56 protein-coding genes and 1 tRNA gene (2 of these 57 only partly in view) are annotated in these 57671 nt (G+C 36.8%); 39 read left to right on the forward strand and 18 right to left on the reverse strand.

Features of this window, described 5'->3' with window-relative positions; translation table 11 throughout:
• From nrdF to nrdH, 3 genes are all read right to left on the reverse strand, one after another.
• A protein-coding gene (gene nrdF, locus P3T75_RS03185) for a class 1b ribonucleoside-diphosphate reductase subunit beta (protein ID WP_282462558.1) crosses the window boundary here: on the reverse strand, window positions 1-575 show its 5' portion. The gene continues 388 nt to the left of window position 1, outside the view; 575 of the gene's 963 nt are visible here — the first part of the coding sequence; its start codon is at window positions 573-575; its stop codon lies beyond the left edge, outside the window.
• A 93-nt stretch (window positions 576-668) separates the two neighbouring features.
• Window positions 669-2831 (reverse strand): class 1b ribonucleoside-diphosphate reductase subunit alpha, encoded by a 2163-nt coding sequence (gene nrdE, locus P3T75_RS03190; RefSeq protein WP_282462195.1) that lies wholly within the window; start codon window positions 2829-2831, stop codon window positions 669-671.
• A gap of 188 nt (window positions 2832-3019) precedes the next feature.
• The gene (gene nrdH / locus P3T75_RS03195; protein ID WP_206902451.1) at window positions 3020-3244 is read right to left on the reverse strand and encodes a glutaredoxin-like protein NrdH; all 225 of its coding nucleotides are present in this window, start codon (window positions 3242-3244) and stop codon (window positions 3020-3022) included.
• Window positions 3245-3575: 331 nt separating this feature from the next.
• Between nrdH and P3T75_RS03200 the strand changes: the two genes are divergently transcribed.
• Genes P3T75_RS03200 through P3T75_RS03210 form a run of 3 tightly spaced genes read left to right on the forward strand, consistent with a single transcriptional unit; the run spans window position 3576 to window position 6342 of the window.
• The gene (locus tag P3T75_RS03200; RefSeq protein ID WP_206902452.1) at window positions 3576-4046 is read left to right on the forward strand and encodes a FeoA family protein; all 471 of its coding nucleotides are present in this window, start codon (window positions 3576-3578) and stop codon (window positions 4044-4046) included.
• Window position 4047: 1 nt separating this feature from the next.
• Window positions 4048-6207, forward strand: coding sequence for a ferrous iron transport protein B (gene feoB, locus P3T75_RS03205; protein WP_206902453.1), 2160 nt, complete (start codon window positions 4048-4050; stop codon window positions 6205-6207).
• Window positions 6208-6342, forward strand: coding sequence for a FeoB-associated Cys-rich membrane protein (locus P3T75_RS03210; RefSeq protein WP_206902454.1), 135 nt, complete (start codon window positions 6208-6210; stop codon window positions 6340-6342).
• A 164-nt stretch (window positions 6343-6506) separates the two neighbouring features.
• On the opposite strand, the gene P3T75_RS03215 is transcribed toward P3T75_RS03210, so the two are convergent.
• Complete coding sequence (locus P3T75_RS03215) at window positions 6507-6932, reverse strand: GNAT family N-acetyltransferase (RefSeq protein ID WP_230709379.1); 426 nt, start codon at window positions 6930-6932, stop codon at window positions 6507-6509.
• A gap of 478 nt (window positions 6933-7410) precedes the next feature.
• Between P3T75_RS03215 and P3T75_RS03220 the strand changes: the two genes are divergently transcribed.
• The 5 genes from P3T75_RS03220 to P3T75_RS03240 all read left to right on the forward strand — a co-directional run bounded on the left by P3T75_RS03220 (window position 7411) and on the right by P3T75_RS03240 (window position 14251).
• Window positions 7411-8244, forward strand: coding sequence for a PRD domain-containing protein (locus P3T75_RS03220; protein ID WP_206902456.1), 834 nt, complete (start codon window positions 7411-7413; stop codon window positions 8242-8244).
• Between the two features lie 23 nt (window positions 8245-8267).
• A complete protein-coding gene (gene lacG / locus P3T75_RS03225; protein WP_282462559.1) occupies window positions 8268-9668 on the forward strand; it encodes a 6-phospho-beta-galactosidase in 1401 nt (466 codons plus the stop codon).
• Window positions 9669-9738: 70 nt separating this feature from the next.
• Window positions 9739-10059, forward strand: a complete 321-nt coding sequence (locus tag P3T75_RS03230) for a PTS lactose/cellobiose transporter subunit IIA (RefSeq protein WP_206902457.1) — start codon at window positions 9739-9741, stop codon at window positions 10057-10059.
• 23 nt (window positions 10060-10082) lie between these two features.
• Complete coding sequence (locus P3T75_RS03235; protein WP_282462196.1) at window positions 10083-11810, forward strand: PTS lactose transporter subunit IIBC; 1728 nt, start codon at window positions 10083-10085, stop codon at window positions 11808-11810.
• A gap of 74 nt (window positions 11811-11884) precedes the next feature.
• The gene (locus tag P3T75_RS03240; RefSeq protein ID WP_282462197.1) at window positions 11885-14251 is read left to right on the forward strand and encodes a glycoside hydrolase family 2 TIM barrel-domain containing protein; all 2367 of its coding nucleotides are present in this window, start codon (window positions 11885-11887) and stop codon (window positions 14249-14251) included.
• 44 nt (window positions 14252-14295) lie between these two features.
• Here P3T75_RS03240 and P3T75_RS03245 read toward each other — a convergent pair whose 3' ends face one another.
• From P3T75_RS03245 to P3T75_RS03255, 3 genes are all read right to left on the reverse strand, one after another.
• The gene (locus P3T75_RS03245; protein WP_282462198.1) at window positions 14296-14508 is read right to left on the reverse strand and encodes a hypothetical protein; all 213 of its coding nucleotides are present in this window, start codon (window positions 14506-14508) and stop codon (window positions 14296-14298) included.
• Between the two features lie 247 nt (window positions 14509-14755).
• Window positions 14756-15658, reverse strand: a complete 903-nt coding sequence (locus P3T75_RS03250; protein WP_282462199.1) for a PucR family transcriptional regulator — start codon at window positions 15656-15658, stop codon at window positions 14756-14758.
• On the reverse strand, window positions 15628-15900 hold the full coding sequence (locus tag P3T75_RS03255; RefSeq protein ID WP_282462200.1) for a hypothetical protein: 273 nt from the start codon (window positions 15898-15900) through the stop codon (window positions 15628-15630). The genes P3T75_RS03250 and P3T75_RS03255 overlap by 31 nt, the downstream gene beginning before the upstream one ends.
• 367 nt (window positions 15901-16267) lie before the next feature.
• On the opposite strand from P3T75_RS03255, the gene citC reads away from it, so the two are divergent.
• From citC to P3T75_RS03275, 4 genes are all read left to right on the forward strand, one after another.
• Window positions 16268-17323 (forward strand): [citrate (pro-3S)-lyase] ligase, encoded by a 1056-nt coding sequence (gene citC / locus P3T75_RS03260; protein WP_282462201.1) that lies wholly within the window; start codon window positions 16268-16270, stop codon window positions 17321-17323.
• A gap of 12 nt (window positions 17324-17335) precedes the next feature.
• Window positions 17336-17878, forward strand: coding sequence for a citrate lyase holo-[acyl-carrier protein] synthase (gene citX / locus P3T75_RS03265; RefSeq protein WP_282462202.1), 543 nt, complete (start codon window positions 17336-17338; stop codon window positions 17876-17878).
• A gap of 222 nt (window positions 17879-18100) precedes the next feature.
• Complete coding sequence (citD, locus tag P3T75_RS03270) at window positions 18101-18400, forward strand: citrate lyase acyl carrier protein (protein WP_206902464.1); 300 nt, start codon at window positions 18101-18103, stop codon at window positions 18398-18400.
• A gap of 38 nt (window positions 18401-18438) precedes the next feature.
• The gene (locus P3T75_RS03275) at window positions 18439-19293 is read left to right on the forward strand and encodes an aldolase/citrate lyase family protein (RefSeq protein WP_282462203.1); all 855 of its coding nucleotides are present in this window, start codon (window positions 18439-18441) and stop codon (window positions 19291-19293) included.
• A gap of 542 nt (window positions 19294-19835) precedes the next feature.
• On the opposite strand, the gene P3T75_RS03280 is transcribed toward P3T75_RS03275, so the two are convergent.
• A tRNA-Lys gene (locus P3T75_RS03280) sits at window positions 19836-19908 on the reverse strand.
• A 598-nt stretch (window positions 19909-20506) separates the two neighbouring features.
• Between P3T75_RS03280 and P3T75_RS03285 the strand changes: the two genes are divergently transcribed.
• From P3T75_RS03285 to P3T75_RS03315, 7 genes are all read left to right on the forward strand, one after another.
• Complete coding sequence (locus tag P3T75_RS03285) at window positions 20507-21079, forward strand: DUF1836 domain-containing protein (protein WP_230709375.1); 573 nt, start codon at window positions 20507-20509, stop codon at window positions 21077-21079.
• Window positions 21072-21929: a DegV family protein gene (locus P3T75_RS03290; protein ID WP_282462204.1), complete on the forward strand. Its 858-nt coding sequence runs from the start codon at window positions 21072-21074 to the stop codon at window positions 21927-21929. The genes P3T75_RS03285 and P3T75_RS03290 overlap by 8 nt, the downstream gene beginning before the upstream one ends.
• Window positions 21930-22135: 206 nt before the next feature.
• Entirely contained in the window at window positions 22136-22840 is a 705-nt protein-coding gene (yycF, locus tag P3T75_RS03295) for a response regulator YycF (RefSeq protein ID WP_206902469.1), read from the forward strand.
• 4 nt (window positions 22841-22844) lie between these two features.
• Window positions 22845-24683 (forward strand): cell wall metabolism sensor histidine kinase WalK, encoded by a 1839-nt coding sequence (walK, locus tag P3T75_RS03300; RefSeq protein WP_206902470.1) that lies wholly within the window; start codon window positions 22845-22847, stop codon window positions 24681-24683.
• Window positions 24680-26005: a YycH family regulatory protein gene (locus P3T75_RS03305; RefSeq protein ID WP_230709371.1), complete on the forward strand. Its 1326-nt coding sequence runs from the start codon at window positions 24680-24682 to the stop codon at window positions 26003-26005. The genes walK and P3T75_RS03305 overlap by 4 nt, the downstream gene beginning before the upstream one ends.
• Window positions 26006-26875: a two-component system regulatory protein YycI gene (locus P3T75_RS03310; RefSeq protein ID WP_206902472.1), complete on the forward strand. Its 870-nt coding sequence runs from the start codon at window positions 26006-26008 to the stop codon at window positions 26873-26875. It begins immediately after the preceding gene.
• An 82-nt stretch (window positions 26876-26957) separates the two neighbouring features.
• Complete coding sequence (locus tag P3T75_RS03315; protein WP_206902473.1) at window positions 26958-27761, forward strand: MBL fold metallo-hydrolase; 804 nt, start codon at window positions 26958-26960, stop codon at window positions 27759-27761.
• Between the two features lie 237 nt (window positions 27762-27998).
• On the opposite strand, the gene P3T75_RS03320 is transcribed toward P3T75_RS03315, so the two are convergent.
• Together P3T75_RS03320 and P3T75_RS03325 are read right to left on the reverse strand one after the other, a co-directional pair.
• A complete protein-coding gene (locus tag P3T75_RS03320; protein ID WP_282462205.1) occupies window positions 27999-28637 on the reverse strand; it encodes an NAD(P)-dependent oxidoreductase in 639 nt (212 codons plus the stop codon).
• A gap of 94 nt (window positions 28638-28731) precedes the next feature.
• Window positions 28732-29358 (reverse strand): CPBP family intramembrane glutamic endopeptidase, encoded by a 627-nt coding sequence (locus P3T75_RS03325; RefSeq protein WP_282462206.1) that lies wholly within the window; start codon window positions 29356-29358, stop codon window positions 28732-28734.
• A 205-nt stretch (window positions 29359-29563) separates the two neighbouring features.
• Here P3T75_RS03325 and groES point away from each other — a divergent pair, with 205 nt between their 5' ends.
• Together groES and groL are read left to right on the forward strand one after the other, a co-directional pair.
• The gene (gene groES / locus P3T75_RS03330; RefSeq protein ID WP_206902476.1) at window positions 29564-29848 is read left to right on the forward strand and encodes a co-chaperone GroES; all 285 of its coding nucleotides are present in this window, start codon (window positions 29564-29566) and stop codon (window positions 29846-29848) included.
• Window positions 29849-29892: 44 nt separating this feature from the next.
• The gene (gene groL / locus P3T75_RS03335; protein WP_206902477.1) at window positions 29893-31518 is read left to right on the forward strand and encodes a chaperonin GroEL; all 1626 of its coding nucleotides are present in this window, start codon (window positions 29893-29895) and stop codon (window positions 31516-31518) included.
• Window positions 31519-31635: 117 nt separating this feature from the next.
• Here groL and P3T75_RS03340 read toward each other — a convergent pair whose 3' ends face one another.
• Window positions 31636-32400, reverse strand: a complete 765-nt coding sequence (locus P3T75_RS03340) for a MerR family transcriptional regulator (RefSeq protein ID WP_282462207.1) — start codon at window positions 32398-32400, stop codon at window positions 31636-31638.
• Between the two features lie 317 nt (window positions 32401-32717).
• On the opposite strand from P3T75_RS03340, the gene P3T75_RS03345 reads away from it, so the two are divergent.
• The 6 genes from P3T75_RS03345 to P3T75_RS03370 all read left to right on the forward strand — a co-directional run bounded on the left by P3T75_RS03345 (window position 32718) and on the right by P3T75_RS03370 (window position 39842).
• On the forward strand, window positions 32718-33074 hold the full coding sequence (locus P3T75_RS03345) for a DUF1827 family protein (RefSeq protein WP_282462208.1): 357 nt from the start codon (window positions 32718-32720) through the stop codon (window positions 33072-33074).
• 214 nt (window positions 33075-33288) lie between these two features.
• Window positions 33289-34770, forward strand: a complete 1482-nt coding sequence (locus P3T75_RS03350) for a nicotinate phosphoribosyltransferase (RefSeq protein WP_230709354.1) — start codon at window positions 33289-33291, stop codon at window positions 34768-34770.
• The gene (nadE, locus tag P3T75_RS03355) at window positions 34770-35591 is read left to right on the forward strand and encodes an ammonia-dependent NAD(+) synthetase (protein WP_282462209.1); all 822 of its coding nucleotides are present in this window, start codon (window positions 34770-34772) and stop codon (window positions 35589-35591) included. Before P3T75_RS03350 ends, nadE begins: the two co-directional genes overlap by 1 nt.
• A gap of 261 nt (window positions 35592-35852) precedes the next feature.
• Complete coding sequence (locus P3T75_RS03360; protein WP_282462210.1) at window positions 35853-37646, forward strand: LTA synthase family protein; 1794 nt, start codon at window positions 35853-35855, stop codon at window positions 37644-37646.
• A gap of 20 nt (window positions 37647-37666) precedes the next feature.
• Window positions 37667-38413 (forward strand): tRNA lysidine(34) synthetase, encoded by a 747-nt coding sequence (locus tag P3T75_RS03365; RefSeq protein ID WP_282462211.1) that lies wholly within the window; start codon window positions 37667-37669, stop codon window positions 38411-38413.
• Window positions 38414-38714: 301 nt separating this feature from the next.
• Window positions 38715-39842 (forward strand): glycerate kinase family protein, encoded by a 1128-nt coding sequence (locus tag P3T75_RS03370; RefSeq protein ID WP_282462212.1) that lies wholly within the window; start codon window positions 38715-38717, stop codon window positions 39840-39842.
• Between the two features lie 107 nt (window positions 39843-39949).
• On the opposite strand, the gene P3T75_RS03375 is transcribed toward P3T75_RS03370, so the two are convergent.
• On the reverse strand, window positions 39950-40786 hold the full coding sequence (locus P3T75_RS03375) for a LysR family transcriptional regulator (RefSeq protein WP_206902485.1): 837 nt from the start codon (window positions 40784-40786) through the stop codon (window positions 39950-39952).
• A gap of 145 nt (window positions 40787-40931) precedes the next feature.
• On the opposite strand from P3T75_RS03375, the gene P3T75_RS03380 reads away from it, so the two are divergent.
• Complete coding sequence (locus P3T75_RS03380) at window positions 40932-42029, forward strand: TDT family transporter (protein ID WP_282462213.1); 1098 nt, start codon at window positions 40932-40934, stop codon at window positions 42027-42029.
• A gap of 272 nt (window positions 42030-42301) precedes the next feature.
• On the opposite strand, the gene nrdI is transcribed toward P3T75_RS03380, so the two are convergent.
• Window positions 42302-42748, reverse strand: a complete 447-nt coding sequence (gene nrdI, locus P3T75_RS03385; RefSeq protein ID WP_282462214.1) for a class Ib ribonucleoside-diphosphate reductase assembly flavoprotein NrdI — start codon at window positions 42746-42748, stop codon at window positions 42302-42304.
• Window positions 42749-42872: 124 nt separating this feature from the next.
• Here nrdI and P3T75_RS03390 point away from each other — a divergent pair, with 124 nt between their 5' ends.
• From P3T75_RS03390 to P3T75_RS03410, 5 genes are all read left to right on the forward strand, one after another.
• Window positions 42873-43439: a GNAT family N-acetyltransferase gene (locus P3T75_RS03390; RefSeq protein ID WP_206902488.1), complete on the forward strand. Its 567-nt coding sequence runs from the start codon at window positions 42873-42875 to the stop codon at window positions 43437-43439.
• A 98-nt stretch (window positions 43440-43537) separates the two neighbouring features.
• Entirely contained in the window at window positions 43538-44560 is a 1023-nt protein-coding gene (locus P3T75_RS03395; RefSeq protein ID WP_282462215.1) for a LacI family DNA-binding transcriptional regulator, read from the forward strand.
• 99 nt (window positions 44561-44659) lie between these two features.
• Window positions 44660-46864 (forward strand): alpha-galactosidase, encoded by a 2205-nt coding sequence (locus tag P3T75_RS03400; RefSeq protein ID WP_282462216.1) that lies wholly within the window; start codon window positions 44660-44662, stop codon window positions 46862-46864.
• Between the two features lie 11 nt (window positions 46865-46875).
• A complete protein-coding gene (locus P3T75_RS03405) occupies window positions 46876-48063 on the forward strand; it encodes an MFS transporter (RefSeq protein WP_206902491.1) in 1188 nt (395 codons plus the stop codon).
• Window positions 48063-48629, forward strand: a complete 567-nt coding sequence (locus tag P3T75_RS03410; RefSeq protein ID WP_282462560.1) for a sugar O-acetyltransferase — start codon at window positions 48063-48065, stop codon at window positions 48627-48629. The genes P3T75_RS03405 and P3T75_RS03410 overlap by 1 nt, the downstream gene beginning before the upstream one ends.
• 132 nt (window positions 48630-48761) lie before the next feature.
• On the opposite strand, the gene P3T75_RS03415 is transcribed toward P3T75_RS03410, so the two are convergent.
• The gene (locus P3T75_RS03415; protein WP_206902493.1) at window positions 48762-49274 is read right to left on the reverse strand and encodes an LURP-one-related/scramblase family protein; all 513 of its coding nucleotides are present in this window, start codon (window positions 49272-49274) and stop codon (window positions 48762-48764) included.
• A 51-nt stretch (window positions 49275-49325) separates the two neighbouring features.
• Window positions 49326-50198 carry a Cof-type HAD-IIB family hydrolase gene (locus P3T75_RS03420; RefSeq protein WP_282462217.1) on the reverse strand — a complete coding sequence of 291 codons (873 nt, stop codon included), beginning with the start codon at window positions 50196-50198 and terminating at the stop codon, window positions 49326-49328.
• A gap of 237 nt (window positions 50199-50435) precedes the next feature.
• On the opposite strand from P3T75_RS03420, the gene P3T75_RS03425 reads away from it, so the two are divergent.
• The 4 genes from P3T75_RS03425 (at window position 50436) to P3T75_RS03440 (ending at window position 53566) form a co-directional block, all read left to right on the forward strand.
• On the forward strand, window positions 50436-51125 hold the full coding sequence (locus P3T75_RS03425) for a uracil-DNA glycosylase (RefSeq protein ID WP_230709342.1): 690 nt from the start codon (window positions 50436-50438) through the stop codon (window positions 51123-51125).
• Window positions 51126-51288: 163 nt separating this feature from the next.
• Window positions 51289-52275: a phosphate acetyltransferase gene (gene pta, locus P3T75_RS03430; protein WP_206902496.1), complete on the forward strand. Its 987-nt coding sequence runs from the start codon at window positions 51289-51291 to the stop codon at window positions 52273-52275.
• A gap of 302 nt (window positions 52276-52577) precedes the next feature.
• Window positions 52578-53045 (forward strand): tRNA (adenosine(37)-N6)-threonylcarbamoyltransferase complex ATPase subunit type 1 TsaE, encoded by a 468-nt coding sequence (tsaE, locus tag P3T75_RS03435; protein WP_206902497.1) that lies wholly within the window; start codon window positions 52578-52580, stop codon window positions 53043-53045.
• Window positions 53045-53566, forward strand: coding sequence for a GNAT family N-acetyltransferase (locus tag P3T75_RS03440; protein ID WP_206902498.1), 522 nt, complete (start codon window positions 53045-53047; stop codon window positions 53564-53566). Before tsaE ends, P3T75_RS03440 begins: the two co-directional genes overlap by 1 nt.
• Before the next feature lie 81 nt (window positions 53567-53647).
• Here the strand turns inward: P3T75_RS03440 and P3T75_RS03445 are convergent, their stop codons facing one another.
• Complete coding sequence (locus tag P3T75_RS03445; protein WP_206902499.1) at window positions 53648-54181, reverse strand: 3'-5' exonuclease; 534 nt, start codon at window positions 54179-54181, stop codon at window positions 53648-53650.
• A 78-nt stretch (window positions 54182-54259) separates the two neighbouring features.
• Window positions 54260-55015: an exodeoxyribonuclease III gene (locus P3T75_RS03450; RefSeq protein ID WP_282462218.1), complete on the reverse strand. Its 756-nt coding sequence runs from the start codon at window positions 55013-55015 to the stop codon at window positions 54260-54262.
• A 91-nt stretch (window positions 55016-55106) separates the two neighbouring features.
• Here P3T75_RS03450 and P3T75_RS03455 point away from each other — a divergent pair, with 91 nt between their 5' ends.
• A complete protein-coding gene (locus tag P3T75_RS03455) occupies window positions 55107-56006 on the forward strand; it encodes a Gfo/Idh/MocA family protein (protein WP_206902500.1) in 900 nt (299 codons plus the stop codon).
• Window positions 56007-56084: 78 nt separating this feature from the next.
• Window positions 56085-56984 carry a UDP-N-acetylmuramate dehydrogenase gene (gene murB, locus P3T75_RS03460; RefSeq protein ID WP_282462219.1) on the forward strand — a complete coding sequence of 300 codons (900 nt, stop codon included), beginning with the start codon at window positions 56085-56087 and terminating at the stop codon, window positions 56982-56984.
• 112 nt (window positions 56985-57096) lie between these two features.
• Here the strand turns inward: murB and P3T75_RS03465 are convergent, their stop codons facing one another.
• Window positions 57097-57671 carry the 3' portion of an ECF transporter S component gene (locus P3T75_RS03465; RefSeq protein ID WP_206902502.1) on the reverse strand. It continues 79 nt past the right edge of the window, so only the last 575 of its 654 coding nucleotides appear in the window; the start codon falls outside the window, past its right edge — the gene reads right to left on this strand; its stop codon occupies window positions 57097-57099.

The following is a 57671-nucleotide window of genomic DNA, read 5'->3' on the forward strand; positions in this document are numbered from 1 at the left end:
TCATCGCGGATAATCAATTTAATAATTTCAGCGACATTGGCCAATTTATTATTACCTAGATAATACAAAGGTGTATAAAAACCAGAGTAAAACAAGAATGTCTCCAAAAAGACACTGGCGATTTTCTTTTCCAAAGGTGTGCCGTTTTTATAAATTTCATTGATTCGTTCGGCCTTTTTTTGTAAATATGGATTCGTGTTGGTCCATTCAAAGATTTCGTCAATTTCTGATTTTGTATTTAAGGTTGAAAAAATCGATGAGTAACTTTTGGCATGGACAGATTCCATAAATTGAATATTATTCAATACCGCTTCTTCATGGGGGGTACGGACATCTTTTCGTAATTGATCCATTCCGCTTTCAGATTGGACGGTATCTAATAAGGTCAGCCCGCCAAAAACGTGGCCTACTGTTTGTTTTTCAAGTTCTGATAAAGTCCGCCAGTCATCCAAGTCGTTTGATAGCGGAATTCTGGTATCTAACCAAAATTGTTCGGTTAGTTTTTCCCAAGTGGATTTATCGATAATATCTTCAATTTCGTTCCAGTTAATGGCTTCATAATAAGTTGCCATGATCTGCCTCCTAATCGTAATTGTTTTAACAGCTTGCTCGCAAAAAATGCAAGCTGTTAAAACAAGCCCTTTATTTTTTTCACTTTTAATTAAGGGTTAAATGACACAACTTTCACATTGGTTGCTGCCGATTTCTTCTGCATCGTCGGTAAAGGTACGGACGTAATAAATCGATTTAATGCCTTTATGAAAAGCGTAGTGACGCAAAATATTCAAGTCACGGGTCGTTTGTTTGGTGGTTGCCGTTTTCCATTCATAAAGGCCCTTGGGAATGTCAGAACGCATAAACAGCGTTAAGCTCATACCTTGATCAATGTGTTGTTGGGCTGCGGCATAAACGTCGATAACTTTGCGCATATCCATATCATAAGCTGATGTGTAATAAGGTAGTGTCTCATTTGAGAGATAAGGCGCTGGATAGTAAATTTTACCAATTTTCTTTTCTTGACGTTCTTCAATCATCCGAGTAATAGGATGTAAGCTGGCACTTGTGTCATTAATATAGGAAATAGAACCATTTGGCGCCACTGCTAAGCGGTTTTGATGATACAAGCCATCTTTTTGAATGGCTGCTTTTAATTTGGCCCAATCTTCACCTGTCGGAATGAAAATGCCGTCAAATAATTCTTTCACCTTAGCAGATTGGGGCATATGATTTTCAGCAATATATTTATCAAAATAGCTGCCATCAGCATAGGCTGATTTTTCAAAGTTGTAAAAAGATTGCTGGCGTTCTTTAGCAATTTTATTACTTTCGACTAAGGTCCAGTAATTTAACAACATAAAATAGATATCAGTAAATTCAACGGATTCTTTTGAACCGTAAACCAATTGATTTTTAGCAAAGAAAGTGTGCAAGCCCATGCCGCCTAGTCCGATTGTATGAGCTTGGTCATTTCCGTGGGCAATGGAAGGGACTACATCGATATGAGAATTATCGGTTACAAAGGTTAGTGCGCGTGTCATAGCTCGGACCGATTTACCAAAATCAGGGCTAGCCATTAAGTTAACAATATTGGTTGAACCTAAATTACAAGAGATGTCCGTACCTAAGATTTCATATTCTTGACGTCCATTTAAAACAGATGGAGTTTGGACTTGCAGTACTTCTGAACACAAATTGCTCATGATAATTTTGCCATCAATCGGATTTTCACGATTAGCTGTATCGATATTGATAATATAAGGATAGCCGGATTCTTGTTGTAATTTAGCAATTTCATTTTCCAATTCCCGTGCTTTGATTTTTTGCTTACGGATATTCGGATTTTTAACTAAGTTGTCGTATTCTGCAGTGATATCGATATAAGAGAAGGGAACGCCGTATTCTTTTTCGACACTGTAAGGGCTAAATAAATACATATCTTCGTTGTTACGGGTTAACTCGTAAAATTTATCGGGAACTAATACACCTAGGGATAAAGTTTTCACACGGATTTTTTCATCGGCGTTTTCTTTTTTTGCCGATAAGAAAGCCATAATATCCGGATGGAAGACATTTAAGTAAACTACCCCTGCACCTTGTCGTTGCCCCAATTGATTCGAGTAGCTAAAGGAATCTTCAAATAATTTCATAACCGGCATTACACCACTTGCAGCACCCTCATAGCCTTTAATTGGCGCTCCGGCTTCCCGCAAGTTGGATAATGTAATCCCGACTCCTCCGCCAATTCGAGAAAGTTGCAATGCAGAATTTAAGCCGCGGCCGATTGAATTCATATCATCGGTAATTTGAATTAGAAAACAAGACACTAATTCTCCTCGGCGTTTGCGTCCTGCGTTCAAAAAAGAAGGCGTTGCGGGTTGATAACGTTGATGAATCATTTCATCGGCTAAAGTTAACGCCAACTCTTCATCGCCTGCAGCAAAATACAAGGCGTTAATTGCGACACGATCTTCGTAATTTTCTAAATAAAAAGCACCATCATTGGTTTTTAAGGCATATTGCGAATAAAATTTATAGGCTGCCATAAACGATTTGAAGGTGAAGTTTTGGGCTAATAAAAAGTCGTATAATTTTGTAATAAATGCAGCAGAATAATGTGTTAGAAACTCTGCTTCCAAATAATCTTGCGCTACAAGATATTCCAGTTTTTCATTAAATGTAGCGAATTGCTTGGTATTTGGTAACACATTTTCCTTGAAAAAAGCTTGCAGAGCTTCTTGATCTTTGTTTAATGGAATTTGACCATTAACAGGGCGATTGATTTCGTTATTTAGTTTGTAGTAACTAACATCTTTTAACTCTTTTAAACTCATGGAAGGACCAACTTTCTTTTTTTTTAGGCTCTAAAAAATAAAAAAATGCGAAAAAAAGGAGGTGTCCCCGTAAATTGCAAAATACGCTTGTATAACTGGTAAAAATAATTTTCCACTATTTTGTAAAATAAAATCTGCCAGTTAGACTGCTGCTATTTTGTCTAGGATACAACCTCGGTTAAATGCGTTTAAGAAGCAAGACTACGTAATTGGTCCGGTCTAAAACCGATGATTGTTGTTTCACCAGCAGTTGTTACCGGCACACTTTTGAAACCTTGTTCTTTTAGAAAGTTCAATGCGTTTGGCTCTTCATCTATGTTAACTTCTTTAAAACTGACATGATTCTCAGTTAAAAAGCGTTTTGTCATTTTACATTGCATGCAGTTGTTTTTTGAAAATAATGTAATCGTCATGATAATGCCCCCTTAATTCTTTATATTCTCAGTATAGAGAAGTAAAACTAAAAGTCAAACGAAAAACACTAGATATTGTGTTTTGTAATAATAAACACACTATACATTGTGGTTTTGGGGTAGACAAGTTGAAAAGATAGCAGAAGGACAAGTTTTCTTTTCTATTTTCATGATGAGAATAGAAAATGGTCTAGTTCTAAATTAGAATAATTATTAATATGTGAAAAATATTACAATATTTTAAATTTGATTGACTTTGCTAGCGGTAGACCTTATTCTAAATGAGAATAATTATCAGTCGCAATTGATTCCTGTCAGTAAAGGAGTATTCATGAAAAAATTAGCAGAAGTTGCACCCAATCAAACCTTTGTTGTGAAAGAAGTAACAGCGCAAGCAGAAGTTCAAAAGCATTTACAAAACTTAGGATTGTTGCCCGGCAGTCATGTTGTGTTGTTAAAAAGTAAAGGTCAAGACGGAATTGTCCTAGTTCAAAATGCGCGCCTAGCTTTAGACCAGAGTTTATTAGAAGCAATTATCGTCGAGCCAGCTGCAAAAAAAGAAGAAGTCTTATCTTTAGATCAATTAGCAGTAGGAGATAAAGGCAAAGTTATTAAAATATTTGGCGAAGGTGCGGTCAAACGCCGCTTAATGGATATGGGCTTGACTAAAAATGTTGTGATAACGGTCCGTAAATTAGCACCATTAGGCGATCCCATTGAAATTAATTTGCGTGGCTATGAATTATCTTTAAGAAAAAGTGAAGCAGAGTATATTTTAGTGGAGTTAAAAAAGGAGGGATAGTATGGAAAACTTGCAATTTGCTTTAGCGGGGAATCCCAACAGTGGGAAAACAAGTACATTTAACCAATTAACAGGTTCCATGCAATCCGTGGGAAATTGGCCGGGGGTTACTGTTGAGCGTAAATCCGGTACATTAAAGAAACAAAAAAATATTACCATTCAAGATTTGCCTGGGATTTATTCTTTATCTCCTTATACTCCAGAAGAAATTGTTGCCAGAGATTATTTATTAACAGGTTCACCTAATACGATCATCAATATTGTCGATGCGACTAATTTGGAACGTAATTTATATCTAACGACGCAGCTTATGGAAACAGGTATTCCTGTTGTTTTGGGATTGAATATGATGGATCTCATCAGAAAAAGCGGCAAAACCATTAACTTGGACAAATTAGCTTATGGCTTAGGTATTCCGGTAGTGAGCATGAGTGCCTTGAAAAAACAAGGTTTACAGGAATTGATTCATAAAAGTACGCAAGCAGCGGAAAAATTTCCTCCTGAAACGACATATCCAACTTATGATGAGCGTTTAGAAGCAGCCTTAACTGAAATTATTGACGTCTTAGGCAATACTGTTGCGCAAAAACAAGCACGTTTTTATGCTGCAAAATTATTTGAAAAAGATGAATTGGCAACAGAAAATTTAGATTTAAGTAAAATTCAGCGTAAAGAAATTAACGAAATTATTGCCATTACAGAAAAAATCTTTGATGATACGAGTGATGCCATTTTGGTAAATGAGCGTTATGAATTTATCGCGCGCCTAATGGCATTATGTACCGTTAATGAAAATGAATTACGCTTAACTATCAGCGATAAAATCGATCAAATCGTGACCAATCGTTTCTTGGCACTTCCAATTTTTGCCTTTGTTATGTGGGGGATTTATTATCTGTCTATCCAAACAATTGGAGTCATGGGAACAGATTGGGTCAACGATGTCTTGTTTGGAACAGTCGTACCGGATTTTGTTACGAAAAATCTCGCAGCATGGCACGTTGCCGCTTGGATGCAAGATCTAATTTTAAATGGCATTATTGCCGGTGTCGGAGCTGTCTTAGGTTTTGTCCCACAATTATTAGTGCTCTTTTTCTGCTTGTCACTATTAGAAGATTGTGGTTATATGGCACGGATTGCTTTTGTAATGGATCGCCTATTCCGTAAGTTTGGTTTATCTGGTAAATCCTTTATCCCCATGTTGATTGCAACCGGTTGTGGTGTGCCGGGGGTTATGGCGAGTCGCACAATTGAAAATGAGAAAGATCGTCGTATGACGGTTATGGTAACGACCTTTATGCCTTGTTCTGCGAAATTACCAATCATTGCCTTAGTTGCCGGTGCCTTTTTCCCACAAGCAAGTTGGGTTGCACCGTCTGCCTATTTCATTGGCGTATCCGCAATTGTTTTGTCAGGCATTGCCTTGAAAAAAACGCACTTATTTGCCGGTGATCCCGCACCATTTATTATGGAATTACCCGCTTATCATTTGCCACAAGTCAAAAATGTTTTCCGCCAAACTTTTGATCGGGGATTTTCCTTCATTAAAAAAGCAGGGACGATTATTTTTGTCTCCAGTATCGTTTTGTGGTTTATGTCCAATTACAGCTTTACCTTAAAAGCAGTTGATGGCAATCAAAGTATTTTAGCGAATTTAGGTCGTGTGATTGCGCCATTGTTTGCACCATTAGGTTGGGGAAATTGGCAAGGTGCAGTTGCAACAATTACTGGACTGATCGCCAAGGAAAATGTGATCAACACATTTGGCATTTTGTTTAGTCATTTAGATGAAGTTTCTGAAAATGGTGTAGAAATTTGGGGACCATTACAAGCAGCCTTTACACCAGTAGCGGCTTACTCATTTTTAGTGTTCAATTTGCTATGTGCACCGTGTTTTGCAGCAATTGGCGCGATTCATCGGGAAATGGGCAATGCGAAATGGACTTGGATCGCAGTGGGCTACCAATGTGGTTTAGCTTATGCGGTAAGCTTTGTCGTCTATCAATTTGGCCGGGTTATCTTTGAAGGAGGCCCAATGAACGCGGCTACTATTTTAGCAGCAGCGGTCTTAGCCTACGGTCTGTTCTTACTAATTCGTAAAACACCCGCACCTAAAAATGATGTCATTTCAATGCATCAATTAAAAGAGGAAGTGAAATAAATGGTAGCAACGATAATTTTAAGTCTCTTAATTTTTGGCGCAGCAGCCTTTGTTGTTTACCGTCAAGTAAAAAAAGGCAGCAGTTGTGAAGATTGTAAAACAAGTTGTCCTGTGAAAAAACCGGAACAGTTTTAGTAATTGTAAAAGTAAAATAAGGGGCTATGACAAAATCCTTGTCATAGCCCCTTATTGCGCTATTTAAAAATAGGAAGAAAAGTTGAGAAAAAACCGCCTCTTGTTTTTGAGCGTGAAGAAAAATTGGTAAAGCCCTTCTTTTTATGAAGCGTAAAAAGGCAACGCTATTTTGTGACACGTTTATATAAGTAGTATTTGGTGACGCCCCGCATTGGTGTATCCGGTAGGCTGCCAAAGATGGTAAAACCATTTTTTTGATAAAATTCAACGGCTTGATAACTTTTGGTTGTTAAGGTTAAGTTAATCACACCTTCTTCTTGTGCCCAATCACCTAAGGCTTGTAAAAGTCGGGAGCCGATTTTTTGGTTTTGAAATTCTGGTTTGACAGCTAACAGACTGACGTGAAGATTTTCAAAATCTTGCTTGGCGATTAATCCGCCGACTAATTCATCTGCTAAGGTTGCGGCAATGGCAAGTCTTTCGTGTTTTTTGGGCAATTCATCGTGAAATTGTGCCTGATATTGCGCTGTGAAAACTTCTCTTAATAAAGGTTCAATAGTTTCTGTCTGACTGGTTTCAATTCGAATCATGCAAATTCCTCCTGTCTATACCTATTTAGTATAGCAGTTTCTTTTAACTAATTGGAAATCTAAATAGATTTTTATAAAAGTAAGTAAAAATTTTAGTAAAATGACAAAAAAAGTTAAAATGCAAACGTTTTTTTGTGTGGGTTTGCTGTGTTATTCAATTCGCAAATTTTCTAATAGTATTTTATTTAAATTGTTGATTTAGCAAGGAATATTTTGAGTGAGAAAAGCAAAAACATTTGTTTTATGTTTGATTATGTTTGGTATAAGTGTTTTTTTGAAAAAAATACAGTGGAAATATGTTAGAAAGGGTTTACAAGTGTTTATTTACATGTTACGATACTTGTGAAGTTAATACGTAGTGGATTGTTACTATTCGATTAGGCAAAAACCGCGAATGCTAGGTGAGTACCAGTATCTTTACATGGTATGATAATCCTATCATTTGCGGTTTTTTTATTGGTTAGTTAGGGGGAATAGAATGTATCGCATTATTCAAGTCTTAAATAATAATGTCGCCATTATTCGAATAGAAAACGATGAGCAGGCTATTGCAATGGGAAAAGGTATTGTCTTTCAAAAGAAAAAAGGCGATTTACTAAAAAAAGAAGATATTAGTAAACTTTTCATGTTGCGCAATAAAGAGTCCCAGCAAAATTTTTCTTCACTGCTAAAAGATTTACCTTTAAATTTTATTACTACCGGTTATGAAGTGATTGATACGGCGATTTCTAAATTCAATTATCCAGTTCAGGAATATATCTATGTAACACTAACCGATCATATTTATTGGAGCTATCAAAATCAGCAAAAAGGAAACTATGAAGTCAGTCGCTTACCTGATATGAGTAAAGAATATCCGACAGAATATGCGATTGGAAAAATGGGTGTCACCATTATTAATGAGCGATTAAATGCGCATTTTCCTGATGATGAAATTGGTCGGATTGCCCTGCATTTTATCAATGCCAAACGGGAAGGGGAGCCTGTAACAAATGAAGTTTTGGATCCCCGTCAAGATATTATTAATCAGGTAGAAAAAATATTATTAAATAAAGGTATTGTACGAACCGAAGAAAATAAAAATTTTTATGATCGTTTAATGATTCATTTGAATTATTTTGCAGATAGACTCGATCAGCCAGCAGAACAAGTCATCTTTTCTAAAAGTTTGGAAACAAATATCAAAACAGATTATCCTCGTGCCTACGCGATTGGCAATGAAATTTATCAATTGGTAAGCGATTATGCGAATCGCAAATTAAGCGATAGCGAGCGGGTATATCTGGCAATTCATATTCAACGACTATTGTGAAAGAAGGTTTAGTAATGAAAGAAATGAGAACCCTACCAAAAGATTTTATCATGGGTGGTGCAACCGCGGCATACCAAGCTGAAGGTGCAACACAATTAGACGGTAAAGGCTTAGTTGCTTGGGATACGTGGCTTGAGGAAAAAGGAAGATACACCGCAGAGCCGGCCAGTGACTTTTATCATCAGTATCCAGTTGATTTAAAACTATGTCGCGAGTTTAAGATTGACAGTTTGCGCATGTCCATTGCTTGGAGTCGAATTTTCCCGAATGGTTATGGAAAGGTCAATCAAGCTGGTGTGGATTATTATCATCGCGTCTTTGCGGAATGTAAAAAACAAGGGGTCATTCCTTTTGTTACCATTCATCATTTTGATACGCCGAAGACATTATTTGATAATGGTGATTTTTTAAACCGAGAAAACGTGGAACATTTTGTTAACTACGCTAAGTTTTGCTTTGAAGAATTTAAAGAAGTGCATTATTGGAGTACCTTTAATGAAATTTATCCTGTGGCCACGAATCAATATTTAACAGGTATCTTCCCGCCAGAAACGAAATTTGATTTAAAAAAAGTAGTGACTTGTTTACACAATATGATGTGGGCCCACGCACGGGCTGTGAACATTTTTAAAGCAGGCAATTATGCTGGTGAAATTGGTGTTGTGCACTCCCTGGAACCAAAATATCCTTATTCCAAAGCAAAAGAAGATGTTCATGCTGCAGCTAAAGATGATGCGCTCTCTATTGCCTTTTTACTAGATGCAACTTATAAAGGACGCTATTCTGATAAAACGATGGCGCTAGTTAATGAAATTTTAGCTGCCAATGATACAAGTATTACTTTTGAAGAGTCAGATTTTCTTGAGATGGAAAAAGCTGCTACCCAAACTGATTTTCTGGGAATCAATAACTATCAAAGTCACTGGGTACAACATTACGAAGGAAAAAGTGAAGTTGGATTTAATGGTACTGGGGAAAAAGGAACTAGTTTTTACCGGATCAAAGGAATTGGTGAACGTGTTCAAAGAGATGATATTCCTAAAAATGATTGGGATTGGGCTATTTATCCAGAAGGTTTATCTGATTTATTAATTCGAATTAAAGCCGACTATCCAAATTATGGAAAAATTTATATTACTGAAAACGGCTTAGGGTTTAAAGATAACTTCAATGATGGCGTGATTATGGACGGTCCGCGGATTGAATATTTACGGGGGAATTTTAATGCTATCGCAAAAGCCATCGCTGCGGGTGTCGATGTCAAAGGCTATTTCATCTGGTCTTTAATGGATGTTTTTTCTTGGGCCAATGGCTACAACAAACGTTATGGCTTGTTCTATGTGGATTTTGAAACGCAAAAACGCTATCCCAAAGAATCGGCATATTGGTATAAATTTGTCAGTGAAACAAAAGTAATTATTTAAACTTTAGTAGAAGTTGCGAAAAATTATCCGGAAAACGAATTCAGAATATTGAAAAAATGGAGTGAGAATGATGAATAAAGAAGAATTACAGATGCTGGGCTTTGAGATTGTCGCATATGCTGGTGACGCTAGAAGTAGCCTATTAACAATTATTAAAGAAGCCCGGGCTGGCAATTTTGAAAATGTTACGACACTTATGGCTGACGCTGAGGAAAATTTGAATTTGGCCCATAATGCTCAAACCAAATGTCTGGCCGCAGAAGCAGAAGGTGAAGACTTAGATATCGGTTTTATCTTTGTTCATGGGCAAGATCATTTGATGACGACTATTCTTTTAAAAGAATTAACAGAAAACTTTGTCGACTTATATAAAGAAAAATACAACAAATAAACAAAGGTTAAGGAGGAAATGAAATGAACGCCATTATTAAACAAATCGAAAAGCATCAGGCAACTTTTCAAAAGATTTCAAGAAACATTTACTTGTCGGCGATTAAAGATGGTTTCTTGGCAGCGATGCCAGTTATCTTATTTTCCAGTATTTTTATCTTGATTGCGGCGATCCCGCCAATTTTTGGTATTACACTACCAGCAGAATTTGAAACCTGGTTATGGAAAATTTATGACTTTACGATGGGCTTAGTGGGGATGTTAGTTGCAGGAACAACAGCGCGATGTTTAGCAGGTTCAATGAATCGTAAAATGCCAGATGGTAAAGTGATTAACGAAACTTCTGTTATGCTAGCTTCAATTTGCGGCATGCTTTTACTTGCTGTTAATAAAACAGACGGTGCCTTTGTCGCGGATTACATGGGAACAAAAGGTTTGTTATCAGCTTTTATCGCAGCTTTTATTACAGTTAATATGTATAAGTTCTGTATCAAACGCGATATTACAATTAAAATGCCGCCGGAAGTACCGGGTAGTATTTCACAAAATTTCCGTGATGTTTTTCCATTTTCATTCTCAATTTTAGCTTGTGCTATTATTGACCTTGCTTCTCGTTTCTTTATCAATGCGCCATTTGGTGAAATGTTCTCTAAATTATTATCACCACTTTTCTCTGCTGCAGAATCTTATCCAGGGATGTCATTGATTTGGTTTTTAATCCCATTATTCTGGTTTGTTGGGGTTCATGGACCATCAGTTGTAAAACCAGGTTTATCTTCAGCTTTATATGGCAATACCGAAGAAAACTTGAAATTATTCCAAAATGGTGAACATCCTTTCCACTCATTAACAGAAAACTTCGGTAACTTTGTTGGTGAATTAGGGGGTACTGGTGCAACTTTTATCGTACCAATTATTTTCATCTTGTTAATGCGTTCTAAACAGTTAAAAGCAGTTGGTAAAGCATCTATTATTCCAGTAATGTTTGCGGTCAATGAACCATTACTGTTTGCGGCACCAATTATTTTGAACCCATACTTCTTAGTGCCATTCTGTTTGGCACCAGTAGCCAATGTTATCATCGGTAAGTTATTCATCGATGTTTTGGGAATGAACGGATTTATGTATGTCTTGCCGTGGGCGACGCCAGGTCCAATTGGTACTGTTCTACAAACAAACTTCCAACCAATTTCTTTTGTTTTAGCAGCTACTTTACTAATTGTTGACTTCTTGATTTACTTACCATTCTGTAAAGCTTACGATAAAGTTTTAGTTGAACAAGAAGCGCAACGTGTTGAAGAAATTGATGAAGTAGAAACAATTGCACCAGAATTATCTCCGGCTAGTGCAGCAGCAGTTGTTGATGGAAATGAAACTGTTATTGTTGAAACAGAACCTGCTGTTAGCCCAAATGCTAGTGGCAAAGGTTACGATGAAGATTTAAATATTTTAGTTTTATGTGCCGGTGCGGGAACTAGTGCGATGTTAGCCAATGCTTTGAAAAAAGGTGCCGAAGAAACAGGGAAACACATTAAAGCAGCTGCTGGGGCATATGGTTCTCATTATGACATTATGAACAACTATGATGTTATCGTATTAGCACCACAAGTAAACACTTACTATGATGATATTAAAACAGATACTGATAAATTAGGTATCAAATTAATTGCAACCAAAGGGGCGCAGTATATTAATTTAACCCGTGATCCCAAAGGCGCAGTTGACTTTGTCCTAGGTGAATTAAATAAATAAACCACTAAGATTCATTCTTAGTTAGGGGTAGAGCTGAAAACTTGTTCTACCCCTTTTTTAAAAGTGGAGGAATAATGATGAAAAAATATAGTATAAACGATTGGTTTTTTTATTTAGGTGATAATGAAATCGCGTGGCAAAAAGATTTTAACGACGAAACTTGGCAAAGTGTGACAGTCCCTCATGATTGGAGTATTACACAAGACTTTACGAAGGAAGCTTCTAGTGGAACAGGATATCTGCCAGGTGGAATTGGGTGGTATCGGGCTCATGTTGATGCTAAAGAACTTGGTGAATTAAAAGATAGAATCCTTCAATTGCGTTTTGATGGTGTTTATAAAAATTGCCAGGTTTGGGTTAATGGCTATCATATGGGAAGTTGGGCATCTGGCTACAGCTCTTTTCAGTTTGACTTAACAGAAATTTTAAGCTACAACACAAATGATGAAATTGTTGTTGCCGTTAGGGTTGATCACACGGATATAGCAGATTCTCGTTGGTATAACGGTACTGGAATTTCTCGTCCGGTAGCAATCGTCAGCTCCAATCCGGTTATGGTGGATCGATATGGCGTCACTTTTGAAACGACATCCTTAAATGATACTATTGCCAGTGTTAAAACAAAAACAGCTGTAACTAATTTAAGTGGAGTAAAAAATACGGCAACTGTGAAGCAAACATTAACAGATGCTACTGGAAATACTGTGACAATTGGAGAAAGCCAAATTACGCTAGAAGACAACGAAATTTACGAAGTTCAATTTGAAGCAGCAGTGAAAGAGGCAAAGCTATGGCGTCCACAAACACCGAATCTTTACACGCTTGCAACAACGATTATTAGTGACGGTAAAGAAAATAGCTACGAAGAAAAAGTCGGTATTCGTACATTCGAATTTACTGCGGATAACGGCTTTATTTTAAATAATAAAGATAACGTAAAACTAAAAGGGGTTTGTCTGCATGAAGATGCCGGTTGTTTTGGTACAGCTGTTCCCAAAGCAGTCTGGCTGCGTCGCTTGTTAAAATTAAAAGAAGCTGGTTGCAATGCGATTCGGATGGCCCATAATCCACATTCCCAAATTTTGTACGATTTATGTGATGAATTAGGCTTTTTTGTTTTTGATGAAGCATTTGACGAATGGGAAAACCCAAAAAATAAATGGTGGCAAGGACATAATGTTTATCCGCCAAAATACGAAGGCTATGCCAAGGACTTTCCAGTGTGGCATAAAAAAGATTTAGTGAACATGGTATTGCGTAATAAAAATCATCCCTCAATTATCGCTTGGAGTGTTGGCAACGAGATTGACTATCCCAATGATCCTTATGCCAATGATTTATTCAATGAAATGGAAGGCAATAATGACGCCAATAAACCAGCTGAAGAGCGGATTTACAATCCAAATCGTCCGGATACGCGTCGTTTAACAACGATTGCCAAACAGTTGAGTGAAATCGTCCACAAAGAAGATGCAACAAGGCCAACGACACTGGCTGCAGCCTTTCCAGAATTATCCTATCAAACGGGCTTAGTAGATAGTGTAGATGTCATTGGTTATAACTATAAAGAACACTTGTATGAAGAACATCACCGTCTTTTTCCGAACAAGCCTTTTATTGGTAGTGAAAATCGTCACAGCTATCAAAATTGGTTAGCGGTAAAAGATAATGATTATATCGCTGGCCAATTTTTATGGACGGGAATTGATTATTTAGGAGAATCTCGTGGTGTTTGGCCCAAACATGGGACTTATCGTGGCTTATTAGATATGTGTGGATATGAAACCATGATGTTTTATAAACGTAAAAGCTGGTGGTCAGAAGAATTAACCGCCCGTCTTTTTACGCGTCCTGCTAAAGAAAAATCAGAGGATCCATGGGAAGCTGTTTATCGCAAATGGAATTACAGTGAAGGCGAACAAGTTGAAATTCGCCTCTACACGAATGCTGACAGTTTTGAATTGAAGGTGAACGAGGAAAGAATTGCTTTAACTTTTGATGAAGTAGAGGGTTACTATTCGACTATTGTTCCATTTGTAGCAGGCCCATTAATTTTGACAGCGCAAAAAGATGGAGAGGTAATTACCGATACTCTAAAAGCCGTAGGTCAAGGGCAACGATTAACAGCCAATGTGTGGCAAGTACCAATGGCTTTTAAAATGCTTTTACCACAAGATGAAGTGATTCAACAAATTGAATTATCTATCGTCGACAAAGAGGAAAATCTAACCGATGCCAATCAAGTTATTCACTTTGAAGGTGAAAACTGCGAGTTTTTAGGCTTTGAAAATGGGGATATGGATGATATTACCAATTATGGTGAAAAATATAGAAGAGCACGCAATGGTCGCGCTATTTGCTATGTGAAAACAAAAGTAGCCATGGAAGCAAAAGCAATGTTTTCTGTCGCTGGATTTCACGATTTGATCATTACGTTATAGCACTGTTAGATAGTGGTTTTTAAAAGCGATTTTTACTCGCGCTTTTAAAGACCACTTTTTTTGGTTCTATAGTATTTTGTGCTGTCATTCAAGATGAGTACTAAAGGATTTACGCGAAAACGATTGATGGTTCGGTAACTGGATTGATAGCTTTGCGTAAGCCACATCATGCGGAGAATATCTTTGGTTAACACGTCAATCTTACGACCGAAAAAGACGGATTGTGTATAGGCGCATAAAATCATTATTGTCATCATTTTTGGAGGGTAAGTGAGAAAATGATTCTCTAGAATACTCTCAATGAGCTCATTTATGACAAACGTAATATCATTTTTTCTAACCAAAAACTAAAATTTAGAGGAAGAATAATCTGATTTGTGACATAATCTTTAAACATAAGAACACTTAGCTAGTTTATTTGTTTTAGAGGACTTATGTCCCAGACTCTCTATATTTGTAGACGAATAAATTTACATAAGAACCAAAAAAGGTGCAAGTATTCCTTTAGTTTGATTTTATTTGGCTTCTATTCGGTTCATTTAAATTCCTATATAAACAAATCTGAATGAATAAAAAAGCACTATCGTAGGGTAGAAATAAGTCCCTATTCACTAGATCAGATAGTTTTTTGATTCGATAATAGACAGTGTTTTTATGAATAAACAAATCTTTTGACGTCATTTTAGTATCCATATTGTTTTTAAAAAAATGAATAAAAGTTTCGATTAATTCATGATTAGATTTAAATATTTCTGTCAAAATAGTGATATCTTTCTGAATAAAAAAATATTGATCCTCAGTACTAACGTTAGATAGCAGGAGTTCAATTTGGTTTTTATCAACTGAAAGAAGTGGGATATCAAGGTTCCTGCGAGCATGATTCTCATGTAATTCGATTACTTTTTTAAACTCGGATCTATAGCTTTCCAAAGATGTACATGGACGACTGACAATGAATTGAGAACCTAAAGCAAGTACATCCATAATTTCTTTTCGAATAGTTAAAAGCTCTTCATCGAAGGTATCATTTTCTTTTTTAAAAAGAACAAATTTATCATCATAAAGATAGACTGCATATTCCGCGTAACTTGAAATATGATTTTTAAGAATTTTTTGAACAGTGTCTAACTTTTCTTGAACCTCTATTTTATTTGAACTGTTTCGGACAACTTTTTTAAAATGAGTAATATCTACGAGGACTAGGCGACGACTTACAGCATAATCAAAATGCAAAAGATTTGCTCGTTCCACTAAATTGCTAAAAAGGTCACTGGAGTCCCGTAAGAGTAATTCTGTAAGAAAATCATTTAGCATATCAATACTGCCAACGTAGGAATTATCGTTTACGAAGTTTAGGCTGGTTTCTAAAGTTCTTTTTAAAGAGCTAGCAAAATTTTGATAGAACACACTATCATCTTCCTTATTTTTTTGAAACGTAAAATAAAACTGATTTCTTTTTGAATTTCAATAGGAAGATATACATTTTGTTGAAGTTCAACTATATCAGGAATTAGTGCTTTTGAAATAGTTGAATCTAGCTCGTTTGTAAAATAATTCTTCCCATTTAGATCAAACATTTCAACATTATAAATTGTGATGTCAGACAAAAATTTCTTTGTAAAAAGTAAATTTAGTTTTGAAATCTGCATTGTTTTCCTCCCATTTTGTTTTCCTATCCAAAAAATCAGTAATATGGCAAATGATTTATGTATATCCAGACATAGATGAAAAGCTTTAGTTTAATTACACTTAAGGGAAATAATGAGTGGACGATTTCATTATAACTTAGGTACATCTTATTTGAGAAGACCAAACTATAAGCAGAGATATTTTAAATTACACATCATTTTTAGTGAAGAAATTGCAAGTACAAAAAAATAAAAGAGAGAGTTTTAATGGCTGTGTTCTTTTAACAAGCTAAAGATTTTTTAGCTAGGAGAAATGTGCGATGCTACGCTGTTGTTGTTCAAAAGAGAGAAGTTTTTATCGCTATAAACCAGTAAGGAGATATCTTCAATGAGTGAATATGTTGTAACAAAAATTTTTCCTAAAAATAGAAAGAAAAATGAACAAGTTATTCGGCTGTTAGAAAAGGAGAATATTCGCAGAGATAAAAACCTGGAGTATACCTGTGGAATTTTTGACGAGGATAACAATTTGATTGCTACAGGAAGTTGTTTTGGAAATACGTTGAGATGTTTAGCTGTAGCTAGCAAGCACCAAGGTGAGGGGCTGATGAATTTGATTGTTACTCACTTAGTGAACTATCAGTTTAAACGTGGTATTTTTCACCTATTTATTTATACAAAAGCGGGACGAGAAGATATATTTAAAACTTTGGGATTTTATGAGATCGTTACAGTTGATGACCACCTTGTATTTTTAGAAAATAGAAAAAATGGTTTTGAAAATTATTTAAATAGTTTACACACCAATGTTGCATTTGATTTAAATCAAGGTAAAAACTCGGCAATTATCATGAATGCCAATCCATTTTCCTTAGGACATCAATATTTAGTTGAGGAAGCTGCCAAAAAAAGTGATCTGGTTCATCTTTTCGTTGTAAGTGAGGATAGTAGTATCTTCCCGTTTTCAATCAGAAAAAGATTAATTGAAGAGGGAACAGCTCATCTTAAAAATGTTGTGCTACATCCAACCGGGCCGTATATGATTAGTAATGCAACCTTTCCAAGTTATTTTCAGAAAGATGAAACTTCGGTTATTGAAGGGCACGCATTACTTGATATAAAGATATTTCAAAAAATTGCGGAAAGATTAGCTATAAATTGCCGCTATGCAGGAGAAGAGCCGTTTAGTTTGGTAACAGGTATTTATAATAATGTGATGAATCATGAGCTAAGAAAAGTCGGAATTGAATTTATTGAACTAAAGCGGAAAGAAGTCAATGCAAAAATAATCAGCGCTTCTAAGATTAGGCAGGCACTAAAGGAAAATGATTTAAAAACCGTCAAAGATCTGGTGCCTGAAACTACATTTAATTATTTGGTTAGTGAGGAAGCTTTACCGATTATAGAGAAAATAAAGATGACTTCTGATGTAGTTCACTATTGAGGTGGTTAGTTTATGGCATTTAATTTTTTTGCTAGCGGTTTAAAGATAACTATGGAAGATATGTTGGAGGCAAGAGAAAAAAGGGCAATGCTCCAAAGTGAGATACTGCATGAGTATCCTGAAAATGCACTAATTTGCTTTACTTTGAATATACCTGGACCGGTAAAAAATATTCCTATAATAGAGCAAGTTTTTGAGATTATTTACGAAGAGCTAAAGAGAAGTGTTGTTAAAGGACAGTCATGTTTGACGAAGTCTTATAATCGAAAAACAGGACTAGAATTATTTATCTCTTTGCCAGGTGATCCAAACGAAATAAAGAAAAAGATGATCGAGATTGAGAATACTCATATTTTTGGTAGAATTGCAGATCTGGATGTATTGTATGCTACTGAGAATCAGATTGTAGTTACAAGTCGCAAAAATTATGGTATTGCTCCAAGAAAATGTTATTTGTGTGGAAATGATGCAAAAATTTGCGGGAGAAGTAAGAAACATTCAATTGATGAAATTCAGGAAGCCATTTCAAGAATAGCCTCAACTTTGATTAAGTAGTGAACTAGCATTTACATTAGTGAATGCTAGTTTTTTTGCCTAATGTAGGCTTTAATCTGATTTTTTCTATGCAGGAGCTTTTGGAGAACCCAAATTATATTACAGTACAAAAAAATGATAGATATGCCTTGTTTTATTGTGATTTGAAACATGGGTTTCACATTTAGTTAAAGATAAACTTAGTATGTAAAAAGAAAAATGGTTTGTGAGAGGAGAATTTCAATGAAGCTTAAGCACAGTGCTGTAGCTGGTAGCTATGAATCTAGTGATGTTTACGTAGTAATTGAGCCTGCTGAGAGCGGACTTAACATAGACATCGAAAGTAGTGTAATGAGCCAGTATGGAAAACAAATTAGAACAACAGTTGAAAGCGTTTTAATGCGATTGGGAATTGAACAAGCAAATGTAATAGTTAACGATAAAGGTGCTCTTGATTGTACAATTAAAGCGAGAGTTGAAACAGCTGTTTTACGTGCATGTGAAGTAAAAAAAGATATTGCATGGGGGGAAACAATCCTATGATCAAGAACAGAATTAGAAGAACGATGATTTTTCTAAACATGCAAAGAGCTTCCTTAGTAAAGGATGCCTTTGTGTATAAACCAGATTGCGTGATCTTTGATTTGGAAGACGCAGTAGCAGAAAGTGAGAAAGATTCGGCTCGGATTCAACTTTATCATACTCTTGCGGAATTGGATTATCAAGGAGTTGAAAGATGGGTTAGGATAAATGCACTAGATTCTGATCTTTTTGAAGAAGATATCCGAGCAGCTGTCGCTGGTGGAGCCGAAGGTATCCGGTTACCTAAAACGGAAAAAGCTGAAGATGTTCAATTGGTAGAAAACTTGGTTGAAGCTGCTGAAAAGGAATTTGGAAGAGAAGTTGGTTCTACGATGCTAATGGCCGCTTTGGAATCACCTTTGGCAATTATCAATGCATACGAGATTGCAGGTAGTAGTAAAAGACTTATGGGAATTGCGTTAAGTGCAGGAGACTTCACACGAACGATGCACTCCAAAAGAACGAATGAAGGCAATGAATTATTTTATGCAAGAAGTCAGATGTTGGTAGCTGCGCGAGCGGCAGGCGTGATGGCTTTTGATACTGTTTATACAGATGTAAACGATATGGATGGTTTTGTAAATGAAGTACAAATGATTGCGGATATGGGCTTTGATGGAAAATCGTGTATCAGTCCAAAACAAATTAGCGTTGCCCATGAAATCTTTAACCCGACTCAAAAAGAAATTGATCATGCAATTCATGTGATTGAAGCTGTCAAAGAGAGTGAAGATCAAGGGATTGGAGTCTTAGTTGTTGATGGTAAGATGGTTGATATCGCTTGGGTTGAAGGCGCTCAAAGAGTATTAAATCTTGCCAAAGCTTCAGGACAGTATAAGGGGGATCTAGTATGAAAAATGTATTAGGAAGAGAGATTCCAGAAGAATTACTCGTCGAAGGACAAGAAAGTTGTCGCGATGATTGAATATCGCGATGGAACAATTATTGACGTAGTTAGAAAGCCTAAACAATTGAACTAGGTTTCGACTAATTATTTTGTTTCTATAAATCATAGACCAGAAAACCATAGCATAGTGAAAGCAACTAAAGCTGGCCCAAAAATAGATAGTTTAAAAAATTGTGATTCAAGTTACACTTGGTGATAGTGAGTCAGTAAGTGGGAATATTTTGATCATATGGCTTCGAACTGATAAATACCAAAAGAGATATCTCTCTAGGGAATTTGTTGTCTAATGTTCTATTAAACAGTGAGCAGCCCCCAACTCTTAATTTGAGAATGGGGCTGTTTTTTGTTGTTATTTTTTATGAAATTAAAAAATTTAGAATTTCGTACCCAAATTCCATACCTAAGACAAAAAAATACCACCGCATACAATCTCTTCGAAACGTCTAAAAGACGCCGAGATCATACCGGTGGCGTGGGTTTGGCACCCAATGGGCCGTGAGGGGCTCGAACCCGCGACCCGCTGATTAAGAGTCAGCTGCTCTACCAACTGAGCTAACGGCCCAAAAATACTTTAAGAAAAGTACTTTTTTATGTTAGCACTCTGATTTTGAAAATGCAAGAATAAAGAGGAAAATATTTTTGCTTTGGTTAATTTATCGCAAGAAAAATTTTACAGAGGTGCAAAACTTCATTCACACTTTTTTCACACTTTCTCGTTACTATACAAGAGTACCAACAATAACCTGTCTTTTTAAGACAAACCCTAACACTTTTTCATTTTTACTCCTGCCTGTCGGTTCCCCGCCGACAGGTCTTTTTTTTACTTTAAAAATTTAGTGTAGCTGTCTTTTTAGCCATCAGCCTCTTGAGCTAACTTTTTTGGTTTTCTGCTAGAAAGCAAAACAAGTTTTAGAAAGCCTTTCTTCCTGCCACACTTTATAAACGCGCTTTACTAGCACGAAGTAAAAAATTTTAATTTGAGTTGCGATTTTGCAATATTTTGCTCTTACTATCTAAAAGCTGTGGAAATTTATACAAACTTTCTAGGGGCTACTTCTAAAATTTTCCTTTAGTTGGCTAGTTTTGTTTCGTAGAATGTGTTATATTCTATCTAGTTTTTAAAACTACTTTATATAATTATCATAAATTTATTTGGAGTAATGAAAATGAATGATACTTTTCAAAATGAAACTTTAAAAAAATGGGGCGAAGCAATTAGTGAGTTCCATTTACCACGTTGGGACCAATTACCTGACTTGGAATTATATATGGATCAAGTGATTCAATTAGTTGATCAATATTTATCCCCTGTGACAACAGGCGACAAGCATCCGCTTTTGACAAAGTCAATGGTAAACAATTACGTCAAATTAGGCTTGATTCCACCGCCAGTTAAAAAACGTTATACCAGAACCCATGTGGCGTTTTTACTTGCTATTACCACATTGAAGCAAGTTTTAACGATTCCCGAAATAAAAGAAGCAATTGTTTTTCAAGGACGTACCGATGGCATTCGTGAGGCCTATAACTTTTTTTGTCGTGAGCAAGAAAGTGCGCTTCATTTAATCGCCCGCCAAGCGCAAGGTGAAGGGATAACTTACCCCAATGAACCTATCCCTTTTGCTTATTTGGCAGCCCGAACGGCGACAATTGCCTTTGCCAATAAAATTCTAGCCGCAAAAGTTATTAGTTGTGAGATTGATTATTTACGACAAGGAGAAAATAATGACTAAAGAAAAAATTGCCTTACTAGTAGACTCTGGAACAGACGTACCACAAGAAATTGTTGCCGCAAATCGTATGTACACGATTCCTTTAAAAATTATTTATAAAGATCGGGAATACACCGATAAAGTAGATATCACCCCAGAAGAGATTTATGCCAAATTAAGTCAGGAAATTCCTTCTACTTCATTACCTGATGGCGATACGATTAATAAAATTTTTGATCAAATCAAAGCTGATGGGTTTACCCATGTCTTAGCGATTACGATTTCTGGTGGTTTGAGCGGGACAAATAATGCTGTTCGTCTTTTAGGCGAGCATTATGAAGGTTTAACTACTTATGCATTTGACACGAAAAATATTGGTATTGGTGCTGGCCTGCAAGCGATTCGAGCAGCAGAACTATTGCAATCAGGAGTATCTTTTACCGAATTAATCGCCCAATTGGAAAAAGAAGTGTTGCAAAACAAAGTTTACTTCAATGTGGCAACTTTAGAATATTTGCAAAAAGGCGGCCGGATTGGTTTAGTCGCATCGATTTTAGGCAATGCATTAAAATTAAATCCGATAATTTCATGCAATGATGAAGGAATTTATTATACCGTTGCCAAAGCCAGAGGGCGCAAAAAAAGTTTGGAAAAATCAGTGCGTTTGATTTCTGAAGCAATCGGGAATCATCAAAAAGTTCGATTAGCAGTTGCTCATGGTGATGCAAAAGAAGAGGCTGAAATGATGTTGGCGCACTTGAAAAAAGAATTTCCCCAAGTCAAAGAATTTTTCTTTGGGCAAATTTCCCCAGCGTTGGTTGTCCATACTGGTCCTGGATTATTAGGTTTTGGGATTCAAGCGTTAGACTAATCAAAAAAAATAATGAAGGAAGCTTAACAAGTGAAGAATCAAAGTCAGAAAAAAGGTGTGTTATTTGACTTAATTCTTACTCTTTTGTTAAGCTTTTTCTTTTCAAAAGGCTGCTAGAGCAGGAAATTTTCCATTTAATGAAATGCCTGTCAAAATGAGTTATAATAATAGAGACAAATTTAAGAAGCATAAAGAGGTGTCTTCTAATGAAGAAAATATTAGTTGTTGACGATGAAAAACCAATTTCAGATATCGTCAAATTCAATTTAACCAAAGAAGGTTATGAGGTACACACTGCTTTTGATGGGGAAGAAGCCCTAGAAAAAGTGAAAGAAGTCGAGCCAGATTTGATTTTATTGGATTTAATGTTACCAAAAATTGACGGGCTAGAAGTGGCCCGGGAAGTGCGCAAAAACTATGATATGCCAATCATCATGGTAACAGCCAAGGACTCTGAAATCGATAAAGTTTTAGGACTGGAATTGGGCGCAGATGATTATGTAACCAAACCGTTTTCAAACCGTGAATTAGTTGCTCGGGTTAAAGCCAACTTGCGTCGTGGTTCTACTGCGGCAAAAGAAGCTGAAGAAGCGCCAAACTCCGAACTTGTCATTGGAGATTTGACCATTCAACCAGAAGCCTACATGGTTATGAAAAATGGTGAGGCGATTGAGCTGACCCATAGAGAATTTGAATTGTTACATTATTTGGCAAAGCATTTAGGTCAAGTAATGACCAGAGAACACTTATTACAAACCGTTTGGGGTTATGATTATTTTGGCGACGTCAGAACCGTTGACGTAACAGTTCGTCGTCTGCGGGAAAAAATTGAAGATAATCCAAGCCATCCTAATTATTTGGTGACACGAAGAGGCGTAGGCTATTATTTACGCAATCCGGAACAGGAGTAATGGAATGAATAAAAAAGTTCGCTTTTTTCAATCAGTGAACTTTAAAATCGCCCTGGCATTTATCTTGATCTTAATTATTTCGATCGAGATTATCGGGGCGTATTTTATTCGCGGATTGGAAAATAAAACGATCGAAAGTTTTACCACGAGTATGAACCGACAAGCTGCCAGTTTATCCGGCACGCTTGGCTCAGAATTGAGTAAAGACAATGATAAAGAGACCGATGAAGCGGATGCTTCTATTCAGCGGATTATTGACACGAATAAAAGCGGCGATATTATTGAAATTCGAGTTGTGGATGAAAAAGGCATTGTGAGAGCGACTACCAATGTTTCTGATCGTAGTGCCCGCGGCAAAAAAAATGATTATCGCGATATTGATGATTTAGCCGTAAAATCTGAGATGGCCATTGATGATACAACAGGAAATCGAGTTTACATTAATGTACAACCAATTCAATCTCCTACAGGGGATAGCATTATCGGAGCTGTTTACATTAAGAGTGATATTGAAAAACAATACTTAGAAATTCAAAATACGGCTCTGATTTTTGTTACTGCTTCGATTATCGCGGCGGCCATTTCAATAATCGTGGCGGTATTGGTTTCCCGCTCGATCACACAACCGATTGGAGAAATGCGAGAACAAGCAAGGCGAATAGCCAGAGGAGATTATAGTCGTAAGGTGGCTGTTCATGGTAAAGATGAGTTAGGGCAATTGGCTGAAACATTTAATCAACTGGGAGATCGGATCGAAGAAACGCAAGAAGCGATGGAAGCAGAGCGAAATCGGCTAGATAGTGTCTTGTCGCATATGACAGATGGTGTTGTCGCCACCGATCGAAGAGGAAAAGTCATTACGATTAATGAAATGGCAATCAACCTTTTAAATGTCACCAGTGAAGAAGCAGTGGGACATTCGATTTTAGAACTACTAGATATTGAAGAAGATTATACCCTGCGAAAACTTTTGGAAAATCCTGATGAAATGTTAATTTCTCGTGAAGCACCAGATGGCAGTGAAATTATTTTGCGGACGGACTTCTCCATGATTCGGCGTGAATCGGGCTTTATTAGTGGTTTAGTAGCCGTTATGCACGATGTAACCGAACAGGAAAAAACAGAGCAAGAACGCCGGGAGTTTGTATCAAATGTATCCCATGAATTACGGACACCTTTGACCAGTATGCGTAGTTACATTGAAGCTTTGAGTGAAGGTGCTTGGCAAGACAAAGAAATTGCACCAAATTTCTTAAAAGTAACGCTAGATGAAACCGACCGTATGATTCGCATGATCAACGATCTTTTGAATTTATCGCGGATGGATAATGGTAAAAATAATATGCAACTAGAATATATTAATTTTAATGAACTAGTGAATTTTGTTTTGGATCGTTTTGATATGATGATGAATTCCCAGGATCAAAAGAAAAAATATACAATTCGGCGAGAATTTACCAAACGGGAATTGTGGGTTGAAGTGGATACCGATAAAATGATGCAAGTGATTGATAATATCATGAATAACGCCATCAAGTATTCACCAGACGGCGGCACGATTACTGTTCGTTTGATGGAAACGCATAATAACATCGTCTTGAGCGTTCAAGACAGAGGATTAGGTATTCCAAAAAAAGATTTGCAAAAAGTATTTGATCGTTTTTATCGCGTCGATAAGGCGCGAGCACGAAAACAAGGTGGTACAGGCCTAGGCTTAGCAATTTCAAAAGAAGTAATTAAGTCCCATGGTGGTAGTATTTGGGCTGAAAGTAAAGAAGGCAAAGGCTCTACTTTCTTTATTACATTACCTTATGAACCATATGAGGGGGAATGGTGGGAATGAAAATATCCGAACGTATTATTCGTATCGGTTTGATTTTTTTAATCGCATTAAGTTTTTATCTTTCTTATATGATTTGGTTGAGCCCGACTGCGCGCAGTAATTTGCAAACCAATAAGCAAGCAGAACGGATTGTCAGTACGACCCAGAATATCCGAAAAGCAACCGACATTTTTTTACCGCTACGTTTGGTATGGGTCAATGGTGAAGGCAATATTAAGCAGACATCTACAGACACAATTATTGGGGATGTTCAAAATCTAGTGAATAAAGCTAGTTTTGGTACCCCTGAGAAAAAAAACTATGACAGCGATGAAGAATTTTTTGCTGATGTTGATATTAAAAATGGCGTTGAACTTTCATATTTTGGCCCATTTTTAGTGAAGGAATATGTTGAAATGTTTAATCTAGACTTAGCATTAGATAAATTGCAAGATGTTCATTTTACTAAGGTGCAGCTTGACTTTGACAGTCATCAAATTCGCTTTATTAATATGCGCCGTCATCAAATTGTCGAGGTGCCAGTAACCATTGATGAGCTGAAGATTACGCAAATTGCAAGCCAAGCCGCAGAAAAAAATTGGCTGCAAATGAATGAAGAAAATCGCATCAGTAGTATGCAATACAATACGCAAACGCCGGTCAAATTGAAGCGCTATAGCTATATTGCTTCTAATTTATCTTATACAACATTCCGGGATGCATTTTTCACAAATCCCCAAGATGTAAAAATGAATGAAGAAACTAGCAACCTTGTTTTATATGATGGCACTGAAAATATGAGTATTCAAGAAGACAAGCAGCTCATTGATTTTCGTGGAGAGATTGACTTAAGTGGTGGTGAGGGCGATATCTATTCCCAAAGCTTCAGTTATATCACACGCCTTGGTGCTAATTTGGGAAATTTACGTTATTTTGATCGCGACAAAGATGAAATTACTTACCGTATTTTCGTGGAAGGCTATCCTGTGTTTGGGGATGCTTATCAAGGGGAAGTTAATTTAAAAATAAACGGGGAAAGTAAAACAGATAACGGTGCTTTGCCGGTCCAAATTCTCTCAAGTATGAATGCAATCCAAGTACCGATTCCTTCTGATGAGGTCGTGGAATTACCGCCAAGTCATACGATTATTGAAAACCTGGCTTATATGGGGGTCGATCAAAGTTTGGTTCAATCGCTTGTGATTGCTTATGGTCGCCAAGATCTATCTGCCACTAGTGGTGTTGTAGATTTAGTCCCGATGTGGTATATCCGCTATGATGGTCAGTGGTATTCTTATGATAGTTTAATTGCTAAAATCCAGCAGGAAACGGGGGCGGATTAATTGGATTTTAAAAAAATCGAATGGATCTTCTTCTTAGCTTTTCTGGGTGTGAATATCTTTTTATTTAATATTTATCACGCTACTAAAAATGAAGAAGGTAACGTTTCTAGTACGAATCAAAAAATTGATATCTTACAGCGTTTGGAAGCAGACGAGATTAGTATCAAAGGCAAACTTTCTTCAGAAATAAAAGAAGGATATTATTTGGCTGCGGTACCAACAAATATGAATGAAGCTGTCAATACGGCTAAGGAAAAAAACGGTGCAGCCTTCAACAGCGGGACAAACTTTGTTGGAGAAAATCACAGTCAATTCATTTATACGCCGAGTACGAATTTTTATATTAAAGATAGTAAAGAAACCAAAGAGAATGTGGATTCTTTTTTGAAGGATTCAAATGAAGTTTTATTTGGACAAGAATACATGTATGTCCCCCATGAGTCGTTAACAGATCCAGAATATCCAGAAATTATTTGTGCCCAAAGCTTTGAAGGTATTCCTTTTTATGATGACACAAGTAAAATGGAAATTATCTTAGAAGAAAATGACGGTCTATTGCGTGTTTCTCGTTATATGCAAACCCATCTGTCTGCAATTGAAAAACTACGGGAAAAGATGGGCTTATACAGTGAAAAAGATGCTGTCAATACGCTTTACATCAATAACAAACTACCAGCAAAATCCAAAATTTTGTGGCGCCAGCTGTCTTATGTGATGATTTTACAAGTTCGAGGTAAAAATGTTTATGTGCCTGCCTGGTTAGTAGCTGTGGAAACTGGTAAAAATAATGTTCAAATTGAAACAGTGAACGCCTTTACAAATCGTATTATTACAAATAATACGTTGCAAAAGGTGGAAAATACCAATTAAGGTATGTATAATAAAAATCGTTTAGAAGGTGAGGTTGTAAATTTCAATCACGCTTTAGTTTAGTTGAAGGGAAGTCTAGCAGATGGCAGAAGCTGCTTTAAAAATTAGTGTGTTAGCCAGTGGTAGTTCTGGTAATTCTTTATATATTGAAAGCGGAAAAAAACGACTGCTAGTGGATGCCGGTCTTTCTGGCAAAAAAATTACATCTTTATTAGCAGAAGTAGGTAAAGATCCAGCGGACTTAGATGCAATACTAGTTACCCATGAACATCGCGATCACATTCATGGTGTGGGAGTATTGGCTAGAAAATATGGTCTGGATGTTTACGCCAATGAAGGAACTTGGCAAGCAATGGATGGTATGCTAGGTAAAATTGATGTCGCGCAAAAGCATATTTTTGAAATGGGGAAGGTTCTAACCTTTGGGGATATGGACGTTGAAAGTTTTGGCGTTTCTCACGATGCAGCGGCACCGCAATTTTATCGTTTTCACAAAGACGGCAAATCTTTTGTAATGTTGACAGATACTGGTTATTGCAGTGATCATGTTCGTGGGATTATTCGCGATGCAGATGCATATTTAGTGGAAAGTAACCACGATTTGGAAATGTTGCGGATGGGACCTTATCCTTGGAGTTTAAAACAACGAATTTTAGGGGATCGAGGCCATTTGTCAAATGAAGATGGTGCACTGGTTATGACAGATATCATCGGAGATAGCACGAAGAGAATTTACTTGGGGCATTTAAGTAAAGAAAACAATATGAAAGAGCTCGCCCATTTAACGATGAAAAATATTTTGAAAGAACATGATTTAGGTGTGGATTATAACTTTAAAATTTACGATACAGACCCAGATCAAGCCAGTGAATTGTTTGCAATTTAAGTATTGATATGAAAAAAGTCGTGAATAAACGACAGTTATATGTAAAAAAGCGGGGACAAAATTTTGTCTCCGCTTTTTTATTGCTAAAGAGTAGATCAAGTTTATGCCGCTTTTTTAAGGGTCTAGCTTCATGGGCTAACGCTTTTAGGAATAAGGCGATATTTTCAAAAATTTGCGGAATAATTTCTAAAATTTCCGCGGAAATTTTTGAGAGCAAAGGGCGTTAGCGAAGTTTTTTTAATAATTTGTACTATCGCCAGCAATACTGATGTGAATATTCTTTTGTGGCTGTTTGATTAAATCCATAACACCCTTCGCATAATCCGCCATGCTGACTTCACTTTTTCCAGCACTATCTTTTTCCAAGATATCTTCGTTGATTTGGTATTTACCAGTAAAAGGGGCATCATAGATAAAGTTTGCGGCAGGTGATACATAAGTCCAAACAACATCAGGAAATTCTTTTAACTCAGCCAATGATTGGGCCATATTTGACGCCGTTGGATGAATGGGAGAGCTGGCTGGAATGGTATCTAGCAAGCGTTTTGTTCGCTCTGTATTCAAATACAAAGAAGAAGCGCCGCCGACTACAATTAACCAGACAGATGTTTTCCGCAAAATTTTAGCTAAATGAAGCAAGCTTGTTTTATGCATTTCTTCTCGTCCGTGGGGTGCGTTAAAAGCATCAATCACAATATCAAAATCAGAGAGATCAGCAGTTGTTAAATCAAAAAGATCTTTTTTTAGCACGGGCACAGCTACTTGCAATTTTTCAGGGCTACGAACGATCGCTGTAACATCATAATGATCGTCTAATGCCGCTTTTAGTAGATGACTGCCGACATGACCTGTGGCTCCAATAATTCCAATTTTCATTAAAACGCCTCCTTAAAAATAAAAAACCACTACATCCTTTATTTTAGCGGTTAGCTACTTTTTTTGCTAAAAAAAAGCCTGTTAAAATAAAGGATTAAAGTGTAAAGCGCAATACTTGAATAAGCAATACTAAAATATTAGCACCGCAATGACTAAGGATGGCCGTTTTAATTGAACCTGTCTTGACGAAAATAAAGGATAAAAAGCAACCTAAAATAAAGTAGACTAAAATATCACTATCGGTGTGAACCAGCGCAAACGCTGCTGCACTAAATAAAATTGCCAAAGGTAAAGAAAAATATTCACCAAAAAAGCCAATACAAGCCCGTCTAAAAACGAGTTCTTCCATAATGGGACCACAGATAGTGGCTATAACTGCAAAAATAGGCCGCTGCCACAAAACTTCCATCATATTGAGACTGCGATTAAAATTATTTTTTATACTAAAAAAAGTTTCGATATAGCCAGTGATGCCGATTAATAAGACGGTCAATAAAATACCAATCAGTCCGGTGAGAATAATTTTTTTTCGACTCATCGGATTTTTTTCAAAGGATAAAGGCGGAACTTTTTGGTATAAAAAAATTAGAACACCAGTGCCGATTAAATAAGATAAACCAGCAGTGAGGGTCTCACCGTTGTTTATTTTAATAATAGCAGGAATTAAAAAAACGAAAGCATAACATAAAATTGATGAAAAGCTATATTTAATTTGTGACATTTAACTACTCCTTTAGTTGTCTAATAAAAGTATACCTGAATCATTTTCGCAAGACAATTACTTCGGAAAATAGGCAAAATTTCTTCAATAAAAAAACAAGGGAAAAAACTTGCATTGTGGGGGTAAAATGAGTAATATAGTTCTTGTAGGTTAGCACTCAACTATTGAGAGTGCTAATACATGAAAATTGATGGAGGGATTTATCGTGTTAAAACCATTAGGTGATCGCGTGATCATTGAAGTCGCAAAAGAAGAAGAAAAATCTGTAGGCGGAATCGTGTTAGCATCAGCTGCACAAGAAAAACCACAAACAGGTACAGTTATCGCTGTTGGTGAAGGCCGCTTTTTAGAAAATGGTGAAAAAGCCGCAATCCCAGTTGTTGTGGGAGACCAAGTAATGTTTGAAAAATATGCTGGTTCAGAAGTGAAATATGAAGGCAAAGAATATTTAATTGTTAATGGTAAAGATATTATCGCTATTGTGGAATAATCACACAAAAAACGTTATAAAAAAATTAAATGAGGTGTTTTAGCATGGCAAAAGATATTAAATTTGCAGAAGAAGCACGGGCTGCGATGGTGCGTGGAGTAGATAAATTAGCCGATACAGTAAAAGTAACATTAGGCCCTAAAGGTCGTAACGTTGTATTAGAAAAATCATATGGTTCACCTTTGATTACAAACGATGGTGTTACAATCGCAAAAGAAATCGAATTAGAAGATCATTTTGAAAATATGGGTGCAAAACTTGTTTCTGAAGTTGCTTCTAAAACAAATGATATTGCTGGGGATGGTACCACAACGGCTACTGTCTTAACACAAGCAATTGTCAGAGAAGGAATTAAAAACGTTACAGCTGGTGCTAACCCATTGGGTATTCGCCGTGGGATTGAACTTGCAACTAAAACAGCAGTAGCAAAATTACACAGCATTTCTTCAATCGTTGACTCTAAAGAAGCAATTGCGCAAGTAGGTGCCGTTTCTTCTGGTAGTGAACAAGTTGGGAACTACATTGCTGACGCAATGGAAAAAGTCGGAAACGATGGTGTTATCACCATTGAAGAATCAAAAGGGATTGAAACTGAACTAGACGTTGTTGAAGGGATGCAATTTGACCGTGGTTACTTATCCCAATACATGGTAACAGACAACGATAAAATGGAAGCTGTTTTAGATAATCCATACATTTTGATTACCGATAAAAAAATCTCTAACATTCAAGATATCTTGCCATTGTTAGAACAAATTTTACAACAATCAAAACCATTGTTGATTATTGCTGATGATGTTGATGGCGAAGCATTACCAACCCTTGTTTTAAATAAAATTCGTGGTACTTTCAATGTCGTTGCAGTAAAAGCTCCTGGCTTTGGTGATCGTCGTAAAGCAATGTTAGAAGATATCGCTACTTTAACAGGCGGCACAGTAATTACAGACGATTTAGGTCTTGAATTAAAAGACGCAACAATTGAAAGCTTAGGTCAAGCAAGTAAAATTGTCGTTGATAAAGACAATACAACAATCGTAGAAGGCGCTGGAGAAACAGATGCTATTGCTGCGCGCGTGCAATTAATTAAAAATCAAATTGCAGAAACGACTTCTGATTTTGATCGTGAAAAATTACAAGAACGTCTAGCGAAATTAGCTGGTGGCGTAGCTGTAATCAAAGTTGGTGCGCCAACTGAAACAGAATTAAAAGAAATGAAATTACGCATTGAAGATGCTTTAAACGCAACCCGTGCCGCTGTTGAAGAAGGTATGGTTTCTGGTGGTGGTACTGCACTAGTCAACGTTATCGCTGAAGTTGCGGCTATTGAAGCAGATGGTGACATTGCAACTGGTGTGAAAATTGTGGAACGTGCACTAGAAGAGCCAGTACGTCAAATTGCTGAAAACGCTGGTTATGAAGGATCTGTTATCATCGACAAATTAAAACATGCTGAAATCGGTATGGGCTTTAATGCGGCTAACGGTGAATGGGTAAATATGGTAGAAGCTGGGATCGTTGACCCAACGAAAGTAACACGTTCAGCTTTACAAAATGCAGCTTCTGTTGCAGCTTTGTTGTTAACAACTGAAGCAGTTGTTGCAGATAAACCTGAACCACAAGCGCCACAAGCTCCAGGAATGGATCCTGCTGCAATGGGCGGTATGATGTAATTTTTAACACTAAAAAAGTGATGATCTCTCAGGGATCATCACTTTTTTTATCCTTCAGTTAAAAGGGTGGCGAAATTTAAAGAACATTCATCAAAAAAATTTGAAGTAAAGACTGTTCTATTCTTTGGTATAGTGGTAAATAATGTCGTGCATAATATCTACAACATCGGCTTCAACGTGGTCGTTGTAGTAGGCTGCAAAGCGTTCATCGGCAACATACAAGTCGGCTAGACCGCGATGATACGCAGAATTGTAAAAAGGAGCGGCGATTTGTAGCCAAGTTTTGTGAGCATTAAAAACATTTTTTGAAATACTGCTGTCTAAATCAATTTTTTCTGCTTGAGACAAGATTTTTAAATTCGCAAATAGCGCAGTTTGAGCTGCTTGCATTTTTTCATATTGTTCTTTGGTCAAATGTGACCAGTTATCATTGGCGGAATTAACGGCTTGTTCCCCATACTTTTCACGAATCTCTTTTCCATAGCGTTGCTCGTTTTCTTCAATTTGTTTGGCTTTAAAAGCTGCAAATTTTTCACTATCTTTCATGTGTTCTCCTCCTTTGTAATAAACCAATGTTTGAGAAAGAGTCTGAACCATTTCATTCAGCTGCGCTTGTTGGGTTAAAAGCGCTTGGTATTGTTCTTCAAGCAAAGCGAAACGTTCTGCTTGGGGGAGGTTCATCACTGCTTTAATTTTAGCCAAAGTAAAGCCAAAACTCTTAAAAAATAAAATTTGCTGCAATTTATCCACCGCAGCACGGTCGTAATAGCGGTAATCAGAATTAGGTTGACGTGACGCTTTTAGTAAACCAATTTGATCGTAATAACGCAGCGTCCGGTTGGAAATTTTTGCTAGTTTGGCTAATTCATTAATCGTATACATGAGTAATCCTCCTGCTTTTTGTTGTTTCATCCCATTTCTCTTTTACAGCATAAGGGTTGACGCAACGTAAAGGTCAAGTTTTTTCTAATAAATTATTTTGGACACTGATCACAAAGTAAAATGCGCCTATAAGTGACTAAATAGAACTTTAAAAGATAAAGCTAGTTGGATGGTAATGTGTTTTAAAATTCTCTTGTTTCATAATTTAAGCAAACTTTCTTCGCTAAAGTTGAAAACAAATTATGTTATAATATCAATGAGTAAAGGTTATGACAGTGTTAGTGTATAGTTGAATTTCACTTGAAAGGAAAGATGTTATGAAAATAATCGAAACACCAGTAAATAAAAATTTGAATTTAGAAACATTTTATCCTAATATTACCAAATTTGTTTTTGGCAAGACGGCAATTAAATATTACAAATTATATTCAGCTGATCGTACGCAAATCATTTATGCTGATACCTATGACAAGGTTCGGCTAATTTTGATTAACGATCACAAGAAAATTCGTAAAGAAGAAGTCGATACAATTATTCATCGTTTGTTAAAAGTGGATCGTCACGCTGTTTTTGTTGATGTGAACATTAAACAAAAAATGCAAGAATCAGGCAGTAAATTCTCCAAACCCCGTAAAGATATTATCTTAGTCGAGTATACGCCTTTAGAAAACTAAACATATCCGCATTAAGTTTGATTGCATCATCCTACAACAATAATTTTAGTTTAGTCTTTAAGAATATCTAAAAAAGTATAGAGCTAAAAAGAGGTAAGAGCAGTCTCTTATTCTCTTTTTTTTGCTGTCAATCTAAGAAAAAGCGTGATTTTCCTATCTTTTTGCGTTTTTTTGATATAATGGAAGGCATAAAATATCTTGAGGAGTTTAACTGATGCAAAAATTATATCCTGACGACAGCTTAACGCTGCATACAGATTTATATCAATTGAATATGATGAAAACTTACTGGGAATTAGGACGCGCCGATCGTCATGCTGTTTTCGAGTGTTATTTTCGTGAGATGCCTTTTAAAACGGGGTATGCGATTTTTGCCGGGTTGGAGCGGTTTGTCCACTACTTAGAAAATTTACAATTTACAGAAAGTGATATTGCCTATTTAAGAGAAGTTACAGGCTATCCGGAAGCGTTTTTGGATTACTTGGCAGACTTTAAATTCAGCTGTACAGTGCGTTCAGCATTAGAAGGGGACTTGGTCTTTAGTAATGAACCTATCGTCCAAATTGAAGGACCGTTGGCACAAGCGCAGTTAATTGAAACCGCCCTTTTGAACATGGTGAATTTTCAGACGTTAATTGCTACGAAAGCCGCTCGAATTAAATCCGTTATTGGAGACGATCCTTTGTTAGAGTTTGGTTCACGCCGAGCACAAGAAGTTGATGCGGCATTTTGGGGAACTCGTGCTGCGTTTATTGGGGGCGCAGATGCCACAAGTAATGTGCGAGCTGGGAAAATTTTTGGTATTCCTGCAAGTGGAACCCACGCCCATTCCTTAGTTCAATCTTATGGCAATGACTATGATGCCTTTATGGCTTATGCTAAAACCCATAAAGATTGTGTTTTCTTAGTGGATACTTATGATACTTTAAAACTTGGTGTTCCAGCGGCAATTAAAGTAGCCAAAGAATTAGGGGACGAAATTAATTTCTTAGGTGTTCGAATTGACTCTGGAGATATGGCCTACATCTCTAAAAAAGTTCGGGAACAACTAGATGAAGCTGGTTTTACGCAAGCAAAAGTCTATGCTTCAAATGATCTCGATGAAAACACCATCTTAAGTTTGAAAATGCAAAAAGCTAAAATTGACGTATGGGGTGTGGGGACAAAACTTATCACCGCTTATGATCAACCAGCTTTAGGTGCCGTTTATAAATTAGTTTCCATTGAAGATGACAATGGCAAAATGGTAGACACGATTAAACTTTCATCAAATGCAGAAAAAGTCACGACCCCTGGGAAAAAGCAAGTGTGGCGGATTAATCGTAATAAAGATGGGAAATCTGAAGGCGACTATATCACGCTCTGGGATGAAGATCCACGGGAAGAAGAAGAAATTTTTATGTTCCATCCAGTCCACACTTTTATCAATAAAACTGTTCGCGATTTTAGTGCGCGGCCTGTTTTACAAGAAATTTTTCATGCTGGTAAATTAGTCTATGACTTGCCAGATTTGGAGCATATTAAAGCTTATGCCCATGAATGTCTAGATTCTTTATGGGATGAATACAAACGTGACTTGAACCCACAACAATATCCAGTAGATTTATCTACCGATTGTTGGAATCATAAAATGGCAATTATGGAAAAAGTTCGCAAATCTGTGGCGGCTGTAACAAAAGAGGAGGGACGTTTTTAATGTCTTTACAAACAGAAATTATCAAAGAATTAGGCGTTAAGGCAACAATTGATCCAAAAGAAGAAATTAGAGTGAGTGTTGACTTTTTAAAAGCTTATTTAAAACGTAATCCTTTTTTAAAATCATTGGTTTTGGGAATTAGTGGCGGACAAGATTCTAGTTTAGCGGGAAGATTAGCTCAATTGGCGCTTACAGAATTACGAGAGGAGACTGGGGTTAATTATCAATTTATCGCAGTCCGCTTGCCTTATGGTACCCAAGCCGACGAAGCCGATGCACAAATGGCACTAGATTTTATAAAACCCGATGTTTTTCTAACTGTGAATATTAAAGCAGCTGTTGATGGGCAAGTGAAGGCCTTAAATGAAGCTGGCGTTGAAGTTTCGGATTTTAATAAAGGCAACATCAAAGCTCGGCAGCGGATGATTACGCAATACGCAATTGCCGGAGCAAATAGCGGCGCTGTGATTGGTACTGACCATGCGGCCGAAAATATTACCGGTTTTTTTACCAAGTTTGGTGATGGTGGTGCTGATATTTTACCTTTATTTCGTTTAAACAAACGTCAAGGCAAATTGTTGTTAAAAGAATTAGGAGCGCCAGAAGCCTTGTATTTGAAAGTTCCAACGGCAGATTTAGAAGATGACAAACCCCTCATTGCCGATGAAGCAGCACTTGGGGTGACCTATGATGAAATTGATGATTATTTAGAAGGAAAAACAATTTCAAAAAGTGCTCAAGCAACAATTGAATCTTGGTGGGCAAAAGGACAACACAAGCGCCACTTACCGATTACAGTTTTCGATGATTTTTGGAAGTAAAATAAGATTACGATGGTGTAAATTAATTTTTAATTAAAATGAACCCCTCCCTTTTGCTATATAACTTGGTTTATTTTATACTAAAAGTGGAGTTTTGGGGAAGACTCCGTCAACAACGGCTAGAGGATACCAGTTTGGTTCCTCTTTTTTTTGTCCTTTTTTAAATTTTCCATAGTTTCTTTACACCCGTAAAACAAACCGCTAAAATAAAGGCTACGAAAATAAATTGTTTAACAAAAACAACGAATAGAAGGTTTCTTCATGAAAAAAATGAAATATGTTTTAGCTGGTGTGGCCGTTTTTTTACTGATCATCATCAGCAATTTATATTTGCAGTGGTGTCAAAATAATTTATCACTGGATTTAGCTTTGAAATTTGCTTTTTCTTGGCATACAGCCAAATTTTTCCTTGGTAGTTTGGTTTTACTGGCAGTCTATGGCATTTTTGCCACAATTGCAGGTTCGCTTTTATTTGGGGGCATATTTTATAGTATCGCCATTGGACTTTTAGGCTTTGCTGACTTACAAAAAATGACCGCCAGACAAGAACCTATTTATCCCGATGATTTAAAGATGTTAGGGCAATTAGGTGTTTTAAAAGATCTGGTGGGTTGGCCAGTCTTTCTGATGGCACTCCTTGCCATTTTTGTAGCAGTTATTGCACTAGGTTACAGTATTTATCGCAGCCGTAAATTGTCTTTTACCGATCAAATCATTCGCGGTGTTGTCTTTTTACTTAGTTTATCTTTTTTAGTTTATGCTAGTCATTTTAACTCCAATGACAATTTATTAAGAAAGGCATACAATAAAACGGCTCTTTGGATTCCGTATTCGCAAAAAATGAATTACTATAATGTCGGTTTTGTTGGCGGTTTTTTATATAATTTAAGAGTAGAAGCAATGACTAAGCCAAAAGATTATTCTAAAGAGAAAGTCACAGAAGTTGTAAAGAAATACCAAGGTGAAAAAGGCAGCGAAGAAAAACCGAATATTATTTACGTGATGTCAGAAAGTTTCTCTGATCCGGCACATTTAAAAGGCGTAAAATATAGCGGTGAACCATTGGCTGATTATTATGCAGTGGCCAATAAAACGTATAGTGGAAAAATGTTATCGCAAAATTATGGTGGCGGCACTGCCAATATTGAATTCGAAGCTTTAACCAGTTTTAGTATGGAATTATTAAATGCCCAAATGACAACACCATACACGCTACTTGTTCCTAAACTACAGCAATTACCTTCCATTGTGTCGTTAACAAAAGAGCAAGGTTATCAAACAACCGCTATTCACCCTTATGATACATCAATGTATAAGCGCAAAGATGTATATAAAATTTTAGGCTTTGACCGTTTTTTAGACCAAGATACAATGAAATACCAAAATAAAATTGAAAATAATCCCTATATCTCCGATGAGTCAGCTTATGACGAAATTTTATCCATTTTAAAAAAGGGAAAAACGCCCCAATTTATTCACTTGGTGACAATGCAAACCCATATGCCTTACGGAAATAAATATGGAAATATTCCCTATCAAGTAAACGCAGAGGGAAATACCTCAGCCATTGCCAATTACTTACAAGATATTGCCTATAGCGCTGAGGCGTTGCAAAGTTTTACTGAAGCGGTGAAAAAATTGCCGCGACGAACCCTCGTTGTTTTTTGGGGGGATCATCTGCCAGGGATATATTCAGACGCCATTCAAAAAGCAAATAGTGGTACGAACCTACATGAAACGCAGTTTTTGATTTTTGATTCGGCCGAAAAGTTAGCAAAAAGTAATCAGCATGATGTTATTACAAGTCCTTTTTATTTTGCGCCTAATTTACTTTTGCAAGCAGGTCTTGGTGTAACACCTTATTATGCCATGCTTTTGAAGTTGGAAGAAACATTGCCAGCTTTTGAAAAAAATATGTATTTAAAACAAGGAAATTGGCAGAAAAATTTAACACTTACCGGTGCAAAAAAAGACGTTTATGAAGATTATCGGTTAATTCAATACGATATTTTAGCTGGTAAGCAATATAGTTTAAAAACTGATTTTTTTAAATAGTCGATTGATAAGGAGCTAGTATGAGTTTTAAGAAAAAAGACAATCAACTTTATTATAATCCCATCCGGCGTGCGATTTTAAACCATCAACTCATTGAAGCAGGAGATAAAGTTGCAATTGGTCTAAGTGGGGGCAAAGATAGCACCAGCTTATTGTATTTTCTGGATACCATTTCAAAGCAAGAGCGGCTTGGTTTTCCATTTGAAATTGTCCCCATTAGCTTAGATATGGGATTTGAAGATGTTAATTTACAACCACTAATAGAATTTTGTCAACAGCTAGGGTATCCATTAGAAGTAGTTCCCACTAAAATTGCCGAGGTTGTGTTTGATGTGCGAAAAGAGTCATCTCCTTGTTCATTATGTGCCAAATTACGCCGAGGAATTTTGTACAACAAAGCTCGTGAACTTGGGTGTAACAAAGTAGCGTTAGGGCATCATTTGGATGATGCGATTGAAACGTACTTTATGAATTTTCTCTTTCATGGCAAGTTAAATAGTTTTGAGCCGAAAAGTTATTTATCTAAAACAGAAGTTACTTTGATTCGTCCGCTGCTTTATATCCCAGAGCAAGAAATTATTCGCTTTGTCAAAAGAGAAGCATTGCCTGTCATTTTTAATCCCTGTCCAGCGGATAAAAAAACAAAACGGGAAGAAATTAAAATTTTTGTTGAAAATATTGCCAAAACTTATCCAGATGTGCGGCAGAAGTTTTTACTGGGAATGGAACAAGGAACAAAAGATAACTTTTGGCCAATCGGCAAATAATCAAAAATGGAAAAATATAGCAATGCTTTTGCTACGTTTTTCCATTTTTTTGTCTGAGAAAAGAAATTGTAAATTTTTCACAAAGAAAAGCTTTATTAATCATTTCATTCTTTCATTGTTTTTCTACTTAATGAGAACTTGCTACTAATCTGAAGCAAAATGAATAAAGAATTGTCAAATTTTTGCTTTAATTGCAGCTTTTTTCTACAATAAAGAAAAGCGTGAATCAAAAAAGAGTGTAAAAAAATTATAGCTACTTTTTTGAGGTTTTTAATGGCAGGATTTTTCACAGGCATGAAGCGTGATAGGAGGAGTTGATTTAATGAAGGCGTTGGTGGCAATTGATTCATATAAAGGCAGTGCTACTTCACAAGAATTAAATGCAGCCGTCTGTCAGAAGTTGACAGAAATGGGCATAGCAAGTTGTAATGTACCAATAGCCGATGGTGGTGAAGGTACCATGGCTATTTTAGCGGCCGCTTTTGCAGGCAAAGAAATAGCAGTTCCTACAATTGACTTATTAGGTCAGCCTATCACAGGTAAGTATTGGCTAACTGAAATCGCAGGCGTCAAAACGGCTATCATTGAGTCTGCTCAAATTCTTGGTCTAACCCAGATCACCCCTAGTGAAAAAACAATTCAAAAAGCGCATTCCTATGGTTTAGGTCTGGTAATTTTAGCGGCATTAAAAAAGGCAAAACAAGTGTATGTTTCCTTAGGGGGAAGTGGCGTAAACGATGGCGGCTTGGGCATGTTAGCGGCACTTAATCAACAAGATATTCCCTCAAAAAATCCCTTACTTTTAGGCAAAGACTTTTTGCAAGCTGTAAGACTACCAAATTTTACGGCAAAAAAAATAATTGGTTTAACAGATGTGAGTAATTTTTATACGGGCGCCCATGGCTTTACGTATATTTTCGGCCCTCAAAAAGGAGGCACACCAGCTATTTTAGCGCAATTGGAAGCAGGCGCAAAATGTGTCCAAAAAAAATTTCAAGATAAAATTGACGTTAATGCCTTTTCTGGCAGTGGGGCAGCCGGAGGAATTGGTGGTGGACTATTATTAGCCGGGGGCATGTTGCAGCCTGGTTTTCCAACCATTGCGCAAATGCTAAAGCTGGAAGAAAAAATGGCAGATTGTAAATTTGTCATTACCGGTGAAGGTCGTTTTGATGAGCAAACTGCCCAAGGTAAGGTACCTTTAGGTATGGCGCGTCTAGCTCGGCGGCATAACTTAGCAGTTGTTGCTTTTTGTGGCGCACGCCCAGATCATACAGTAGGGATTGAATATCATTTTGACGGAGTTTTTGCCATTCAAACGAAGCCGCTTTCTTTACAAAATGCCATGGTAAAAGAAACAACACTACATAACATTGGGCTTTTAACGGAAAATGTCATGAAGGTTTATCTAGCTGGGAAAAATAGTTAATAACTACAAAAAAGTTATGATGATACTTATTTTTTTATAAAGCAAATAAAAAAGCTGACTGAAATCTTTTTAGTAAATAAAGATTCGGCCAGCTTTTTATCTTAGGTTTAAAAAACTTTATTTTCCAATAAATGAGGTACGAGAATTTCAATGTAGGCGCTAATCTCGCGTAAAACGTCTTTAAAAACCGCTTTATGGGTCAATAAATAAAAATGGCGTAAATGATGTTCGTGAATTGCTTCGTAGGCAATATCATGGGAAATAGCCAGTTTTGAAATAATTGAACGGCCAAATCCTTCACGCAATAAGGCCAGGATGGCTTCATTATTATCCACATATAAAATTTGCGGCAATAAATTATTTTCCCGCAAATAAATTTCATTATAAAAACGTAAACCCGATTCATTTTCCCGTAAAAGCCAATAAGGAGAGTCTTCTTTTCCAGCCAAAACTAATTCATCTTCATAAATAGCTGTTTGATTGATGGCCTCATTGCGTTCTGGTTTTTCAATAAAACCAATACTGACTTTATTTTGAGCCATTTGCTGGCCGACTTCTTCTGAATTCATCAATTTAATAGAAAAATCAACATTTGGAAATTGTTTGACGAGATACGGGATTAATTTCGGGACAAAATAAACAGCACAAGTATGGGAACAGCCGATAATGCATTGGAGGCGGAAATTTTCTTGATTTTTAAGACGTTGACTCGTGTCATCCCACTCTTCAATAATTTGTAACGCACGGGGATATAAGAAAACAGCTTCTTTGGTGGGGATGATTTCTTGTTTGCCGTTGCGAATGAATAATTCCACTTGTAAATGTTCTTCTAATTTTTTTATTTGTGCTGAGATAGTTGGTTGTGACAAAAACAGATCTTCGGCAGTATGGGTAAAATTTCTCGTCTCATAGACAGAAACAAAGGTGTGTAACAGATGTAACATCAGAGGACCTCCGTTTTAATTAAAAAAACTAATAATAAGTATTTATACTATTTATTTTTCTTTTAGTCAAAATATCACTATACTAATAACGAACTCACTAGTGAGAAAGTAAACAATCTTTTTATTACAATTAGGAGGAACAAAAGTGCGAGACTTTCTAAAAATCATTCCTATTCCCATTTGCGGATTAATCTTGGGTTTAGCGACTTGCGGTAACGTGCTAAAAACGTATGGCTTAAACTTTTTTGGCAATAGTTTAGGTCTTATTGCCGGAATTTTATTTGTTGCAATCTTACTAAAGCTAGTTTTAACTTTTCGCCATGCCCATGCCAGTTTACAAGATCCCATCATTGCGTCTGTATCCCCAACATTCACGATGGGAACAATGGTCTTATGTACCTATTTACTGCAAATTCAAGCAATTGCACCTTATGTAAAATATCTATGGCTTTTGGCAATTTTAATTCATTATTATTTGATGACTTACTTTACCTATCATTTTCTAATTAAACCAAGCGTTAAAATAGATCATCTGTATCCAAGCTGGTTTATTGTTTACGTAGGTATTGGTGTCATTTCCGTTACCAGCAGTAACTTCTTTCCAGAAATCGGGCAGTTGAATTTCTGGGTGGGACTATTCTTTTATTTGGTCTTACTGCCTTTTATTATTCATCGCGTCTTTTTATTTAAAAATATGGCCGAGGCAACACTTCCCCTGATTACCATTATTGCGGCACCGGGTTCTTTGGAACTAACCGGCTATTTAAAAGCTTTTTTCAAACCGAATATAGCTCTAGTCGTTGGTCTATTGATTTTATCACAGATTTTGTATTGGTTCATCATTTTCCACGTCATAAAAATGATTCGGTTGCCATTTTATCCTAGCTACGCAGCATTTACATTTCCGCTGGCGATCTCAGCCTTTGCCAGCCGCAGTGCAGGGAGTTTTTTAACAGCAATGGGTTATCGCGTTATCGTTATTGAATATTTGGCAAAAATAGAGACCGCAATCGCAGTGATAATGGTCTTGTATGTTTTAGCCCATTATTTAAATTTTTTAGCAAAACAGGCACGGATTTTATATTTTAAGCATCAGAAACAAAAATTTAAAACAAAAAGTCGGAAGTCTACAAAAATTCATTCAAATTTTTGTAAACTTTACGACTTTTTATATTTTTTAGGGACTAAAAATAGGACTAAGGAGGCGTACTTGGAGTGGAACTTTTTAGCCAAGCGAAAATAGTAAACACTTGTTTTTTTTATCTAGCCGACCATTAAGCCGTTAAGAAAAGCTGAAGTAATCCTTCAGTCCGTGCCAACGGCTTAAAACTTGCTAAAATAGCTTTTGCATTTTTGTAACTTTCGATTTTTGCCAAAAGGTCGATCCGTGAAGTTGGGCAGGTAAAAAGTCAGATAATGCCAAAGTAATCAAATCAATTTTTTCCTGTAAAAAATGATACTTCTTTTATAAATCAGAAAAGACAGTTTTATCCTTTTCTTCTCGGTGTAAAAAGATCAATTTGTAGCTGTTAATAAAACTTCGTAAATTCGGGCTACATCTTTTGGCGTGCCTCGCAATTCATAATCAGCTAGAAATGGACAGTCAAATTGTGTTGCGTATTGTTTGGCTGTCAGGCAATACTGGCGGTTAAAGTTTTTATTCCCACTGCCGACAATGCCAAGACAATTTTTGGCATTCTCTTCATAGGCAATGTATTCTCGTAAGGCTTCTGTTAAAATTTCTTGATCACCATTATCAACACCGTTTCCTCCTTCTAAATAAGTAGGAGCAAAGACAAAGAAAGGTTCAGTAATCACTTCTGGTAATGTATTATCGTCGACTGCTTGTAGCGTAATTGTCGGATTTTTAGTGTCTATTTCATGTTGTTGCGCGGCATATTTTTGTAAATTTGTCACAAAAGCACGGGTGTTGCCAGAAATTGACATGTAATAAATGTTCATGGAAATCTCTCCTTTATAAATACTGCTTTAACTTGAAGTATAACATGCTTTTTTGATAAATTTGTAAAAGCTCCCTTGGTAAAATATTTTAGCCGTGTTAAGCTTGTTAGTGGAGGTTGATAACATGATACGTTATGCAAAAAAGTCTGATGCTGCTGCGATAGCACCTTTAGTCTTAGTAATTTTAGAGGATATGGAGTTGCCCTTTGTACAAAAATATGGAGCAAAAAAAACATTGGCACTCTTAGAAGAAAGTGTGGCAATTCCTGATTACCGTTATGGCTATAAACGGGCCTTGGTAAAAGAAGTTGATGGCAAAGTTGCCGGAGTAGCATATGGCTATCCTGCCAGTGAGGAAAAAATGATTGATGAACCGTTAATCACTTTGCTGGAAAAATTTGGGATCCCAAAAGATACACGCCTTTTTACCGATCCAGAAACTATTGATCCAGAATGGTATTTAGACTCTATTTCTGTAGCACCTGAATTTCGGGGACAAGGGATTGGTGGTAAACTATTGGCAGCACTCCCACAAATTGCAAAACGCGATGGCGAAGATGTCATTGGTTTAAGCGTGGACGTGAAAAATCCGGGTGCAAAGCGATTATATGAACGAAATGGCTTTAAAACAGTAGCAAAAACAATGATTGCTGGTCACCAGTATGAACATATGCAAAAGCCGATTGCGTAAAAAAAGACCGCTGAAAATAAATCAGCGGTCTTTTTTTTGATTGACGAATAATTAAATGTTGGGTATTGTTTAGTAAACAATTATAAGGAGTAGAAGCTATGGTAGGAATTCGGGATGTGGCACGACGAGCAGGCGTAAGTCCTGGCACAGTGTCAAGAGTATTGAACAGTGATCCAACATTATCAGTAGCAGCAGCGACAAAAGAACGTATTTATATAGCCATTAAAGAACTTGATTATAATATGGATAAAAGAAAATATGTGAAAAAAAGATTGCCTTCAATTGGCGTAATTACATCGACTAGTCGCCAAAAAGAATTGGATGATCCTTATTTTAATGCCTTAAGAATGGGATTAGAGCAAGAGGCTCGGCGTTTACACATTGGAATGAACCGCGTTTATAATTTGGAGGATAATCCCAAAGCGTGGCAGGATTTTGATAAATTAGGTGCGATCATTGTGGTGGGAACTGTTTCTGAACAGGCTGTTCGCCGTTTGCTAAAACAAAATAGAAACATCGTTGTGATTGATAACCCCGATATCAATCAGGAGGTAGACATGGTGTATGCTGATTTTGAGCGAATGACAAAGCGCGTCTTGCAACTCTTTTATGAAAAAGGACATCGTCGTATCGGCTATATTGGCGGTTTCAATATTGCGATTGATGAAGAAGGTGAAAAAAAATACGATGAAAATGAAAAAAGGTTACGGGCGTATCAATCCTTTGTAACAGCCAAAAAATTAACGCCGCAAAGCAAAATAGGACTGTGGGAACCGCTGGAAGGTAAACGCATGATGGATGAGTGGTTGGCAGAAGAAGAAAAGTTACCAACAGCTATTTTGGTTGGAAGTGACCCGTTGGCAGTCGGAGTGTATCGTGCTTTACAGTCAGCTGGATTAATCGTAGGTAAAGATGTTGAAATTGCCAGTTTTGACGATATTGAAATTGCCGAATTTTTAACGCCAAGTCTAACAACGGTACACATTAGCGCAAATGAAATTGCCAAAGCAGCAGTACGTTTAGCTAAAGAGCGAATAGAAGGGCAGCGTCAAGAGCCAGTCATTATGACGTTCCCCTCAAAACTGGTCGTTCGAGAAAGTTTTATTCCAAATGAAGGCTAAAGGAAAAACATAAAAAGTTTTTCCTTTTTTATTTTTCTCTTGACAATTATGTTTAGTAAACATTATAAGGTAAACAACAAGACAAAAGGAGAGAAAATTATGGAACAGAACTTTATTACATTTAGTGAAACAACACAAACTTTTCATCTACACAATAATGAAATCTCTTACATTATTAAAATCGAAGAGGACGGGGTCTTAAATCATCTATATTTTGGTAAAGCGATGAAACATTACAGTGGACACAAGACCTATCCTAGACGAGATCGCGGTTTTTCAGGAAATGTACCGGGTAATCTTGAAAGGGCTTACTCAAAAGATACCCTGCCGCAAGAGTACTCAACTCACGGGAGCATGGATTATCGCTTACCAGCTACCATTATTCGCAGAGAAAATGGATCAAACTTACATGATTTTCGCTATTTTGATTATCAAATAAAAACGGGTAAACCAAAGTTAGAAGGCTTACCACAGGCTTACGTTATGGCTGAAAAGGAAGCAACGACTTTAATCGTGGTGTTAAAAGATCGTCTGCAAGAAATATATTTAAATTTGACTTATACGATTTATCACGAGCGACCAATTATTACGCGTTCTGTTTCCGTAGTCAACCAAACAGATGAAAGTATTACATTAGAAAAAATTGCTTCTTTGCAATTGGATTTTCGCAACGACGCTCACTACGATGAAGTCATTTCTTTACCAGGGGCGCATCTAAAAGAGCGACAAATTAGTCGTGAAAAAATTCATGGGGGGATCCAAAGTTTTGAAAGCCGTCGAGGTGCGTCTAGCCATCATATGAACAGCTTTATTGCTTTGGTCAATCACAATACAACAGAATTTAGCGGGCCAGCTATTGGTATGCATTTTGTTTATTCGGGGAATCATGCCTTTCAACTCGAAAAAGACCAGATTGAACAGTTGCGGGTATTAGTAGGAATTAATGATTATAATTTTTCTTGGTTGTTAGCGGCCAACGAATCCTTTCAAACTCCAGAAGTAATTTTAGCCTATTCAGATCAAGGGTTAAATAAAATGAGTAGTACGCTCCATCATCTGCTAAGAGAACGAGTGGCTAGAGGAGAGCATCAGTACAAAGAACGCCCAATTTTGGTTAACAATTGGGAAGCGACTTATTTTGATTTTGATAGTAAAAAAATCGAGGAAATTGTTGACGAGGCAGCAGCACTAGGAATTGAAATGTTTGTTTTAGATGATGGTTGGTTTGGTCATCGAGATTCTGATAATTCCTCACTAGGAGACTGGTTTGAATATGAAGGAAAGCTGAAAGAGGGACTAAAAGGAATTGCAGATTATGTTCATAAAAAAGGTCTGCAGTTTGGCTTGTGGTTTGAACCAGAAATGATTTCACTTGACTCGAAGCTTTATCAAAAACATCCGGATTATTTAATGCAAGAGCCCAATCGAACACCTTCGTCTTCACGTGATCAGCATTTATTAGACATGGGAAGAAAAGAGGTTCGACAAAACATTGAACAACAGATTTGTGCAATTTTAGATGAAGTAGAAATTGATTATATTAAATGGGATATGAACCGCAGTTTATCTGATGTTTATTCCCTTGCTCTTTCTGAAAGAAGACAAGGTGAAGCGTCACATCGGCATATCTTAGGTGTTTATGAATTAATTGAAAATCTAATTACTCGCTATCCTAAAATTTTATGGGAAGGCTGTTCAGGTGGTGGGGGCCGTTTTGACGCTGGTTTCTTGTATTACATGCCCCAATCATGGCCAACAGATAATACAGATGCAGTGGAACGTTTGAAAATTCAATATGGTACTAGTTTTGCTTATCCGATTTCTTCTATGACCGCGCATGTTTCAGCTGTTCCAAATCATCAGACAGGACGAATTACTTCTCTAAAGACCCGCGGCGATGTAGCTATGAGTGGCGTTTTTGGTTATGAACTGGACTTAACCGAACTATCAGAAGAAGAAAAACTCATTGTAAAAGAACAAGTAGACTATTATCAAAAAATTCGTCCTCTGATTCAATTTGGCGAATTTTATCGCTTGAACAGTCCCTTTGAAGGAAATTTAACCGCTTGGATGTTTGTCTCTTGTGATCAAGCAGAAGCCGTAGTTTTAATGGCGAGAACTTTAGCTAATGCCCAACCGGTATTTCACGAGGTCTTTTTAACAGGGTTAGACAAAAACGCATGTTATGAAGAACAGATCACCAAACAACGCTATTTTGGTGATGAATTGATGAATTTGGGTGTGAATGTACCGGATTTTTACGGTGATTTTCAAACCACGTTTATTCACTTGAAGAAAGTTTAGGGGGAAAATAGATGATTAATAAAAATAGCCTTATGACCCGTTTATCGATTTTAGCAATTTCGCTGTTATTAACAAGTGCAATGTCAATAAATGGTGCTCTGCCCCAAATGCAAAAAGCACTTGGGATGACGACGACGCAAGTTGAATTAGTAGCAACATTGCCCGCACTAGCAGTGGTAATTTTTGTAATCCTTTCCAATCTCATAGCCGAAAAAATCGGTACAAAAAAAACAGTCCAACTAGGTTTACTCTTAGTTGGACTAGGGGGAGGCGTCGCGCCGTTAGTACTTGACAGTTATGCTTTACTTTTGATTAGCCGCTTTATTTTGGGAGCGGGATTTGGCTTGTTTAATTCATTGGCGGTTTCTATCATTAACTTATTATTCCAAAATGAACCGCAAGAGCGGGCAGCTTTGTTAGGGTACCGAGGTGCAGCGGAAAATATCGGAAATGCCGGGTTAACTTTACTTGCTGGTTTCATGATGGCTTTTGGATGGCGCTTTGCTTTTACTGTGTACTTATTGGCTTTTCCTATTCTAATTTTGTTTACGATTTTTGTACCAGAAATCCAACAAGTAAAAAAAGAATCCCACGAACAGCAGGGGGAATTAAAATTTTCAGTATATTTGTTAGCTTTGTTTGCTTTATTTTTGGTCATGACCTTTGTGGCAATTGGCGTAAGATTTCCTACGATGGTAACCAATCTCAAAGGTGCAAACTACAACGCTTCAGCCTTCTTAGCTGTAATGCCGCTAATTGGAATTGTAACCGGTTCATTATTTGGCTTTTTTAATCACCTACTAGGTGAAAAATGTTTGTATCTTGGGCTAGCCCTGTTAGCATGTGCAACATTTTTAATTGCAATTTCTGAAAATAATTTTACCTTACTCTTAATGGGCTACTTTATCAGCGGAATTCCCGGTAGTCTAATTTTTCCGTTTATCTACAATTCCTTAAATCTATATGCTACACCTACAAAAATGACAGCAGCGACATCAATTATTTTAATTGGTTGTAACTTAGGCAATTTTATTGCACCCTTTGGTTTGAGTGCATTACAGTTTATTTCGGGAACAAAAAATTTATTTGCTCCATTTCAATTACTAAGCATTTTATTGTTGGCAATTTTGGCGGGAATCTTTTTATATAAGAAAAAGCCTTTCTTGCGTAAGGCGTTAAGTGGAGGTGGAAAATCGTGATGGATTCCATTTTAAGCAGGAAAATGCAGACAGGTGAGATTTATTTTGAAACACCAGAATTACAAAAAGAGCAGGCTTTATATCGTGATTTGTTATTTCAATTTAACCATACTTTACCTAGTAAGCAACAAGAGAGGACAGCTATTTTACACCAACTGCTGGCCAATTTTGATAAAGGATCATATATTGAACCACCATTAGCTGCAAATTGGGGGAAAAATACCTCTATTGGTGAAAATGTCTATGCTAATTTTGGCTTATCTTTAGTGGATGATACAAAAATTGAAATTCAAGATGATGTAATGATTGGGCCAAATGTTACATTGTGTACGGGAACGCATCCTTTAAGACCGGAACTCCGTTTACAAAAAGCGCAGTTTAATTTACCCGTTATTATTAAAAAAAATGTTTGGCTTGGAGCCGGCACAATTGTTTTACCGGGTGTGACTATTGGCCAAAACAGTGTCATCGGAGCAGGTAGCCTTGTAACAAAAGATATTCCGGCTAATGTTTTGGCCTATGGTTCTCCTTGTCAGGTGGTAAAGCAACTAGCAGATGTTGATTAAATGCCAAGGTGTTGTATCTTTTACTTCAAAAATAGACAACTGTCCTAATTTTTCAAAAGATAAGTATCACAAAGAAAATGAAAAGAGTTAAAAAAGGAATGTCTAACAACGTAGCTGTTGTACATTCCTTTTTTAACAATTTGGTGTTAGGCGATAATCAAACTTTTGGGTTTTACTCCGATTATACAGCCAGTAATCCATAATGGCCGCAATACAAATGCAAACAGGCGCATCTTCATCGTTTCTCACATCAAGGACATAATAATCACCAGAAAACAACGTGGCTTTATCCATTCGCATTATCAGATGATTAAAATGACGAATGCTATATTGATGTTGATAAATATTACCTTGTACTGTCCAATGGAGTTGTTGAATGTAATAAAAATCCCCCGGCCAACGAAAAATCTTTTGTAAGGTCCCCACTTTTTCAAAGTTTTTATAAATTTCAAAACGGGTACCAAAGGTAAAACTAATTTGTTTGATGCTGGCCACAAGTTCACCATTCATTTTATAAAGAGAGAGGGCATCACCTTTTGTTCCCCAACGACCCACTAATAAAAACAAAGATTTTCCTTTTTCGTCTTTGACAATGGTTCGGGTGATGGAACTCAACTGTTTGTCTTGAATGAAAAATTCAGACATTCTAGCGCCTCCTTCAAAAAGTAGCTAAAAATTTATCCTATCAAATTAAGTTTACGCCAAATTCTCGTCGATTGCTCGCATAATGGCTTTGCCAACCCCAGAATCGATATTGGTTTCGGTTAAGTATTTGGCAGCTTCTTTTAATTCGATCTTAGCATTTCCCATAGCAAAACTCACGCCAGCCATTTGAATCATACTTAGGTCGTTCATATTATCGCCAATTGTCATCACTTGGTCTAAAGGGATATTCCGCTCTTTTGCAACATGGGCCACGGCAATCCCTTTTTGCGCATCGCGATGATTAATTTCAATATTATTTTGACCAGAAGAGGTAACGTGGAGTTGTTCATTTTCATCTAATTTTTTTGCAACTGGACCTAAGACAGCGGGACCGTCTTTATGGAAACAAATAATTTTTAAAACTTCAAAATCTGGCTTTCCTAATAAGTCTTTAATATCTGTAACGTATTGTACAGGTAAAAATTCTAGTTGAGCAGAAGTCATAGCAATTGCCATTTTGTGAGTTAAATGGGGCATCATTTCGGCCATGTGTTCAGAGAAATTCTCAATCCGCCGCGCTTGGCTTTCAGAATATAGACCTTCATTTGTAGCTACTTCGTAATAAATATCTGCTGCTCGCAAAAGATCTAGTGTTTCTGCCACCGTTTGTAGAGCAATCGGAACCGTAAATAAAGAGTTGCCCTCAGCATCAAAAACTTGCGCACCATTTAAGTTAATCATGGCACACTTAATACCGGCTTGTTCTAGTGCGGGTAGAGCCTCTTCGCGGTTGCGGCCAGTTGCCACCATAAATTCAATTCCGTGTTCGTTGGCATATTTAATCGCCGCAATATTTTCAACTGAAATCTGCATACGGGAATTTAATAAAGTTCCGTCCATGTCAGAGGCAATTAATTTAATCATAAAAAAATCGGCACCATCCTTTAAAAAATCTGACGCAAAGATTGCGTTAGAATTTTTTACTTATAAATTACTTGTCTTTAGTTTAACACAGATTTACAGGGAAATGTGGCGGTTTCAAAGACAATCCCTAACAATTGCGCTACAATAACTTTGAGTGGTTTAAAGTCTAATAATAAAGGCAGTGGCAGTATTTACTCTAAGTTGTTGCAGCTTTATCAATGAATTTAGGAGGCAGTAATGAAAGCAATTATTCATAATAGTTGGCAAGAGATTCTAGCACCGGAATTTTCGCAACCTTATTACCTGCAGTTGCGAAAATTTTTGAAACAAGAATATCAAACTCAGAAAATTTATCCAAATATGTATCATATTTTTGAAGCATTAGAGCTAACACCTTATGAAGATGTCAAGGTGGTGATTTTGGGACAAGATCCATATCACGGAGAAAACCAGGCCCACGGGTTATCATTTTCCGTGCAACCAGGGGTTAAAATACCACCGTCTTTGCAAAATATTTATAAAGAATTGCAGAGTGATTTAAATGTGACGCCAGTAAATCATGGGTATTTAACCAGCTGGGCCAAACAAGGGGTTTTACTATTAAACACAGTTTTAACGGTACGAGCAGGCCAAGCTTATTCCCATCGCGGCAAAGGGTGGGAACAACTGACGGATAAAATTATCGAAAAGTTAAACGAGCGGCAAAAACCAGTCGTTTTTATTTTGTGGGGAAAAGGTGCGCAAGAAAAAATTAAAATGATCGATCAAACACGTCACGTTGTTATTGCGTCCCCCCATCCAAGTCCTTTATCAGCTCATCGTGGTTTTTTTGGCTCTCGACCTTTCTCAAAGGCTAATGATGCTTTAGTCAAGTTTGGCGAAGCACCGATTAATTGGCAGTTGCCAAAAGATCCCAATGCTGTATAATACAGTGTAATAATAAAGCGGTTGCTGTTATATAATAAAAGAGTAACTATGTGAAATTAAGAACAAAGAACGGTGCCTTTTTACTGTAACAGCAAAAAGAACTGTTCTTTTTTTTGTGAATAGTGTATGATGAGAAGGACAAAAAATACAGGAGGTAATTCCGGTGGAATTATTTGATAGTTTAAAATTTAAAATTGTACGTCGTGGCATTAAAATTGCTTTTCCAGAAGCAACTGATTCACGTATTTTAGGCGCAGCAGCACGTTTGAAAGCAGAAGAATTAATTACGCCTGTTTTAATTGGTAACAAAGAAGAAGTGGCAAAAGCTGCCGCTGCTCGTGGTATCACAATTGATCAATTTGAAATCCTAGATCCTGACGATTATCCTGATTGGGACAAAATGGTAGCAGCCTTTGTTGAACGTCGTAAAGGTAAGGCAACCAAAGAACAAGCTGAAGAAATTTTAAAAGATGTGAACTACTTTGGAACAATGTTAACTTACATGGGCGTAACTGACGGTATGGTTTCTGGTGCGATTCATTCAACCGGGGATACTGTGCGTCCAGCATTGCAAATCATTAAAACGAAACCAGGCGTCAGCCGGACAAGTGGAGCTTTCTTAATGGTTCGTGGTCGCGACCAAGAAAAATATTTATTCTCAGATTGTGCCATCAATGTTAACCCATCTTCACAAGAATTAGCTGAAATTGCAGTAGCATCCGCTGAAACTGCAGAATTATTTGATATCGATCCAAAAGTTGCATTATTAAGCTTTTCAACAAAAGGTTCAGCTAAAGCTCCAGAAGTAGATAAAGTGGTGGAAGCAACAAAAATCGCAAAAGAAATGGCACCAGATATTATTTTAGATGGTGAATTACAATTTGATGCGGCTTATGTTTCTGCAGTTGGTCAATTAAAAGCACCAGATTCAGATGTTGCAGGTAAAGCTACAGTCTTTGTTTTCCCTGAATTACAATCTGGCAACATTGGCTACAAAATTGCGCAACGTTTCGGTAACTTTGAAGCGATTGGACCAATTTTGCAAGGTTTAAATAAACCTGTGTCAGACTTATCTCGTGGCGCCAATGAAGAAGATGTTTATAAATTATCAATTATCACTGCTGCCCAAACATTAAATACTGCAAAATAAAAATTGATTCATAAAAGAGGTTAGAAAAGTTAAATTGACTTTTCTAACCTCTTTTTTTAACACCTGTGAAAAAAGCAGTTTGTGGGACAGTTTGTGGGACAATAAGAAAGAAAACTTAAATATGGAGCGTAACCTTTAAAATATATTTTTGATAGTTGGTATTGAGGTAATTTTGCTTATATTGTCCTTTTGTTATGGTTAGCAATTTTTTGCATTGCTTTTGCAATCTAACTTTTAGCCAGTTATACTAAGCAAAGCTTATATTTTAAAATTAAGATATTTATTGGTTAGGAGGAGCAATCATGATTGCTTTAACAGATCTTTTAGCAACAGAAAAATTAGGTAAGGTTATTGGTGCTAGTGCAATTGCTGGGGATGTCATTATTTTGACAGGTGAATTAGGGGCAGGAAAAACCACGATTACCAAAGGAATTGCACAAGGCATGGGAATAAATCGAATGGTAAAAAGTCCGACTTATACGATTATTCGAGAATATGAAGATGGACGGTTACCTCTTTATCACATGGATGTTTATCGTGTGGGCCAAGAAGCCGATGAACTGGGCTTGGAAGAATATTTTGAAGGAAGTGGCTTATCGATTGTCGAATGGGGCCAATTACTAGGGGATGCTTTGCCGGTAGATTATTTGGAAATAATATTAACGAAAATTGACGCCGATCAGTTTGCGCGTCAAGTAGAATTTAAAGCAGTAGGGAATCAGAGCGAAGCATTTTTAAACCGAATTTTACAAAACTGGGAGACAAAATAATGACAGATGTAGATGTAATTATTCGCCCTACACAACCAAACGATGCAGCCCAGCTTTTACAGGTGATGAAGGAAATTGGCAGTCAAACAGATTTTTTGATTATGGACGAAAAGGGACTTTCCTTAACTAAAGAGCAACTAGCCAGACAATTAGCAGCCTTTTTAGAGAGTCCAAATAATTTATCCCTCGTGGCATTGGCAGGAGAAAAAATTATTGGCGCTGCTTCTGTTATGGCAGAAGAAAACCCCCGAATCGCCCATATTGGTGAGGTAGGAATTTCAATTTTAAAAGAATTTTGGGGCATGGGCTTAGGTGCTGCGATGATGGAAGAAATTATTTGGTGGGCTGAAGATTCTGGTATCATTCGCCGTTTAGAGTTAACTGTTCAAACTCGTAACCAAAGAGCCTATCATCTTTATCAAAAATACGGTTTTGTAGTTGAAGGAAAGCTGCAAAGAAGCTTTTTAACACCACAAAATGAATTTGTTTCTGCTTATTTGATGGCACGCTTGATTGATTGATATTTTGTAAATCAGATGCTGAAAATAATAAAAAGGCGTGGCGTTTTCAGGCAGCTTGTTGCTGCAAAGAAAACGTCACGTCTATTTGATTGTAACCATTTTTTTTAAAGGATCGGTGCCAAATTGTGCTTCTTGTCGTAATAAAATCTCAGCACAAGCGCGACTGTCTTCTAAAGCGTCGTGATGATTTTCTAAGGTAATGTCCAACATTTCACACATGGTATTTAAACGATGATTGGGAAATTCCGGATACAATTTACGACTAGAACGTGCTGTGCATAAAGATAAATAAGGTTGTTTTTCTAAGCCGTAATAATCTAAACATCCGGCTAATACGCCATTGTCAAAAGGCGCGTTGTGGGCCACAATCAGGCTGTTTTGATTGTAATATTGGGAAATTTCTTCCCAAACGGTGGGAAATTTGGGGGCATTTGCAACATCTTCAGGATGAATCCCGTGAATTTGAATATTGCGCCAGAAAAAAGGTGTTTCTGGTTTAATTAAGGAATAGTATTCCCCTACGATTTTACTGTTGCGCACCATGACTAATGCCAAAGAACAAGCACTGTGTTTTTCGTGATTGGCTGTTTCAAAATCCATTGCAATAAAGTTCATATTACCCGCCCTTTCTTCGTGTAATGTAGCACAAAAAAGGCGACAATAGCAAACGCCTGGTCGCCTTTTTAAAACAAATTAAAATTTTAAATCCAATTCAACTGGACAGTGGTCACTACCAAAAATTTCAGTATGAATTTTGGCATCAGTCATTTTGTCTTTTAGATCTTTGGAGACTACAAAATAGTCGATACGCCAACCTGCATTATTTTTACGGGCGTTAAAACGATAGCTCCACCAAGAATAAACACCCTCAAGCTCAGGATAAAAGTAGCGGAAGCTGTCAATAAAACCAGCGTTTAAAAGCTCTGTGAATTTACCACGTTCTTCATTGGTAAAGCCAGCATTTTTATGATTGGTTTTCCAATTTTTTAAATCGATATTTTCATGGGCGACGTTTAAATCACCACATAAAATGACAGGTTTTGTTTTATTCAATTTTACTAAATAGTTACGAAAATCATCTTCCCACGTCATGCGATAATCAAGCCGTTTTAATTCGTTTTGTGAGTTGGGGGTATAACAATCTACCAAGTAAAACTCGGGATATTCTAACGTAATAACCCGTCCTTCTAAATCATGGTGATCAATGCCGATTCCATAACTGACATTTAACGCTTCTTTTTTTGCAAAAATAGCTGTACCAGAATACCCTTTTTTCTCAGCATAATTCCAATATTCATAATAATTGGGTAAGTCCATTTCAATTTGTCCTGCTTGCAACTTGGTTTCTTGTAGACAGAAAAAATCTGCATCTAATTCTGCGATAACATCCATAAAATTCTTTTTCATCACAGCTCGTAAGCCGTTAACATTCCAAGAGACTAATTTCAAAATTTTTCCTCCTTATCAAATAAACATTCTTATTTATTTTAGCGAAAAATGGTGTAAGATGAAAGGAAAGGCCACTAAAGGAAGTGTTTTAATGAAAATTGGTGTCATTGGAATTGGTAATATCGCCCAGAAAGCTTATTTGCCAACTTATTTAAAAAAACAAGACGAAGCGACATTTTATTTTGCAACCCGCAATAAAAAGGTTAGAGAAGAGTTACAAGCGCGTTTTGGTTTTCAGCATGTTTATCAAAGTTTGGAGCAATTACTAGCTCAAAATATAACAGCTTGTTTGATTCATAGTGCCACTAAGAGTCATTACGACTTAGTGAAAACGTGTTTAGAAAACGGGATTCATGTCTTTGTCGATAAACCATTAACAGAAAATTATCGACAAACAGAAGAACTCTATCGGCTAGCAGCAGCTAAAAATTTGATTTTAATGTTAGGATTTAATCGGCGCTATGCACCACTTGTAAACCTGCTAAAAGATTTACCTGAAAAACGACAGCTCCACTTGCAAAAAAATCGTTTGGCCGGAAGTGGCACGCCGGAATTTTTAGTTTATGATTTATTTTTACATTTGGTAGATACAGCCGTTTATTTAATGCCAGGAACACCGCGGTTGGTTTATGGTAATTTACAAGTGAGTCAGAATAATTTAGAATATGCTACCATGTTGCTAGCCAGTGAAACAACGAGTGCAACGCTAACCATGGATTTAAAAAGTGGCGCAAACTATGAGCGTTATGAGGTTACGAGCCCAAGTAAAACATTGATTTTAGAAAACTTAACAAACTTAACCGAGCTAAAACAACAAGGAACGCTGCAGTTAAGTGGTGATGATTGGCAAACAACGTTATTTAAGCGTGGCTTTGAAGCACTCGTAACCCAATTTTTAACTGCTGTTAAAGAAAAACAGCCCCTATCGCAAGAAAAGGTTCTCTTGAGCCACCAATTATGTGCAGAACTTTTAGCAACCTATGGCAATTAATTAGGAAGCTTAGGTGGCAAGAAATGCCTTTGCGTGCTAAAATAAGTGGGATGTTTTTAAAAGAGAGGAAAATTTTTCATGAAAGACGCATTTAAACAAGCTTTTCCTGAAATTAGTATTTTACTAGATGAACCTTTAATGAATTATACGTTTACCAAAACTGGTGGACCGGCTGATGTTTTAGCGTTTCCTAAAAGCACGGAAGAAACGAAAGCTTTGGTAGATTATTGCCGTAAAGAGGATATTCCTTGGTTAGTATTAGGCAATGCCAGTAATTTAATTGTTAGAGACGGGGGCATTCGCGGTTTAGTCATAATGCTGAGTCAGATGACAAAAGTTTCTGTCACAGATACTGTGGTAGAAGCACAAGCTGGTGCAAAGTTAATCGATACGACTTATGCTGCTCTAAAAGAAAATTTGGCTGGTTTTGAATTTGCTAGTGGAATTCCTGGGAGTATTGGTGGGGCGGTATTCATGAATGCCGGTGCCTACGACGGAGAAATCAAAGATGTCTTTTTAAGCTGTGATGTTTTGTTTGCTGATGGTATCATCAAGACGTTGGATCATAATGAGATGAATTTTTCCTATCGTCACAGTGCCGTACAAGATTTAGGTGCGATCATTTTGAATGCTCGTTTCCAATTAAAAAAAGGAAATCACGATGAAATTAAAGCAAGAATGGATGAATTGACCGCTTTACGTCAGGCAAAGCAACCGTTGGAATATCCATCTTGTGGGAGCGTCTTTAAACGACCTGCCGGACATTTTACCGGTAAATTAATTCAAGATGCTGGTCTGCAAGGATTGAAATGGGGCGGGGCCCAAATTTCTGAAAAGCATGCTGGCTTTATCGTGAATATTGATAATGCCACTGCAACAGACTATGTGGAATTAATTGCATATATACAAAAAACAATCAAAGAAAAATTTGACGTGATTTTGGAAACAGAAGTCCGCATTATTGGTGAAGAAAAATAGCAAAAAACTGGGCAAAAAGTTAGCTAACTTTTTGCCCAGTTTTTTTGTCGTAATAAGTAAAAATTTGCTAAGTAGTTCTCATGAGTAAGGACGTGCTAAAAAAATCAGCTCGTTAATACATTTCGGTACGGTTTTTCTTCGTTAAGCGTAACAAAATAGCACAAACTGCTGCGGTCACGACACCGGCTACAATTGACTCTGGAATTCCCTGTGTGAAAATGACAGTTAAAATGGCACCATATAAAAAGTTAGGACTTTGCCCGCTTTGTCCAACATACGTCCCATAGCTTTCTTGGAAGAGAAAATAAATGAAGTTCATTACCAACAAAGTATTGGTCAGTCCGCCACTAACACCAGCTATAAATAAAGCAACGCTATCGGCTTTATTTTTTAAAAGGCGACGCCCATATTTATAAACAAAAAATGGGACAACCCCGATTAAAATTCTAGGAACAATCGCGACAATCAAAGCTTTCCAATCCCCATGATTGGTTCCAATCACGTTAATAAAAGGGGAGAAAACAAAAGATAGTGGATTAGGTCTGGTCGTGGCATTATAGATACTCATAAGGCCCATTGAAAAACCAAGGAAAGCTCCCAAACGCGGTCCTAAAATAATGGAACCGATAATAACCGGCACATGTAAAATTGTGGCATTTAAAGGACCAATGGGAATAAAACCTAAAA

Origin of the sequence: Enterococcus montenegrensis, assembly GCF_029983095.1 — a bacterium.
Lineage (GTDB): Bacteria > Bacillota > Bacilli > Lactobacillales > Enterococcaceae > Enterococcus_C > Enterococcus_C montenegrensis.

Excerpts from the sequence above, each read along its gene's own strand:
- yycF (WP_206902469.1), top strand. The coding sequence starts at position 22,136 with ATGAAGAAAATATTAGTTGTTGACGATGAAAAACCAATTTCAGATATC.
- P3T75_RS03390 (WP_206902488.1), top strand. The coding sequence starts at position 42,873 with ATGATACGTTATGCAAAAAAGTCTGATGCTGCTGCGATAGCACCTTTA.
- P3T75_RS03325 (WP_282462206.1), bottom strand. The coding sequence starts at position 29,358 with ATGTCACAAATTAAATATAGCTTTTCATCAATTTTATGTTATGCTTTC.
- feoB (WP_206902453.1), top strand. The coding sequence starts at position 4,048 with ATGGAAAACTTGCAATTTGCTTTAGCGGGGAATCCCAACAGTGGGAAA.
- P3T75_RS03215 (WP_230709379.1), bottom strand. The coding sequence starts at position 6,932 with ATGATTCGAATTGAAACCAGTCAGACAGAAACTATTGAACCTTTATTA.
- citC (WP_282462201.1), top strand. The coding sequence starts at position 16,268 with ATGAGTGAATATGTTGTAACAAAAATTTTTCCTAAAAATAGAAAGAAA.
- P3T75_RS03345 (WP_282462208.1), top strand. The coding sequence starts at position 32,718 with ATGAAAATAATCGAAACACCAGTAAATAAAAATTTGAATTTAGAAACA.
- citX (WP_282462202.1), top strand. The coding sequence starts at position 17,336 with ATGGCATTTAATTTTTTTGCTAGCGGTTTAAAGATAACTATGGAAGAT.
- P3T75_RS03230 (WP_206902457.1), top strand. The coding sequence starts at position 9,739 with ATGAATAAAGAAGAATTACAGATGCTGGGCTTTGAGATTGTCGCATAT.
- citD (WP_206902464.1), top strand. The coding sequence starts at position 18,101 with ATGAAGCTTAAGCACAGTGCTGTAGCTGGTAGCTATGAATCTAGTGAT.
- P3T75_RS03395 (WP_282462215.1), top strand. The coding sequence starts at position 43,538 with ATGGTAGGAATTCGGGATGTGGCACGACGAGCAGGCGTAAGTCCTGGC.
- P3T75_RS03455 (WP_206902500.1), top strand. The coding sequence starts at position 55,107 with ATGAAAATTGGTGTCATTGGAATTGGTAATATCGCCCAGAAAGCTTAT.
- P3T75_RS03275 (WP_282462203.1), top strand. The coding sequence starts at position 18,439 with ATGCAAAGAGCTTCCTTAGTAAAGGATGCCTTTGTGTATAAACCAGAT.
- P3T75_RS03350 (WP_230709354.1), top strand. The coding sequence starts at position 33,289 with ATGCAAAAATTATATCCTGACGACAGCTTAACGCTGCATACAGATTTA.
- P3T75_RS03315 (WP_206902473.1), top strand. The coding sequence starts at position 26,958 with ATGGCAGAAGCTGCTTTAAAAATTAGTGTGTTAGCCAGTGGTAGTTCT.
- P3T75_RS03375 (WP_206902485.1), bottom strand. The coding sequence starts at position 40,786 with ATGTTACATCTGTTACACACCTTTGTTTCTGTCTATGAGACGAGAAAT.
- lacG (WP_282462559.1), top strand. The coding sequence starts at position 8,268 with ATGAGAACCCTACCAAAAGATTTTATCATGGGTGGTGCAACCGCGGCA.
- nrdI (WP_282462214.1), bottom strand. The coding sequence starts at position 42,748 with ATGAACATTTATTACATGTCAATTTCTGGCAACACCCGTGCTTTTGTG.
- nadE (WP_282462209.1), top strand. The coding sequence starts at position 34,770 with ATGTCTTTACAAACAGAAATTATCAAAGAATTAGGCGTTAAGGCAACA.
- P3T75_RS03220 (WP_206902456.1), top strand. The coding sequence starts at position 7,411 with ATGTATCGCATTATTCAAGTCTTAAATAATAATGTCGCCATTATTCGA.
- P3T75_RS03210 (WP_206902454.1), top strand. The coding sequence starts at position 6,208 with ATGGTAGCAACGATAATTTTAAGTCTCTTAATTTTTGGCGCAGCAGCC.
- P3T75_RS03440 (WP_206902498.1), top strand. The coding sequence starts at position 53,045 with ATGACAGATGTAGATGTAATTATTCGCCCTACACAACCAAACGATGCA.
- P3T75_RS03340 (WP_282462207.1), bottom strand. The coding sequence starts at position 32,400 with ATGTATACGATTAATGAATTAGCCAAACTAGCAAAAATTTCCAACCGG.
- P3T75_RS03320 (WP_282462205.1), bottom strand. The coding sequence starts at position 28,637 with ATGAAAATTGGAATTATTGGAGCCACAGGTCATGTCGGCAGTCATCTA.
- groL (WP_206902477.1), top strand. The coding sequence starts at position 29,893 with ATGGCAAAAGATATTAAATTTGCAGAAGAAGCACGGGCTGCGATGGTG.
- P3T75_RS03445 (WP_206902499.1), bottom strand. The coding sequence starts at position 54,181 with ATGAACTTTATTGCAATGGATTTTGAAACAGCCAATCACGAAAAACAC.
- P3T75_RS03360 (WP_282462210.1), top strand. The coding sequence starts at position 35,853 with ATGAAAAAAATGAAATATGTTTTAGCTGGTGTGGCCGTTTTTTTACTG.
- nrdH (WP_206902451.1), bottom strand. The coding sequence starts at position 3,244 with ATGACGATTACATTATTTTCAAAAAACAACTGCATGCAATGTAAAATG.
- P3T75_RS03365 (WP_282462211.1), top strand. The coding sequence starts at position 37,667 with ATGAGTTTTAAGAAAAAAGACAATCAACTTTATTATAATCCCATCCGG.
- murB (WP_282462219.1), top strand. The coding sequence starts at position 56,085 with ATGAAAGACGCATTTAAACAAGCTTTTCCTGAAATTAGTATTTTACTA.
- P3T75_RS03420 (WP_282462217.1), bottom strand. The coding sequence starts at position 50,198 with ATGATTAAATTAATTGCCTCTGACATGGACGGAACTTTATTAAATTCC.
- P3T75_RS03235 (WP_282462196.1), top strand. The coding sequence starts at position 10,083 with ATGAACGCCATTATTAAACAAATCGAAAAGCATCAGGCAACTTTTCAA.
- P3T75_RS03255 (WP_282462200.1), bottom strand. The coding sequence starts at position 15,900 with ATGCAGATTTCAAAACTAAATTTACTTTTTACAAAGAAATTTTTGTCT.
- P3T75_RS03285 (WP_230709375.1), top strand. The coding sequence starts at position 20,507 with ATGAAAATGAATGATACTTTTCAAAATGAAACTTTAAAAAAATGGGGC.
- P3T75_RS03245 (WP_282462198.1), bottom strand. The coding sequence starts at position 14,508 with ATGATGACAATAATGATTTTATGCGCCTATACACAATCCGTCTTTTTC.
- tsaE (WP_206902497.1), top strand. The coding sequence starts at position 52,578 with ATGATTGCTTTAACAGATCTTTTAGCAACAGAAAAATTAGGTAAGGTT.
- P3T75_RS03240 (WP_282462197.1), top strand. The coding sequence starts at position 11,885 with ATGATGAAAAAATATAGTATAAACGATTGGTTTTTTTATTTAGGTGAT.
- P3T75_RS03200 (WP_206902452.1), top strand. The coding sequence starts at position 3,576 with ATGAAAAAATTAGCAGAAGTTGCACCCAATCAAACCTTTGTTGTGAAA.
- P3T75_RS03290 (WP_282462204.1), top strand. The coding sequence starts at position 21,072 with ATGACTAAAGAAAAAATTGCCTTACTAGTAGACTCTGGAACAGACGTA.
- P3T75_RS03305 (WP_230709371.1), top strand. The coding sequence starts at position 24,680 with ATGAAAATATCCGAACGTATTATTCGTATCGGTTTGATTTTTTTAATC.
- walK (WP_206902470.1), top strand. The coding sequence starts at position 22,845 with ATGAATAAAAAAGTTCGCTTTTTTCAATCAGTGAACTTTAAAATCGCC.
- nrdE (WP_282462195.1), bottom strand. The coding sequence starts at position 2,831 with ATGAGTTTAAAAGAGTTAAAAGATGTTAGTTACTACAAACTAAATAAC.
- P3T75_RS03410 (WP_282462560.1), top strand. The coding sequence starts at position 48,063 with ATGGATTCCATTTTAAGCAGGAAAATGCAGACAGGTGAGATTTATTTT.
- P3T75_RS03415 (WP_206902493.1), bottom strand. The coding sequence starts at position 49,274 with ATGTCTGAATTTTTCATTCAAGACAAACAGTTGAGTTCCATCACCCGA.
- P3T75_RS03400 (WP_282462216.1), top strand. The coding sequence starts at position 44,660 with ATGGAACAGAACTTTATTACATTTAGTGAAACAACACAAACTTTTCAT.
- P3T75_RS03405 (WP_206902491.1), top strand. The coding sequence starts at position 46,876 with ATGATTAATAAAAATAGCCTTATGACCCGTTTATCGATTTTAGCAATT.
- P3T75_RS03425 (WP_230709342.1), top strand. The coding sequence starts at position 50,436 with ATGAAAGCAATTATTCATAATAGTTGGCAAGAGATTCTAGCACCGGAA.